The sequence below is a fragment of the Mesorhizobium sp. WSM4833 genome (assembly GCF_055811095.1).
On the sequence record NZ_JBVVQG010000003.1, the window covers coordinates 280774 to 337389 of the forward strand.

53 protein-coding genes and 2 pseudogenes (1 of these 55 only partly in view) are annotated in these 56616 nt (G+C 63.3%); 41 read left to right on the forward strand and 14 right to left on the reverse strand.

Annotated elements, in window-relative coordinates; all coding sequences use genetic code 11:
* Positions 1 to 223 precede the first annotated feature (223 nt).
* From recR to AC0L2D_RS07295, 8 genes are all read left to right on the forward strand, one after another.
* On the forward strand, positions 224 to 829 hold the full coding sequence (gene recR / locus AC0L2D_RS07260; protein ID WP_013527928.1) for a recombination mediator RecR: 606 nt from the start codon (positions 224 to 226) through the stop codon (positions 827 to 829).
* A gap of 26 nt (positions 830 to 855) precedes the next feature.
* The gene (locus tag AC0L2D_RS07265; protein WP_275954084.1) at positions 856 to 2169 is read left to right on the forward strand and encodes a lytic murein transglycosylase; all 1314 of its coding nucleotides are present in this window, start codon (positions 856 to 858) and stop codon (positions 2167 to 2169) included.
* Positions 2170 to 2430: 261 nt separating this feature from the next.
* Entirely contained in the window at positions 2431 to 4074 is a 1644-nt protein-coding gene (locus AC0L2D_RS07270; protein WP_473540679.1) for an ABC transporter substrate-binding protein, read from the forward strand.
* An 18-nt stretch (positions 4075 to 4092) separates the two neighbouring features.
* Positions 4093 to 5160, forward strand: a complete 1068-nt coding sequence (locus AC0L2D_RS07275) for an ABC transporter permease (RefSeq protein WP_366236118.1) — start codon at positions 4093 to 4095, stop codon at positions 5158 to 5160.
* On the forward strand, positions 5157 to 6077 hold the full coding sequence (nikC, locus tag AC0L2D_RS07280; RefSeq protein WP_024503441.1) for a nickel transporter permease: 921 nt from the start codon (positions 5157 to 5159) through the stop codon (positions 6075 to 6077). The genes AC0L2D_RS07275 and nikC overlap by 4 nt, the downstream gene beginning before the upstream one ends.
* On the forward strand, positions 6074 to 6919 hold the full coding sequence (locus AC0L2D_RS07285; protein WP_024503442.1) for an ABC transporter ATP-binding protein: 846 nt from the start codon (positions 6074 to 6076) through the stop codon (positions 6917 to 6919). The genes nikC and AC0L2D_RS07285 overlap by 4 nt, the downstream gene beginning before the upstream one ends.
* Positions 6916 to 7665, forward strand: a complete 750-nt coding sequence (locus AC0L2D_RS07290) for an ABC transporter ATP-binding protein (protein ID WP_013527922.1) — start codon at positions 6916 to 6918, stop codon at positions 7663 to 7665. The genes AC0L2D_RS07285 and AC0L2D_RS07290 overlap by 4 nt, the downstream gene beginning before the upstream one ends.
* Before the next feature lie 45 nt (positions 7666 to 7710).
* The gene (locus AC0L2D_RS07295; protein ID WP_206519134.1) at positions 7711 to 8025 is read left to right on the forward strand and encodes a hypothetical protein; all 315 of its coding nucleotides are present in this window, start codon (positions 7711 to 7713) and stop codon (positions 8023 to 8025) included.
* An 18-nt stretch (positions 8026 to 8043) separates the two neighbouring features.
* Here AC0L2D_RS07295 and AC0L2D_RS07300 read toward each other — a convergent pair whose 3' ends face one another.
* Genes AC0L2D_RS07300 through AC0L2D_RS07310 form a run of 3 tightly spaced genes read right to left on the reverse strand, consistent with a single transcriptional unit; the run spans position 8044 to position 13348 of the window.
* Positions 8044 to 11136: an efflux RND transporter permease subunit gene (locus AC0L2D_RS07300; protein WP_473540681.1), complete on the reverse strand. Its 3093-nt coding sequence runs from the start codon at positions 11134 to 11136 to the stop codon at positions 8044 to 8046.
* Positions 11133 to 12212: an efflux RND transporter periplasmic adaptor subunit gene (locus AC0L2D_RS07305; RefSeq protein WP_024503446.1), complete on the reverse strand. Its 1080-nt coding sequence runs from the start codon at positions 12210 to 12212 to the stop codon at positions 11133 to 11135. The genes AC0L2D_RS07300 and AC0L2D_RS07305 overlap by 4 nt, the downstream gene beginning before the upstream one ends.
* On the reverse strand, positions 12209 to 13348 hold the full coding sequence (locus AC0L2D_RS07310; protein ID WP_337122893.1) for an efflux RND transporter periplasmic adaptor subunit: 1140 nt from the start codon (positions 13346 to 13348) through the stop codon (positions 12209 to 12211). The genes AC0L2D_RS07305 and AC0L2D_RS07310 overlap by 4 nt, the downstream gene beginning before the upstream one ends.
* A gap of 243 nt (positions 13349 to 13591) precedes the next feature.
* Here AC0L2D_RS07310 and AC0L2D_RS07315 point away from each other — a divergent pair, with 243 nt between their 5' ends.
* The gene (locus AC0L2D_RS07315; protein ID WP_063171165.1) at positions 13592 to 14869 is read left to right on the forward strand and encodes a 4-aminobutyrate--2-oxoglutarate transaminase; all 1278 of its coding nucleotides are present in this window, start codon (positions 13592 to 13594) and stop codon (positions 14867 to 14869) included.
* A 30-nt stretch (positions 14870 to 14899) separates the two neighbouring features.
* Here the strand turns inward: AC0L2D_RS07315 and AC0L2D_RS07320 are convergent, their stop codons facing one another.
* Complete coding sequence (locus tag AC0L2D_RS07320) at positions 14900 to 16153, reverse strand: NAD(P)/FAD-dependent oxidoreductase (protein WP_473540683.1); 1254 nt, start codon at positions 16151 to 16153, stop codon at positions 14900 to 14902.
* A 432-nt stretch (positions 16154 to 16585) separates the two neighbouring features.
* Between AC0L2D_RS07320 and AC0L2D_RS07325 the strand changes: the two genes are divergently transcribed.
* From AC0L2D_RS07325 to trmB, 18 genes are all read left to right on the forward strand, one after another.
* Positions 16586 to 17875 carry an imelysin family protein gene (locus AC0L2D_RS07325; RefSeq protein WP_473540684.1) on the forward strand — a complete coding sequence of 430 codons (1290 nt, stop codon included), beginning with the start codon at positions 16586 to 16588 and terminating at the stop codon, positions 17873 to 17875.
* Between the two features lie 112 nt (positions 17876 to 17987).
* Positions 17988 to 18299: a (2Fe-2S)-binding protein gene (locus AC0L2D_RS07330; RefSeq protein WP_473540685.1), complete on the forward strand. Its 312-nt coding sequence runs from the start codon at positions 17988 to 17990 to the stop codon at positions 18297 to 18299.
* Positions 18265 to 18750 carry a bacterioferritin gene (bfr, locus tag AC0L2D_RS07335; RefSeq protein ID WP_013527914.1) on the forward strand — a complete coding sequence of 162 codons (486 nt, stop codon included), beginning with the start codon at positions 18265 to 18267 and terminating at the stop codon, positions 18748 to 18750. The genes AC0L2D_RS07330 and bfr overlap by 35 nt, the downstream gene beginning before the upstream one ends.
* A 12-nt stretch (positions 18751 to 18762) precedes the next feature.
* On the forward strand, positions 18763 to 20364 hold the full coding sequence (locus tag AC0L2D_RS07340; RefSeq protein ID WP_473540687.1) for a di-heme oxidoreductase family protein: 1602 nt from the start codon (positions 18763 to 18765) through the stop codon (positions 20362 to 20364).
* Positions 20364 to 21443, forward strand: coding sequence for an imelysin family protein (locus tag AC0L2D_RS07345; protein WP_224618558.1), 1080 nt, complete (start codon positions 20364 to 20366; stop codon positions 21441 to 21443). The genes AC0L2D_RS07340 and AC0L2D_RS07345 overlap by 1 nt, the downstream gene beginning before the upstream one ends.
* 1 nt (position 21444) lies before the next feature.
* Complete coding sequence (locus AC0L2D_RS07350) at positions 21445 to 22551, forward strand: DUF1513 domain-containing protein (protein ID WP_337122885.1); 1107 nt, start codon at positions 21445 to 21447, stop codon at positions 22549 to 22551.
* Positions 22552 to 22645: 94 nt separating this feature from the next.
* On the forward strand, positions 22646 to 23323 hold the full coding sequence (gene tsaB, locus AC0L2D_RS07355) for a tRNA (adenosine(37)-N6)-threonylcarbamoyltransferase complex dimerization subunit type 1 TsaB (protein ID WP_337122884.1): 678 nt from the start codon (positions 22646 to 22648) through the stop codon (positions 23321 to 23323).
* An 83-nt stretch (positions 23324 to 23406) separates the two neighbouring features.
* The gene (gene rimI, locus AC0L2D_RS07360) at positions 23407 to 23901 is read left to right on the forward strand and encodes a ribosomal protein S18-alanine N-acetyltransferase (protein WP_024503455.1); all 495 of its coding nucleotides are present in this window, start codon (positions 23407 to 23409) and stop codon (positions 23899 to 23901) included.
* 21 nt (positions 23902 to 23922) lie between these two features.
* Positions 23923 to 24723: a lyso-ornithine lipid O-acyltransferase gene (gene olsA / locus AC0L2D_RS07365; RefSeq protein WP_063169990.1), complete on the forward strand. Its 801-nt coding sequence runs from the start codon at positions 23923 to 23925 to the stop codon at positions 24721 to 24723.
* A 74-nt stretch (positions 24724 to 24797) separates the two neighbouring features.
* Positions 24798 to 26207: a tRNA (N6-isopentenyl adenosine(37)-C2)-methylthiotransferase MiaB gene (gene miaB / locus AC0L2D_RS07370; protein ID WP_337122881.1), complete on the forward strand. Its 1410-nt coding sequence runs from the start codon at positions 24798 to 24800 to the stop codon at positions 26205 to 26207.
* An 83-nt stretch (positions 26208 to 26290) separates the two neighbouring features.
* Entirely contained in the window at positions 26291 to 27283 is a 993-nt protein-coding gene (locus AC0L2D_RS07375) for a PhoH family protein (protein ID WP_023758127.1), read from the forward strand.
* Positions 27284 to 27301: 18 nt separating this feature from the next.
* Positions 27302 to 27802: an rRNA maturation RNase YbeY gene (gene ybeY, locus AC0L2D_RS07380; RefSeq protein WP_013527905.1), complete on the forward strand. Its 501-nt coding sequence runs from the start codon at positions 27302 to 27304 to the stop codon at positions 27800 to 27802.
* Between the two features lie 28 nt (positions 27803 to 27830).
* The gene (locus AC0L2D_RS07385; RefSeq protein WP_337122879.1) at positions 27831 to 28961 is read left to right on the forward strand and encodes a hemolysin family protein; all 1131 of its coding nucleotides are present in this window, start codon (positions 27831 to 27833) and stop codon (positions 28959 to 28961) included.
* 16 nt (positions 28962 to 28977) lie between these two features.
* Positions 28978 to 29448: a VOC family protein gene (locus AC0L2D_RS07390; protein ID WP_127369986.1), complete on the forward strand. Its 471-nt coding sequence runs from the start codon at positions 28978 to 28980 to the stop codon at positions 29446 to 29448.
* Between the two features lie 101 nt (positions 29449 to 29549).
* Positions 29550 to 31142 (forward strand): apolipoprotein N-acyltransferase, encoded by a 1593-nt coding sequence (lnt, locus tag AC0L2D_RS07395; RefSeq protein ID WP_063169993.1) that lies wholly within the window; start codon positions 29550 to 29552, stop codon positions 31140 to 31142.
* 140 nt (positions 31143 to 31282) lie between these two features.
* Positions 31283 to 31702: a helix-turn-helix domain-containing protein gene (locus AC0L2D_RS07400; protein ID WP_013527901.1), complete on the forward strand. Its 420-nt coding sequence runs from the start codon at positions 31283 to 31285 to the stop codon at positions 31700 to 31702.
* A 169-nt stretch (positions 31703 to 31871) separates the two neighbouring features.
* Complete coding sequence (metK, locus tag AC0L2D_RS07405) at positions 31872 to 33137, forward strand: methionine adenosyltransferase (RefSeq protein ID WP_337122875.1); 1266 nt, start codon at positions 31872 to 31874, stop codon at positions 33135 to 33137.
* A gap of 22 nt (positions 33138 to 33159) precedes the next feature.
* Positions 33160 to 33861 (forward strand): tRNA (guanine(46)-N(7))-methyltransferase TrmB, encoded by a 702-nt coding sequence (trmB, locus tag AC0L2D_RS07410; RefSeq protein WP_473540689.1) that lies wholly within the window; start codon positions 33160 to 33162, stop codon positions 33859 to 33861.
* A 66-nt stretch (positions 33862 to 33927) separates the two neighbouring features.
* On the opposite strand, the gene AC0L2D_RS07415 is transcribed toward trmB, so the two are convergent.
* A complete protein-coding gene (locus AC0L2D_RS07415; RefSeq protein WP_013527898.1) occupies positions 33928 to 34095 on the reverse strand; it encodes a hypothetical protein in 168 nt (55 codons plus the stop codon).
* Positions 34096 to 34394: 299 nt separating this feature from the next.
* Here AC0L2D_RS07415 and rimP point away from each other — a divergent pair, with 299 nt between their 5' ends.
* The 11 genes and pseudogenes from rimP (at position 34395) to AC0L2D_RS07470 (ending at position 46644) form a co-directional block, all read left to right on the forward strand.
* On the forward strand, positions 34395 to 35039 hold the full coding sequence (rimP, locus tag AC0L2D_RS07420; protein ID WP_013527897.1) for a ribosome maturation factor RimP: 645 nt from the start codon (positions 34395 to 34397) through the stop codon (positions 35037 to 35039).
* Between the two features lie 49 nt (positions 35040 to 35088).
* Positions 35089 to 36684, forward strand: coding sequence for a transcription termination factor NusA (nusA, locus tag AC0L2D_RS07425; RefSeq protein ID WP_013527896.1), 1596 nt, complete (start codon positions 35089 to 35091; stop codon positions 36682 to 36684).
* Positions 36685 to 36722: 38 nt separating this feature from the next.
* A complete protein-coding gene (locus AC0L2D_RS07430) occupies positions 36723 to 37373 on the forward strand; it encodes an RNA-binding protein (protein WP_024503463.1) in 651 nt (216 codons plus the stop codon).
* Complete coding sequence (gene infB, locus AC0L2D_RS07435) at positions 37370 to 39946, forward strand: translation initiation factor IF-2 (RefSeq protein WP_013527894.1); 2577 nt, start codon at positions 37370 to 37372, stop codon at positions 39944 to 39946. The genes AC0L2D_RS07430 and infB overlap by 4 nt, the downstream gene beginning before the upstream one ends.
* A gap of 125 nt (positions 39947 to 40071) precedes the next feature.
* The gene (gene rbfA, locus AC0L2D_RS07440; RefSeq protein WP_013527893.1) at positions 40072 to 40512 is read left to right on the forward strand and encodes a 30S ribosome-binding factor RbfA; all 441 of its coding nucleotides are present in this window, start codon (positions 40072 to 40074) and stop codon (positions 40510 to 40512) included.
* Positions 40512 to 41181, forward strand: a pseudogene (gene truB / locus AC0L2D_RS07445) (tRNA pseudouridine(55) synthase TruB); the annotation flags it as partial. The gene rbfA and the pseudogene truB (AC0L2D_RS07445), both read left to right, overlap by 1 nt.
* An 86-nt stretch (positions 41182 to 41267) precedes the next feature.
* A pseudogene (truB, locus tag AC0L2D_RS07450) lies at positions 41268 to 41507 on the forward strand (tRNA pseudouridine(55) synthase TruB); the annotation flags it as partial.
* A 45-nt stretch (positions 41508 to 41552) separates the two neighbouring features.
* Complete coding sequence (corA, locus tag AC0L2D_RS07455; RefSeq protein WP_337122869.1) at positions 41553 to 42647, forward strand: magnesium/cobalt transporter CorA; 1095 nt, start codon at positions 41553 to 41555, stop codon at positions 42645 to 42647.
* A gap of 139 nt (positions 42648 to 42786) precedes the next feature.
* A complete protein-coding gene (rpsO, locus tag AC0L2D_RS07460; protein WP_269470859.1) occupies positions 42787 to 43098 on the forward strand; it encodes a 30S ribosomal protein S15 in 312 nt (103 codons plus the stop codon).
* A gap of 278 nt (positions 43099 to 43376) precedes the next feature.
* The gene (pnp, locus tag AC0L2D_RS07465; RefSeq protein WP_013527890.1) at positions 43377 to 45524 is read left to right on the forward strand and encodes a polyribonucleotide nucleotidyltransferase; all 2148 of its coding nucleotides are present in this window, start codon (positions 43377 to 43379) and stop codon (positions 45522 to 45524) included.
* 100 nt (positions 45525 to 45624) lie between these two features.
* Positions 45625 to 46644, forward strand: a complete 1020-nt coding sequence (locus tag AC0L2D_RS07470) for a class I SAM-dependent methyltransferase (RefSeq protein WP_337122867.1) — start codon at positions 45625 to 45627, stop codon at positions 46642 to 46644.
* 68 nt (positions 46645 to 46712) lie between these two features.
* Here AC0L2D_RS07470 and AC0L2D_RS07475 read toward each other — a convergent pair whose 3' ends face one another.
* The 4 genes from AC0L2D_RS07475 to fabA form a co-directional block, all read right to left on the reverse strand.
* Positions 46713 to 48257 (reverse strand): putative bifunctional diguanylate cyclase/phosphodiesterase, encoded by a 1545-nt coding sequence (locus AC0L2D_RS07475; protein WP_024503468.1) that lies wholly within the window; start codon positions 48255 to 48257, stop codon positions 46713 to 46715.
* Between the two features lie 207 nt (positions 48258 to 48464).
* Positions 48465 to 49277, reverse strand: coding sequence for an enoyl-ACP reductase FabI (fabI, locus tag AC0L2D_RS07480; protein ID WP_337122865.1), 813 nt, complete (start codon positions 49275 to 49277; stop codon positions 48465 to 48467).
* 13 nt (positions 49278 to 49290) lie between these two features.
* Positions 49291 to 50511, reverse strand: a complete 1221-nt coding sequence (gene fabB, locus AC0L2D_RS07485) for a beta-ketoacyl-ACP synthase I (RefSeq protein ID WP_024503470.1) — start codon at positions 50509 to 50511, stop codon at positions 49291 to 49293.
* A gap of 52 nt (positions 50512 to 50563) precedes the next feature.
* Positions 50564 to 51079: a 3-hydroxyacyl-[acyl-carrier-protein] dehydratase FabA gene (gene fabA, locus AC0L2D_RS07490; protein WP_013527885.1), complete on the reverse strand. Its 516-nt coding sequence runs from the start codon at positions 51077 to 51079 to the stop codon at positions 50564 to 50566.
* 242 nt (positions 51080 to 51321) lie between these two features.
* On the opposite strand from fabA, the gene irrA reads away from it, so the two are divergent.
* A complete protein-coding gene (gene irrA / locus AC0L2D_RS07495) occupies positions 51322 to 51753 on the forward strand; it encodes an iron response transcriptional regulator IrrA (protein WP_064995785.1) in 432 nt (143 codons plus the stop codon).
* Between the two features lie 46 nt (positions 51754 to 51799).
* Positions 51800 to 52207, forward strand: coding sequence for a DUF4260 domain-containing protein (locus tag AC0L2D_RS07500; RefSeq protein ID WP_063169996.1), 408 nt, complete (start codon positions 51800 to 51802; stop codon positions 52205 to 52207).
* On the opposite strand, the gene AC0L2D_RS07505 is transcribed toward AC0L2D_RS07500, so the two are convergent.
* Positions 52180 to 52740: an SH3 domain-containing protein gene (locus AC0L2D_RS07505; protein WP_064995784.1), complete on the reverse strand. Its 561-nt coding sequence runs from the start codon at positions 52738 to 52740 to the stop codon at positions 52180 to 52182. The genes AC0L2D_RS07500 and AC0L2D_RS07505 overlap by 28 nt on opposite strands.
* Before the next feature lie 209 nt (positions 52741 to 52949).
* Here AC0L2D_RS07505 and AC0L2D_RS07510 point away from each other — a divergent pair, with 209 nt between their 5' ends.
* Positions 52950 to 53951, forward strand: a complete 1002-nt coding sequence (locus AC0L2D_RS07510; protein WP_013527881.1) for a 2-hydroxyacid dehydrogenase — start codon at positions 52950 to 52952, stop codon at positions 53949 to 53951.
* A 47-nt stretch (positions 53952 to 53998) separates the two neighbouring features.
* Here AC0L2D_RS07510 and AC0L2D_RS07515 read toward each other — a convergent pair whose 3' ends face one another.
* The 4 genes from AC0L2D_RS07515 to dnaN all read right to left on the reverse strand — a co-directional run.
* Positions 53999 to 54487 (reverse strand): GNAT family N-acetyltransferase, encoded by a 489-nt coding sequence (locus tag AC0L2D_RS07515; RefSeq protein ID WP_473540690.1) that lies wholly within the window; start codon positions 54485 to 54487, stop codon positions 53999 to 54001.
* A 4-nt stretch (positions 54488 to 54491) separates the two neighbouring features.
* A complete protein-coding gene (locus AC0L2D_RS07520; protein WP_013527879.1) occupies positions 54492 to 55247 on the reverse strand; it encodes a molybdopterin-synthase adenylyltransferase MoeB in 756 nt (251 codons plus the stop codon).
* Between the two features lie 31 nt (positions 55248 to 55278).
* Positions 55279 to 56424, reverse strand: coding sequence for a DNA replication/repair protein RecF (gene recF / locus AC0L2D_RS07525; protein ID WP_473540691.1), 1146 nt, complete (start codon positions 56422 to 56424; stop codon positions 55279 to 55281).
* 82 nt (positions 56425 to 56506) lie between these two features.
* Positions 56507 to 56616 carry the final stretch of a DNA polymerase III subunit beta gene (gene dnaN, locus AC0L2D_RS07530; protein WP_013527877.1) on the reverse strand. It continues 1009 nt past the right edge of the window, so 110 of the gene's 1119 nt are visible here — the last part of the coding sequence; its start codon lies off the right edge, out of view; it ends in the stop codon at positions 56507 to 56509.

Here is a 56616-nt window from a genome sequence, read left to right on the forward strand (position 1 = left end):
CCCCCCCCCCCCCCCCCCGCCGCGCCCCCCCGCGGCCGGCCCCCCCCCCCCGCCCCCCCCCCCCCCCCCCCCCCCCCCCCCCCCCCCCCCCCCCCCCCCCCCCGCCGCGGGGGGGGGCGCGCGCCCCCCCCCCCCCCCCCCCCCGCTCCAGCTTTTCGTTTTGACGCAATTCCGGACGGAAAACCGCTTCGCACTTTTCCTGGAATTGCTCTAGATCAGAGCGATGTCGAAGCGAATCGCCGGTCCCGAGATCGAACGTCTGATCCAGCTCCTGGCCAAGGTGCCGGGGCTGGGACCCCGTTCGGCCAGGCGTGCCGCCCTTCATCTGATCAAGAAGAAAGAGCAGCTTTTGTCGCCGCTTGCCGCCGCCATGGCCGAGGCGGCCGACAAGGTGCGCATCTGCTCGACCTGCGGCAATGTCGATACATCGGACCCTTGCATGATCTGCACCGATCCGCGCCGTGATGCCGGCACCATCATCGTCGTCGAGGACGTCTCCGACCTGTGGGCGCTGGAGCGCGCGGCGGCGATGAATGTGCGCTACCACGTGCTCGGCGGCACGCTGTCGCCGCTCGACGGCATCGGCCCCGAGCAGCTCAACATGCGCTCGCTGGTTGATCGCGTCGCCGGCGGCGAGGTCAAGGAGATCATCCTCGCCGTCAATGCGACGGTGGAGGGCCAGACGACCGCGCATTACCTCACCGACCAGTTGTCCGGCTTCGACATCAAGGTGACGCGCCTTGCGCATGGCGTGCCGGTCGGCGGCGAACTCGACTATCTCGACGAGGGCACGCTGGCCGCGGCGCTGCGTTCGCGGACGGCGTTTTGACAAAGTTGCGGCAGAGGATGCGGGTCATGATTTTTGCGCGTCCTTCCAGGCTGGTGCCAAGCACCCCCCTCGACAGGACGGAGAGGGGTGCGAAGGAACGCAAACCTCTCAGATTGGCTCTGTTTTCCTTTTTTGCAGTTCTTCTCTCGGTCTTTTCCACCCCCGCCTCCGCCGCAAAGATCGACGACCAGTTCCGCGCCTGGCTGCAGAACGACCTCTGGCCACAGGCCAAGGCGAAAGGCATTTCCAAAACCACCTTCGACGCCGCCTTCGACGGCATCAAGCCCAATCTGAAGCTGCCGGACCTGGTCAAGCCGGGCGAGAAGGCGGCCACGCCGCAGAAGCAGCACCAGGCCGAATTCGGCTCACCCGGCGCCTATTTCGCCGAGAAGACGGTTCGCGCGGTGACGGCGGGCGGGCGCGCGCGCGAAGCCGCCAATGCCAGGACACTTGCGGCCATCGAAAAGCGCTATGGCGTGCCGGGCGAAGTGCTGCTGGCGATCTGGGGCCGCGAGACCGGATTCGGCGCGGCGAAGATGCCTTATGACGCCTTCGAAGTGCTGGGCACCAAGGCATTCATGTCGACCAGGAAGGACTTCTTCCGCACCGAACTGCTTGCCGCACTCGAGATCGTCGAGCGCGGGCTGGCTCCGGTCGGCGCGATGAAATCGTCCTGGGCCGGCGCGCTCGGCCAGCCGCAATTCATGCCGACCTCGTTCCTGAAACATGCCGTCGATTTCGACGGCGACGGCCGCGTCGACATCTGGAACTCGACGCCGGACGTGTTGGCCTCGATCGCCAATTATCTCGTCCACTATGGCTGGGTAAAGGGTCGTGGCTGGGGATTCGAGGTGACGGTGCCGGAAAGCGTTTCCTGTTCGCTGGAAGGCCCGGACCAGGGCAAGAAAATCTCGCAATGGGCTGATATGGGCATCAAGCGCGTCGGCGGCAAACCGTTTCCAGTGAGTGAGCTGAAGGCCGAAGGCTTTCTGCTGATGCCGGCAGGGCGCAGCGGCCCGGCCTTTGTCGCCACGCCCAATTTCTACGTGCTGAAGCAATACAACACCAGCGACCTGTACGCGCTGTTCATCGGCCATGGCGCCGATCGCATCGCCCATGGCGATCAGAACTTCGCCGGCAGCTGGGGCGCGGTCGGCGGGCTGCACCGTTCGGACATCGCCGCCCTGCAGCGGGCGCTGGAGGCCAAGGGCTATGATGTCGGCAGCGCCGATGGCCTGCCCGGCTTCAAGACCCGCCGCTCGATCGGCATATGGCAAGCCAAGAACGGCCGCGCCGCCACCTGCTTTCCTGACGCCGACCTGGTCGCAGTGCTGAAATAGCTCCGAAATTAGCAGATTTTTCTCGATCGGCAGCCTCGATTGGCTGGCCTATGCGTCGACACCCCACCGGCCTTTCTGGCCCAATGAGCCGTCGTATAAATGCTCGTTGCCCGCCACGGGGCCGACGGATATGGTGTTGACCAACTGGACAAAAACCACGACGGTAAGTGGGCAGAGGGGCCGTCTCCAGGCCCCGAAAAAATTCCGCAACCCTGAGCCGGGAACTCAGGTCAACAAACAACAAAACAGGGAACAATCACAATGATGATGGAAAAGTTTGCTCTACGCTCTCGCTTCCTGCTCGCGGGTGCCGCCATGTCGGCGCTGCTTCTGGCCGGCGCGCCCGCCGGTGCGGTCACGCCCGCCGACACGCTGGTCGAAGGTTTCGCGATCGACGACATCATCTCCATGGATCCGGGCGAGGCGTTCGAGCTGTCGACCGCCGAGGTCACCGGCAACACCTATGATCTGCTTGTCCGTCTCGACCTCAGCGACACCTCCAAGGTCAAGGGCGACCTTGCCGAAAGCTGGACCGTCTCCGATGACGGCCTGACCTACACGTTCAAGCTCAAGCCCGGCCTGAAATTCGCTTCCGGCAATCCGATCACGGCGTCCGATGTCGCCTGGTCGTTCGAGCGCGTCATCAAGCTCGACAAGAGCCCGGCCTTCATCATCGGCCAGTTTGGCATCAGCGGTGACAACGTCACCGAAAAGGCCAAGGCTGTCGACGACGGCACCTTCCAGTTCACCATCGACAAGGCCTATGCGCCGAGCTTCGTGCTGAACTGCCTGTCGGCAACGGTCGCTTCGGTGGTCGACGCCAAGCTGGTCAAGGAACATGTGGCTGCGGTCACGCCGAGCGCCGACTACAAATGGGACAATGATTTCGGCAATGGCTGGCTGAAGACCGGCTATGCCGGCTCCGGCGTCTTCAAGCTGCGCGAATGGCGGGCCAACGAAGCCGTCGTTCTCGAGCGCAACGACAATTACTACGGCGAAAAAGCCAAGCTTGCCCGCGTCATTTATCGCAACATGAAGGAAAGCTCGGGCCAGCGCCTGGCGCTCGAGGCTGGCGACATCGACGTTGCCCGCAATCTCGAACCGAACGACCTCGACGCCATCGCCAAGAACGCCGACCTCACCACCACCAGCGCGCCCAAGGGCACGGTCTATTACATCAGCCTCAACCAGAAGAACGCCAACCTCGCCAAGCCGGAGGTGCGCCAGGCGTTCAAGTATCTGGTCGACTATGATGCCTTGAGCTCCACCATCCTCAAGGGCATCGGCGAAATCCATCAGACCTTCCTGCCCAAGGGCGTGCTCGGCGAATTGGATGAGAATCCGTTCAAGCTCGATGTCGCCAAGGCCAAGGAATTGCTGGCCAAGGCCGGTCTGCCCGACGGCTTCAGCGTAACCATGGACGTACGCACCGGCCAGCCGACGACCGGGATGGCGGAATCGATCCAGCAGACGCTCGGACAGGCCGGCATCAAGCTCGAGATCATCCCGGGCGACGGCAAGCAGACGCTCACCAAATACCGCGCCCGCAACCACGACATCTATATCGGCCAATGGGGCCAGGATTATTTCGACCCGAACTCCAACGCCCAGACCTTTGCCTCGAACCCGGACAATTCGGATGGGGCCAAGACCAAGACGCTGGCCTGGCGCAACGCCTGGGACATTCCGGACCTGACCAAGCAGACGGAAGCGGCACTGCTCGAGAAGGATGCCGGCAAGCGCGCCGACATGTACAAGGATCTCGAGAAGAAAATCCTCGACACCAGCCCCTTCGTCGTCATCCACCAGCAGCTGGAAGTGGCCGGCCTGCGCAAGAACCTCAAGGGCTTTGCGCTCGGCCCGAGCTTCGACACCAACTTCGTCGGCCCGGTGTCCAAGGAATAGTGCTCGCGGACACGCCGCATGAGCGCGGTTGAAAAAGAAGTGGCGGCGGGGCTCGGCAGCGCCCGCGCCGTCGCTATTGCATCATCGCTTGGCCGTTTCCTGGTCATTGCGATCACGACCTATCTTGGTCTGCTCGCGGTCACCTTCTTCATCGGCCGCGTCATTCCGATCGACCCGGTGCTGGCGGTGCTCGGCGACCGGGCGCCGGCCAATGTGGTTGAGCGCACGCGCCGCGAGATGGGCCTCGATTTGCCGTTGATCGAGCAGTTCTACATCTATGTGAAGAATGCGCTGAACGGCAATTTCGGTGTCTCCGTGCTGACCACCAATCCGGTCATGACCGACATTCGCCGGGCGCTTCCGGCCACGACGGAACTGGCGACCCTCGGAACGCTAATCGGCGCGTTGTTCGGCGTGCCGCTCGGTGTGCTGGCCGCGGTCAGGCGCGGCAGCCTCATCGACCAGATCGTGCGCGTCATCGGCCTGATCGGTTATTCCGTGCCGATCTTCTGGCTGGGGCTGCTTGGGCTGGTGCTGTTTTATGCCAAGCTGCAATGGGTTGCCTTCCCGGCGAGGCTCGACGTCGTCTACGAATACACCTTTACGCCGATCACCGGCTTCTATCTCCTCGACTCTGCGATGCAGGGGCAGTGGGACGTTTTTTACGACGCCTTCCGCCACATCATCCTGCCGGCCTCGCTGCTCGGCTATTTCTCGCTCGCCTATATCAGCCGCATGACGCGCTCGTTCATGCTCAACGAATTGTCGCAGGAATATATCGTCGCGGCGCGCGCCAAGGGCCTGTCGGAAACCCGCATCATCTGGGGCCACGCGCTGCGCAACGCAGCGGTGCCGATGGTGACGGTGATCGCGCTGTCCTATGCCGGACTGCTGGAAGGTTCGGTGCTGACCGAGACCGTCTTCTCATGGCCGGGCATCGGCCTTTACATCACCAATTCGCTGCAGAACGCCGACATGAATGCGGTGCTCGGTGGCACCATCGTCATCGGCTCGGTGTTCATCGCCATCAACCTTCTCTCCGACCTGCTGTATCGGGTGCTCGATCCGAGGACGAAGTCCGCATGAGCGTCGACACCATCCAGAGCCGTCGCGACTGGCTGCTCAGCGAGCGGCCGGCCTCGCGCATGCAGGCAAGGCTCGGCCGCGCCTATGTGGCGTGGCGGCGCTTTTCCGCCAACCGGTTGGCGTTTCTGGGCCTGCTCATCATCATTGCCCTGCTGGTCGTTGCCGCCCTTGCAGGCGTGCTGGCACCTTATTCGCCAACCTTCGGCGACCTGAAGAACGCGCGCCTGCTGGCGCCGAGCTCCGAGCACTGGTTCGGCACCGACGATCTCGGCCGCGATATCCTGTCGCGCATCCTCTACGGCTCGCGCTGGACGCTTTACGTGGTCATCCTGGTTGCCATCATCGCCGCACCCATCGGCCTTCTGGTCGGCACCGTTGCAGGCTATGCCGGTGGCTGGACCGATGCCATCCTGATGCGCATCACCGACATCTTCCTCGCCTTTCCCAAGCTGATCCTGGCGCTGGCCTTCGTCGCAGCACTTGGCCCCGGCATCGAGAATGCAGTGCTGGCCATCGCCATCACCTCATGGCCGCCCTACGCCCGCATCGCGCGGGCAGAGACGCTGACGGTGCGCAATTCCGACTACATCAAGGCGGTGCAACTGATGGGCGCCTCGCCCTTCCGCATCGTGCTGCGCCATATCATGCCGCTTTGCATTTCGTCCCTGATCGTCAGGGTGACGCTCGACATGGCCGGCATCATCCTGACCGCCGCCGGGCTCGGTTTCCTCGGCCTCGGCGCGCAGCCGCCGCTGCCCGAATGGGGCACGATGATCGCCTCCGGCCGCCGCTTCGTGCTCGATCAATGGTGGGTGGCCGGTGCGCCGGGCTTCGCCATTCTCATCGTCAGCCTCGGCTTCAACCTGCTTGGCGACGGCCTGCGCGACGCGCTCGATCCGCGGAGTGGCGACCAATGAGCGGGGAGACGAAGACGCTTCTCGACGTAGACGACCTGCGCGTCACCTTCCCGACCCGCACCGGGCTGATCGAGGCGGTGCGCGGCGTTTCCTTTTCGCTCGGCCGCGAACGGCTCGGCATCGTCGGCGAATCCGGCTCGGGAAAATCGCAGACCGGCCGCGCCATCATGGGCCTGACGCCACCGCAGGCGCGGATATCGGCCAACAAGCTCGCCTTCGACGGCATCGACCTGCTCACCGTCTCGCCACGCGAACGCCGGGCGCTGCGCGGCAAGCGCATCGCCATGATCCTGCAGGATCCGAAATATTCGCTCGACCCGGTGATGAGCATCGGTCGCCAGATCGTCGAGACGTTGCGCACCCATGAAAAGGTCGGCAAGGCGGAGGCACGCGACCGTGCGCTGGCCATGCTGGAGGCGGTGCAGATCCGTGATCCCTCTCGCGTCTTCAATTTGCATCCGCATGAAGTTTCGGGCGGCATGGGCCAGCGCGCCATGATCGCCATGATGCTGATCGCCGGTCCGGAAATGATGATCGCCGACGAGCCGACCTCGGCGCTCGATGTCACCGTGCAGCTCGATGTGCTCGGCATCCTCGACCGGCTGGTCAGTGAGCGCGGCATGGGGCTGATCTTCATCTCGCACGATTTGCGCCTGGTCTCGTCCTTCTGCGACCGCGTCATCGTCATGTATGCCGGCAAGGTGGTCGAGCAGCTCAAGGCGTCCGAACTCGGCCAGGCCCAGCACCCCTACACGCGCGGCCTGCTCAATTGCATGCCCAAGATCGGTGCCGACCGCCACCCGCTGCCGGTGCTCGACCGCAAGCCGGAGTGGGCGGCATGACTTCTGCGATTGCCGTCGACAGGCTGGAAGTGATCTTCGACCGTTTTCGCGCACTGAAAGGCGTCAGCCTCGACGTGCAGCCGGGCGAATCCTTCGGCCTGGTCGGCGAATCCGGCTCCGGCAAATCGACGCTGCTGCGGGCCATCGCCGGCCTTGCGCCGGTTGCATCGGGCGGCATCGTCGTCAACGGCAAGACGCTCGGCGCGCGCCGCGACAAGGCCTTCTACCGTGAAGTGCAGATGGTCTTCCAGGATCCGTACGGGTCGCTGCACCCGCGCCAGACCGTCGACCGTCTGCTGCAGGAGCCGCTTGCCATCCATGGCTTTGCCGACGGCGAAAAGCGTATCCAGCGGGCGCTCGACGAAGTCGGCCTCGGCAACGGTTTTCGGTTTCGCTATTCGCACCAGCTCTCCGGCGGCCAGCGCCAGCGCGTGGCGATCGCGCGTGCACTCATTCTCGAACCGTCGATCCTGCTGCTCGACGAGCCGACCTCGGCGCTCGATGCCTCGGTGCAGGCGGAAGTGCTCAACCTGCTGGAAGAGGTACGCAAGCGGCGCAAGCTGACCTTCCTGATGGTCAGCCACGACCTCGCCATCATCACCCATATGTGCGAGCGGCTGATGGTGATGCAAAGCGGCGAGGCGGTGGAGAATCTGGCGGCGGCAGACCTTGTCGAACGCCGTGTGACCAAGGACTATACGCGCAATCTGTTGCGGGCCAGCGACGGGTTTGTGAGAACCGCTTGAATTCGTTTTCTCTTTTGCGCCGAACAACCATCTTGGGGAATTCCCATGGAGGAATGGAAGTTTGCGGATCCGCCCAATGTCGCGGTGTTTGTGGATAGGGCGGTCGTTACCCGCGGCGATTGGATCGCATACGTCTCACATGACGATGACGACGGCAGTTGGCAATTCCACAACAGCGAAACCGGACCTGTTGACGAAGGCGATATCATGATCGTCAGCTTGCAAAACGTTGTGCAGCGGGACGAAAGCATCCAGGCGTTGGCGGACTTGCCAGAAGGCTGGCACGCTTGGCGCACCTCGAAATCGTCGCCGTGGCAACGCGCCAGGTCGCGCCCTGTGCCCTCCAACGACAACGAATGATCAGGCAAAGCCTTAGGCTCAGCCTTGCGCCAGTTCGCCGTTCTCCAGAACGGGTGGCTCTTCCCGGCCCTTCGGCTCCTTGATCCTGAACCACGTCACATAAAGCGCCGGCAGGAACAGCAGCGTGATTGCGGTACCCGCGATGATGCCGCCCATCATCGCATAGGCCATCGGCCCCCAGAACACTTCGCGCGCGATCGGGATCAGCGCCAGGCTGGCGGCCGCCGCCGTCAGTGCGATCGGCCGCATCCGGTGTTCGGTCGCTTCGATGACCGCCGCCCAGCGGTCCTTGCCCTCTCGAACAAGATCCTCGATCTGCACGATCAGGATGACCGAATTGCGGATCAGGATGCCGATCAGCGCCAGCACGCCGAGGATGGCGACGAAGCCCAGCGGCGCGCCGCTCGGCACCAGGGCCGCCACCACGCCGATCAGCCCCAGCGGCGCCACCGCGACGACCAGGAACAGGCGCTGGAAGCTTTGCAACTGCACCATCAGGATCGTTGCCATGACGAACAGCATCAACGGCACGACGGCGGCGATCGGTCCCTGACTTTTGGCGCTCTCCTCGACCGAGCCGGCGGTGGCGATCGAATAGCCCGGCGGCAGCTTGGCGGTGAAGGCATCGACCGATGGCTTCAGTTCGTTGACGACCGTGGCCGGCAGCACGTCGCCGACCAGCCCGGCGCGCACGGTGATGGTCGGGATGCGATCGCGTCGCCACACCGTCGGTTGCTCCAGATCGTAGCGGAAGTTGGCGACCGCCGCGAGCGGGATCGCCTCGCCGGTGCTGGTCGGCAACTGCATGTTCTGCAACGTCTCGATCGAGCCGCGTTCGGCCCCGCGGGAGCGGGCCACGACATTGATCAGGTAAGTGGCGTCGCGCACCTGCGTGATGGTGGCGCCGCCGACCGTACTGTTCAGCGCGCTGGCGATGTCGGAGGAGGTGATGCCGAGCTGGCGTGCCTTGTCCTGCAGCACGTCGACCCTCAGCACGCGCTGCGGCTCGTTCCAGTCGAAGGTCGGCGCGGCGAGCTTTGGATTGGCGGAGATGACACCGGCGAATTGCTGCGCCAGTTCGCGCACCGTCTGGATGTCGGGACCGCCGACGCGGTATTGCACGGGGCGGCCGACCGGCGGTCCGAGTTCGAGCGGCTTGACGAAGGCGTCGGTGCCGACGAACTCCTCGCGCAGCAGCTTTTCCAGCGCCGGCTTGACCCGGTTGCGGGCCTCGATGCTCTTGGTGACGATGACGGTCTGGCCGAAATAGGGGTTGGCCGGCTGCACGTCATAGGCGAGCACGAAACGCACCGCGCCCTGGCCGATATAGGACGAGAAATGGTCGATGTCGGGATTGCCGACCAGTGCCCGCTGCTCGAACCGCTCCATCTGGTCGCGCGTGTCGGCGATCGAAGAATTCTGCGGCAGGTTCCAGTCGACGATCAACTCCGGCCGGTCCGATGGCGGGAAGAACTGCTGCTGCACCAGGCCGAAGCCGGCGATCGAGCCGGCAAACAACAACACGGTGGCGATGATGGTCAGCCAGTGATGGCGCACCGAGCCGACAAGCACGCGCCGGAACAGCGAGGTGAAGCGGCCCGGCTGGTCGTGATGCTTGGTTTTCATCGTCGCCGGCAGGATGGTGACGCCGAGCAGTGGCGCAAACAGCACCGCCACGATCCATGACACCAGCAGCGAAACGGCGATGACCACGAACAGGGTGAAGGTATATTCGCCGGCGGCGCTGTTGTTGAGGCCGATCGGGATGAAGCCGGCGACAGTTACCAGCGTACCGGTCAGCATCGGAAAGGCGGTCGATGTGTAGACATAGGTCGCCGCCTTGCGCAGATTGTCTCCGACCTCAAGCCGCGCCACCATCATCTCGACCGCGATCATCGCGTCGTCGACCAGAAGGCCGAGCGCGATGATCAGCGCACCCAGGGAAATACGCTGCAGCGAAATGCCGAGATAGGCCATGACCGTGAAGGTGATGGCCAGCACCAGCGGGATCGACAGCGCCACGACGAAGCCGGCGCGCATGCCGAGACTGATGAACGACACGGCGAGCACGATGGCGACCGCCTCGAACAGCGCACGCGTAAAGCCCGAGACGGCCTCCTCGACGATGACCGGCTGGTCGGCCACCAGATGCACGCCGACGCCGACCGGCAGGTCGGCCAGCACCTTGTCCATCTCCTTGTGCAGGGCCTCGCCGAATTCGAGCAGGTTAGCGTTGGGTTTCATGCCGATGGCGAGCCCGATCGCGTCCTGGCCGTTGAAACGGAACAGTGCCGTCGGCGGATCGACATAGCCGCGTGTGATCGTCGCTACGTCGCTCAGGCGGAAGAAGCGGTCGTTGACGCGCAGATTGATGGCGCGCAGGCTTTCCTCGGAGGTGAACTGCCCGCCGACACGCACGCTGATGCGCTCCGGCCCGGACTGGATGACGCCGGACGGCGTGATCGCGTTCTGCGCCTGCAGGCTGGCGACGATCGCTTGCTGGTTGAGGCCGAGGGCGGCGATCTGGCGGGTTGAGAATTCGAGATAGATCGCTTCGTCCTGGGCGCCGACCAGGTCGACCTTGCCGGCGTTGGGCACGGTCAGGATCTTTGTTCTGGCATCCTCGACATAGTCGCGCAACTGGCGCGGCGTCAGCCCGTCCGATGTGAAGGCGTAGATGTTGCCATAGACGTCGCCGAAGCGGTCGTTGAAGAACGGGCCCTGCACACCCTGCGGAAACTGTGCCCCGATGTCATTGACCATGTTGCGCACCTGAATCCAGTTCGGCACGACATCGCGTGCCTTGGTGGTGTCCTTCAGGTTGACGAAGATGACGGTCTGGCCGGCCGTGGTGACGGACTTGGTGTAGTCGAGGCTATCGAGTTCCTCGAGTTTCTTCTCGATGCGGTCGGTCACCTGCTGCACGGTTTCCTTGACCGAGGCGCCCGGCCAGTTGGCCTGGATGATCATCGTCTTGATGGTGAAGTTGGGATCTTCTTCACGGCCGAGATTGAGGTAGGAGAACACGCCAGCCACGACGAAGACCAGCATGAAATACCAGACCATGGAGCGGTGGTTGAGCGCCCAGTCGGAGAGATTGAAGCCTTTCATGAGGCCCCTCCCTCGGGCACTGTCACCTTCTGGCCTTCGCTCAGGCTGTGGACGCCCGCCGTGACAACACGCATGCCGGCCTCCAGCCCCTCGGTCACCGTGAAGGTGCCGCCATTCTTCGACGCGACCTTTATGTCGCGTGCGTTCACGCTGGATGTCTGCGGGTCGACGATCCACACTTTCGCGGAACCGTTCTTTTCGAACAGCGCCGACATGGGCAGTTCGATCGTCGGTGCCACCTTGGTCACGCGGGTCGCCGTCACCGTGGAGCCGAGCCGGAAGGCCTGTGGCGGATCCGTGAGCGTCAGCCTGACGCGCCGGGTGCGGGTCGAGCCCTCGGATTGCGGTGCGATCTCGCGCAGCTTAGCCCCGGTCTGGATCGTCGGCAGCGACTGCAGGATGACCTGGAAGGGCGTGCCGGCCGCGAGATCACCGGTCAATTGGTCGGGAATGTCGACCACCGCCTCGCGCAGGTCCGAGCGCGCCACGGTGACGACGGTCTGGCCGGGCGAGACCGTCTGGCCAACTTCGGCGCCGACAGCGGTGACGACACCGTCGAAATCAGAGAACAGCCTGGCATAGCCGAGCTGTTCCTGCGATTTGGCAAGCGAGGCCTTAGCCCGCTCGACACCTGCCTCCGCAGCTTTGCGCGCCTGCTGCGCGGCGTCGAAGACAGCTTGCGTGGCGTTGGCTGAGGCGAGTAACTGGCGCTGCCGTTCCTCGCTGGCGGCGGCGTTGGCGAACTGCGCCTCGGCATTGGACAGTTCCGCCTTGGCCGCCTGGAGCGACAACTCCAGCGCGGTCGGATCGAGTGCCGCTATCGTCGTGCCCTTGCTGACGATGTCGCCGACCTGGACGTCGCGCGAGACGACCCGGCCAAGCAGGCGGAAGGCCAGGTCGGCGCTGACCTGCGGTTCGACGGATCCGGCAAAACCGAAGACTTGCGTGGTGCGCGGCTCGATCACCATCGACAGCACCGGCCGGATGATCTCGGGCGGCTTTTCCTCCGACCTGGAGCAGGATGCCAGCGCGCCGAGCATGAGCACGCCGAGCAGGATGCGCGGCGTCCGGCTCATTGGCCCGCTCCCGATATCTCGATCGTCTGTCCAGGGCTGAGCAGCTGTCCTCCAGCGGTGACGACGCTCTGGCCTTCGTCCAGCCCCCTGGCGATCACGACCGTGCCCGAATTGAACGCCAGCACTTCGACCGGCGCCATCGTCACCGCCTTGGTCGAGGGATCGACGATCCAGACCGCCGGCTTGCCGCCGCTGGACGTCAGCGCCTGCCAGGGCAGCAGGATCGCCTTCGCCGGCTTGGCGCTTACCGAGCCGATGACGGCTGCTCCTAGCGGCATGCCGGCGGGCGTGTCGGGAATGGCGACCTTGACCCGGATCGAGCCCGAAGCCGGGTCGACCGCAGGCGAGATTTCGCGGACCTTGCCCGTTGCCCTGACCTGCGGATCGGACAACAGCGTGATCGTCACCGCAGGCGATGCCGGTGTCTTGGCGATCAGCGTCTCCTGCACGTTGAACACCGCGTCGCGGTCGCCGTCCTCGGCGACGGTGAAGACGGTTTGCGCGGCTTGCACCACTTGGCCGGTTTCGACTTGGCGGGCGGTGATCACGCCGGCGGCACCGGCCTTGAGCTCGGTGAAGGACAGGTTTTGCTGGGCGTTGGAGAAAGCGCTCTGCGCGGCTTCGACGCTGCCTTGTGCCACCTTCAGGGCCTGGTCCGCGGCGTCATAGTCGCGCCTGGTGGTGAAGCCCTGCGCCAGCAGCGTCTTCTGCCGCTCGAAGGCGGCAACGGACTGGGTCAGTTGCGCCTTGGCTGCATCAAGATCGGCCTGCGCCGAGCGCAGGTCGGATTCCTGCTCCTGCGGGTCGATGCGGGCGAGCACCGTGCCTTGATCGACATGCTGGCCGACATCGACAAACCGTTCGGCGACGCGACCGCCGACCCGGAACGACAGATTGTTCAGCGTACGCGCCGCGATCACCCCGGTCAGCGAAGTCCTTGGCGCATAGTCGGCCATCGCCACCGTTTCGGTGCGCACCATGATCTGCAGTTTCTTGTCCGCCGCTTCCTGCTTCTGACAGCCGGTCAGAAGCAGCGCCGCCGTGCAGGCGAAAAGCGCCGGGGCGGCTGGAAAAGACAAAAGACCGGGAGCTTTGACCGATGGCTGCGAGACGGGCGAAGTCACGTTCCTGCTCATGGGCTCTCCCGACCGCGGCCGCTCGCTGATCGCGGTGCCTCGCGGCCATCCAGAGGATAGTCGATCCCCGGGAAAAGGAAACCGGTCTCGTACGTGTATCGCCCGACTGGCTAAGCGCCGGGATCTGCCCACCGCAGGCCCAATCGCATGCCGGTGGTGCCGACTTGAGGAAAACGTGAAATAAGGTCAGAAGACATCTCAACGGCATCAAACAGGACGGGCGCCGGCCCGGTGAGGGATACGATGAAGAATTCAGCCATTTCCGAACGCAAGAACCAATCGATTTCCCGCGGCGTCGGCATGACCACGCAGATTTATGCCGACCGGGCTGAAAATTCGGAAATCTGGGATGTCGAGGGGCGTCGCTATATCGATTTCTCGTCGGGCATCGCCGTCGTCAACACCGGGCATCGCCATCCCAGGGTGATCGAGGCGGTCAAGGCACAGCTCGACCGCTTCACCCACACCTGCCACCAGGTGGTGCCCTATGAGAGCTATGTGCGCCTGGCCGAACGGCTGAACGGCATGCTGCCCGGCAAGTTCGAGAAGAAGACGATCTTCGTCACCACCGGGGCCGAGGCGGTAGAGAACGCCATCAAGATCGCCCGCAATGCCACCGGCCGTCAGGCGGTCATTGCCTTCGCCGGCGGCTTCCATGGCCGCACCTTCATGGGCATGGCGCTGACCGGCAAGGTCGTGCCTTACAAGGTCGGCTTCGGCGCCATGCCGGGCGATGTCTACCATGCGCCGTTTCCTGTGCCGCTGCACGGTGTCTCGGTCGCCGACTCGCTGGCGGCGCTCGACCGGTTGTTCAAGGCCGATGTGGATCCGGCGCGCGTCGCCGCCATCATCATCGAGCCGGTTCAGGGCGAGGGCGGCTTCTACGACGCGCCGCGGGATTTCCTGGTTGCGCTGCGCAAGCTTTGCGACCAGCACGGCATGCTGCTGATCGCCGACGAAGTGCAGACCGGCTTTGCCCGCACCGGCAAGATGTTTGCTATGGATCACCATGAGGTGGCCGCCGACATCACCACCATGGCCAAGAGCCTGGCCGGCGGCTTTCCTCTGGCGGCGGTCACCGGCCGCGCCGAAATCATGGATGCGCCCGGCCCCGGCGGGCTCGGCGGCACCTATGGCGGCAGTCCGATCGGCGTTGCCGCGGCGCACGCCGTGCTCGACGTGATCGAGGATGAAAAGCTGTGCGACCGCGCCAATACGCTGGGCGCAAGGCTGAAACAGCGGCTGCACTCGATCCGCGACGACGTGCCCGAGATCGTCGACATCAGAGGTCTCGGCTTCATGAACGCGGTCGAGTTCAACGACGTCAAGAAGGGCCTGCCCTCAGCCGAGATCGCCAATGCGATCCGGTTGAAGGCGCTCGACAAGGGCCTGATCCTGTTGACCTGCGGCGTCTACGGCAACGTCATCCGCTTCCTGGCGCCGATCACCATCCAGGACGAAGTCATGAACGAAGCACTCGACATTCTGGAAAGCTCGATCCGCGAAGTCTGCGCCGCCTGATCAGTAAGGTGCCGCGCCTGAGGGACGGAATTATCCCGCCGCTCTGGCGGGCTCATTCTCGAGGAAAGCAGCCAGTGCCGCTTTCAGCCCCTCGGGGCCAGCGGCCACCGTCTGTGGCGTCGGCGAGAAGCCGGCGCCCAACATCTTGCGGCCAAGCATATGGTCGCCCGGACGGTTGACCGATTCGATGCCGAGCAGCCGCTCGCCGGCGTAGTGGTAGATCGAGAATTTGTTGTCGGGCAGGTCGCCCAGCACGACATGGCTGTCGCCGCCGGCGGTCAGGCCGACCATCTGCAGCTTCATGTCGCCGATGTCGGACCAGAACCATGGCACCGCAGAATAGGCGTCGGCATGGCCTGATATCGTGCGCGCGGCAAGCCGCGCCTGGTCGGTGGCATTCTGCACCGATTCCAGGCGCACGTCGCCGCCGGTGAACCAGTGACGGTAAGAGGCAGCATCGCCAATAGCGAGAATCTCCGGCACCGAAGTCCGCATCTGGTGATCGACGCGGATGCCGTTGGCGATGCCGAGGCCAGCTTCCTGCGCCAGTCCGACATTCGGCACGGCACCAATGCCGACAATGACCATGCGCGCCGGCAGCCTTTCGCCTGACGAGGTGATCGCGGCCACGACATGACCGTTTTCGCCTTCGAGCCTGGCGATCGAGGTGCCGGTGAGGATGCGCACGCCCGTCGCTTCCAGCCGTTGCCGGACGTGGCTCGCCACCACCGGCGCTACGGCGCGGCCAAGCAGCCGGTCCACCGCCTCGACCACTGTCACCGTGCGGCCGGCGGCCTTCAACGTGGCTGCGATCTCCAGCCCGATGAAACCGCCGCCGAGGATGACGACTTCGTCGGTTTGCGCGCTGAGGTCGCGGATCAGCCGCGCATCGGCCAGCGAGCGCAGCGACAGCACCCCGGACAGATCGGCACCGGCCAGCGGCAGCGTGCGCGGGCGCGAGCCTGTCGCCAGGATCAGGTGGTCGAAGGCAAGCGCACCACCGCCGGCAATATCCAAACTGCGGCGTCCGGCATCGAGGCGATCGATCCTGACGCCAGGCCGGTAGTCGATGGCGCTGCCGGTGTAAAAGGCCTCGCCGCGCAAGGGTTGTGGCTTGGCCTCGGCATCCTTGATGAAGGTCTTCGACAGCGGCGGCTTGTGGTAGGGCAGTTCGTCCTCATCTCCGACGAGGATTACCGGTCCGTCATAACCGTCCTCGCGCAGACTTGCGGCCGCTTGCACGCCCGCATGACCCGCGCCGACAATGACCACACCGTTCTTCATCGCACTCAATCCCGATTCTACCCTAGGATGTTCCGCCAGATGGCAATTGTCTGGCACCGCTGCAAGCGAGCTTTTGCGGGTCGCATCCGGGATGGCGGCTGTCAATCGCACAGTTCAGCGGCAAGACCGGTGCAGGAAACGCATAAAGTTGACAGTTGCAGTTTAGAATAATTCTAAACTGTTGTTTCGATTGACTTTTCTTGCGGATTGTCATTGACATCCGACGGTGTCGCAGCTTTATGGAAGTTCGCGCGTCAGCGCATCCCTTTAATGTTTGGGCCTTGAACCCTTTCGATTGGAGGCATTTTGGTGTCTTTCTTCCGCGAACCGCGCGATGGCGCGGCATCTCTTGCGCCCAATGGCCCGCAGATGGCCTGGCGCCGGTTGCTGCGCGCGCCGTTTACAGAATTTCCGAGAAACTGGAGAGTGATCATGACAGCACGATATGGCAGCAGGCTTGCGGCGATCGGCGCCACTGCCCTGCTGACGGCGGCGGTATTCGTGTTGCCGGCAAAGGCGGAAACAGATGTAAAGGCGGTCATCAAGACCTATTCCGACATCGCGCTCGCGAAATACGAGGATTCGCTGACCACCGCGCAAGCGCTCGACAAGGCGGTCGACGCGCTGCTCGCCACGCCATCGGTGGAAACCCTCAACGCTGCCCGTGACGCCTGGAAGGCATCGCGCGTTCCCTACCAGCAGACCGAAGTCTACCGCTTCGGCAACAAGATCGTCGACGACTGGGAAGGCAACGTGAATTCCTGGCCGCTGGATGAAGGCTTGATCGACTATGTCGCCAAGAGCTACGGCACCGAATCGGACGCGAACGCGCTCTACACGGCCAATGTGATCGCCAACAAGGAGATCGAGATCAGCGGCAAGAAGGTCGATGCATCGAAGCTTTCGCCGGAATTCCTCTCCGGCACGCTGCAGGGAGCCGGCGGCATCGAGGCCAATGTCGCCACCGGCTATCACGCCATCGAATTCCTGCTCTGGGGCCAGGACCTGCATGGCACCGGCCCGGGTGCCGGCGAGCGCCCCTACACCGACTACGACCTCAAGAACTGCACCGGCGGTAATTGCGACCGCCGCGCCGAGTATCTGAAATCGGCCAGCGACCTTCTGGTTTCGGATATTCAGGAGATGGTCGGCAACTGGAAGGAAGACGGCGCCGCCCGCAAGGCTCTTGTCGATGGCGAGCCGAACACGGCGATCTCGACGATCTTCACCGGCATGGGCTCGCTGTCCTACGGCGAACTGGCCGGCGAGCGCATGAAGCTCGGCCTACTGCTGCATGATCCGGAAGAGGAGCACGATTGCTTCTCCGACAACACCTACAATTCGCATCTCTACGACGCCATCGGCATTCGCGCGGCCTATCATGCGAGCTACACGCGTCTCGACGGCACCGTCGTTTCGGGTCCTTCGGTGGCCGATATGGTGAAGGCGGCCGACCCGGCGATCGACAAGGAACTGTCTGACAAGCTCGATGTTTCGGTCGCCAAGATGGAGGCGATCAAGGCGCGTGCACTGGCCGGCGAGGCCTATGACCAGCAGATCGCCGAGGGCAACATTGAGGGCAATGCCACCGTCCAGGCGGCGATCGATGCGCTGATCGATCAGACCAAGTCGATTGAGCGCGCCGTCGGCTCCCTGAAGCTCAGCACCATCGCCTTCGAAGGGTCCGACAGCCTCGACGCGCCGGACAAGGTGTTCAAGTAAGGGGTAAACGACGGAGACTGACCCGGAGCCGGACAACCGGCTTTGCAACGGCCTCCGCCAGAAGATCAAGCCACACGGCGCGGGAGACGTCGTCAGCCAGCCGAGCAAGCCAATGCTGATTTGTCATTGCAACATCATCACCGAGAAGGAGATCGAGCAGACGATCGTCGAGCTGCTGGACCAGGATCCCTGGCAGTTGATCGTGCCGGCGAAGATCTATCATGCAATGCAAAAGCGCGGTCGCTGTTGCGGCTGCTTCCCAAATGTGGTGGAAACGATCATTCGGGTCACCGAAAACTACCACGCCCGCTCGGAGGCGAGCGGCGTGGATGTCGTTTCACACCTGGATCGCGTCAGAGGCCTGCGCATCCAATACGGGAGCAGAATTCATGAAAGGCGATCCGCAGATCATCGAGCGGCTTAACGAGGCCCTTTTTCTGGAGCTTGGGGCCGTCAATCAGTACTGGGTGCATTTCCGTCTGCTTGAGGACTGGGGATACGCGAAGCTGGCAAAGAAGGAGCGGGCGGAATCGATCGAGGAGATGCACCATGCCGACAAGCTCGTCGCCCGCATCATCTTCCTCGAAGGCCATCCGAACCTGCAGTCCGTGGCGCCGCTGCGCATCGGGCAGAACGTCAAGGAAGTGCTCGAATCCGACCTTGCCGGAGAATATGACGCACGTACCGCCTACAAGCGTTCGCGCGAAATTTGCAACGACGCCGGCGACTACGTGACGATGAAGCTGTTCGAGGAATTGCTGGCCGACGAGGAGGGTCACATCGACTTTCTTGAGACGCAGCTCGACCTGCTTGCCTCGATTGGCGAGGAGAAATACGGCCAGCTCAACGCCGCATCGGCAGACGAGGCGGAGTAAGGGCATGCGGGAATGCGGCGCCTGCTAGAATTCGTGCGCCGCTCGCGGCGGGCCAATGGCTCGCCGCTCCCTGAGAAGACGCCAGCCGGATTGGCGCGTCGGCGCTGTGTCATGCTCGTGTTGGCGCTTACCTCTTCGGCGATGGCGGGTGATCTTCAGCCGGCCGGCTTCGCCACCACGCGCACCGACCTCAATGCGAAGGATCAGGCGCGCGTCATTGCCGTCACCAGGCCGACCACGGATTTTTCCAGGCCAGAGCCGTTCGAATTGATGCAAGGTGGCGCCGGCACGTCCCGAAAGGACGTCAGCCGCGATTCCTTCTCGCAATCCTCGGCCAACATCACCTTCGAGGAAGAGGGCGACTTCAAGCTCGGCAATGCCCTTTTCCGCAAGAACTGGGTCTCGTCGCCATCCTCGACGCAAGCGTCGGACGGGCTCGGCCCGCTGTTCAACGAACGTGCCTGCCAGAACTGTCATCTGAAGGATGGCCGCGGCCGCCCGCCGCAAGGCGACCCCGGCACCACGTCGATGTTCCTGCGGCTGGCCCGCGACGCCAGCAGCGTGGAAGAGAAGGCGGCGCTTGCCGACCATCAGGTGCTCAACTTCCCCGACCCGGTCTACGGCAGGCAATTGCAGGAGCTCGCCGTACCCGGCCTGCCTGGTGAAGGCAGGATCCATATCGATTACCAGGAACGTAAGGTGGAGCTGACGGACGGCTCTGTGATCTCCTTGCGCAAACCGAGCTATTCGGTTGACGGCCTTGGCTACGGGCCGCTTGACCCGCGCACCACGCTGTCGCCGCGGCTCACACCGCCGATGATCGGCCTGGGCCTGATCGAACAGATCGCGCCGTCTGATATTCTCGCCCAAGCCGATCCGGACGACAGGGACGGCGACGGCATTTCCGGCAGGCCGAACATCGTGCGCGATAGCCTGAACGGGGAACTGACGCTCGGCCGCTTCGGCTGGAAGGCGCAGACCGCGTCGATCCGCCAGCAGGCGGCGGACGCCTTTGCCGGCGACATCGGCATCTCGACGCTCGAAGAGCCGAGGCATTGGGGCGATTGCACTGCTGCGGAGGCAAAATGCCTCGCCATGCCGAACGGCGTGCAGCAGCGTCTTGGCCCGGTCGAGGCGCCGCCGCCGGTGATGGATCTCGTCACCTTCTATTCGCAGAACCTGGCCGTGCCGTCGCGCCGGGACCTCGACCGGCCGGACGTGCTCGCGGGCAAAAAGACATTCTACGAGATCGGCTGCATTGCCTGCCATACGCCGAAATTCGTCACGCGCCGCGATACGCCCAATAAGGCGCAGGCCTTCCAGTTGATCTGGCCCTATTCCGACTTCCTGCTGCACGACATGGGGCCTGATCTGGCCGATGGCCAGGCCGTGGGCGATGCGACGGGCAATGAGTGGCGCACGCCGCCGCTGTGGGGCATCGGCCTGACCGAGACAGTCAACGGCAATTCCTTCTTTCTGCATGACGGGCGCGCGCGCAGCCTAGCTGAGGCGATCCTGTGGCATGGCGGCGAGGCGCAGAAAGCGCGCGACCGTTTTGCCGCCGCTAACGCGACCGAGCGTGACGCATTGCTCAAATTCCTGGAGTCACTGTGATGTTCAAGCGTTCTGCATTGTTTTTCGCTCTTCCGCTGGCCCTGCTGGGCGTTGTCCCTGCGTCGGCGGCGGTCAAAGCCTCCGACATCATCCAGCGGGCGATCGATGGCTTCGTCCGCCCGGCCTATGCCGGCCTGCACGAGCATGCGGAAGCCTTGACCGGATCCATGCGCAAGCTGTGCGTCACGCCCTCGCAAGGAGAGCTCGATGCCGCACGCGCCGAATTCTCCGCCACCGTCTATGCCTGGTCGTCAGCCGAAATCATCGGCTTCGGGCCGATCAAGGAGAACAACCGGCTGGAACGCATGCTGTTCTGGCCGGATCGCAAGAGCATTGGCCTGAAGCAGGTGCAGGCGGCGCTGTCGGCGAAGGATCCAACCGCCACAGATCCGGCACAGCTGGCCGGCAAGAGCGTCGCCATGCAGGGGCTGGGCGCGCTGGAGTTCGTACTTTACGGCGACGGCGCCGATGCACTGGCCGGCAAGGATGATCCCTACCGCTGCGCCTATGGCACTGCTGTTGCCGGCAACATCGAAACCATGGCCGGCGAGGTCAGCGCCGCCTGGAACAAACCGGACGGCTTTGCAGCGATTTGGGCCAATCCGGGGCCGCAGAACCCGCTCTACCGCGACGGCAATGAAGCGGTGACCGAACTGGTCGGCGTCTTCGTCAACGAGCTGGAAATGGTGCGTGACGTGCGCCTGAAAGGATTTTTCGGCGGCAAGCCGGACGCGGACAAGCCGAAACAAGCGATCTATTGGCGCTCGCAAAACACCACCGCGTCACTGGCCGGCAATCTCTCCGGCATCGATACGCTGTTCCAGGCCTCGAAACTTGGCGACGCCCTGCCGGCCGATGCGCGCTGGATGGCCGAATCGATACACATCCAGCTGGTCAACGGTGTCGCCACCGCCAAGGCCGTCAGCGGTCCAATCGACAAGGCGCTTGCCGATCCGGCATTGCGCGACAAGCTCGATCATTTCGCGCTGATCACCTCCAGCCTGTCGACCCTGATCGGGACCAGGTTGACCGCTGAATTCGGCCTGACCGCAGGCTTCTCCTCGCTGGATGGGGACTGAATTGAAAACCCCGCTGATAGATCGCCGCGATTTCCTGAGAGCTGCAGGCGTTGGCTTCATGGCCGCGATGGCGCCATCGGCCTGGGCAACGACGCTTTCGGCCGACGCCGTCTTCGCCACCGCTTTCGTCAAACGCGACGGCAGCTTTGGCGCTGCCGTCCTGTCCGAGGCCGGCAAAGTCCTGCATGCGATCGATCTGCCCGATCGCGGCCACGATGTCACCTTCGATCCCATATCGAAACGCTCGGTGGTCTTCGCGCGGCAACCCGGCACCTTTGCCGTGGTTTTCGACCATTCGGGCCGTGATGCGCCGCTGACCATCGCCAGCATCGCCGGCCGGCATTTCTTCGGCCATGGCGTGTTTTCGGCCGACGGTGCGCTGCTCTATGCCACCGAAAACGACTTCGACAACGCCGCTGGCGTCGTCGGCGTCTACGATGCGCGGGCGAAATTCAGCCGTGTCGGCGAGTTCCCGACCTATGGAATGGGTCCGCACGAGCTTCTGCTCCTGGGCGATGGCAGGACGATTGCGGTAGCAAATGGCGGCATCGAGACCCATCCGGATTACGGCCGCGCCGAGCTCAACATTGCGACCATGAAGCCGTCCTACGTGCTGATAGACCGCGCCACCGGCGACCTTATCGAGAAGCACGAATTGCCGGCCGCACTGCATCAGCTGTCTATCCGCCACATGGACACAGATCCATCCGGAACCGTCTGGTTCGGCTGCCAGTACCGGGGGCCGGGCACCGATCGTCCGTTGCTGGTCGGTCGCGCCACGCGCGGCAAGGATCTGCAACTGCTCGACATGCCGCAGGACGTTTTGTCCGGCTTCCGCAACTACATAGGCTCGGTCGCCGCCAATCCGGCTGCCGGCACGGTCGCGGTCTCCTCGCCGGAAGGCAACTCGCTTGTCGTGCTCGATTCGGCCAGCGGCCGGGTCGTCGCGAACAGCGCGCTGGTCGAGGTCTGCGGCGTGGCACCTGACGGAACCGGCTTCATGGCCACCACCGGCGCTGGCGAGATCGTCGAGGGCAGTGGTGCGACACGCTCCGAACCGGACTATGTCTGGGACAACCACATGCTGCGCATCGAGCAGGCCGCATAGGCCACAAGCGAAGCCGCTTAACGAATTATGCACTATCCCCTTGCGGTGGCGGGCCGTGGCGGGCACAGGGAATTGTTTTCGAACCGGTTGCTTCATGAAATTGCTTGCCATCGACTGTGCCGCCAACCTCTGCGCTGCTAGCGTCTATGACGCGACGGCGAAGCGGGAGCTCGGCCGCTCGGTGCTCGATCTCGGCAAGGGCCATGCCGAGCAGCTGATGGCGGTCATCGCCGAAGCGCTGGAGGCAGGCGCAACCGACTATGCAGGTCTTGGCGCCATTGCCGTGTCTGTCGGCCCCGGTTCCTTCACCGGTCTGCGGGTCGGCGTCTCGACCGCGCGTGGCCTGGCGCTGGCGCTGAAGATACCGGCAATCGGAGTGACGACACTGGAGGCGCTGGCTGCCGAAGCAGCGACGGCATTTCCCGGTCGCACCGTGCTGGCGGCGCTGGATGCCGGCCGTGAGGAGATCCACGCGGCCTTTTACGACAAAAGGTTAGTCTTGACTTACGGTCCGGCCGTGGCCACGCTGGCCGACGTGGTGGCAATGGCGATGGCAACGTCTCCGGTGCTTGCCGGCACCGCTGCAGCGCTCATCAGTGCATCGGCCGGGCGCGAATTCGATGTCGGCCCTCGGACGGCCACCGCCGACATTGTCACCTACGCTCGCCTGGCTGCCGCCAACGGCGCGGGCGAACGGCCGAAACCACTCTATCTGCGCGGCGCCGACGCCAAGCCGCAGGCCGGGTTCATTCTTTCAAGGATCAGACCATGATCCCGAAAAGTGGAAGCCGGTTTTCACGGACAACGGTTCCCGTTTGTCCAGAGATCATGGTCAAACAAGAAAACAAAAATTAGATGCGCATACCTTTTCTCCAACCACGCCGCCGGGACTATGCGCTCGAGCCGCTGAGGATCGCCGACAGTCCGGCGGTCTCGCTGCTGCACCGCGAGGACTTTGTCCGCCCCTGGACCGATGGCGAATTCGCGGCCCTGCTCGAACAGGACACTGTGTTCGGCTATGCCGCGCGCGAAACCGGACAGGGCTCCAAGCCGCCCGTCGGCTTCGTGCTGGCGCGGCTTGCGGCAGGCGAGGGCGAGATCCTGACCGTCGCGGTGGCGCGATCGCATCGCCGGCAGGGGCTGGGCTGGCAATTGATGGACGCGGTGTTGCGCGAACTGCACGCGCAGCGCGCCGAAGCGCTGTTCCTCGAGGTCGACGAGACCAATGTCGCGGCGATCGCGCTTTATCGCCGGCTGGGCTTCCGCGAGGTCGGCAAGCGGCCGAATTACTACAGGTCGGCCGAACACGGACCGACCGGCGCGCTTGTCATGCGCCGCGATCTTCGCTAGCGAGACGGCCGGGATGGGGCGATGATCAAGAAAATCAGGATTTTCCTGGCACTGGGCCTCGTTGTCGCCGGTTCGCTGGTCCTCGTGCCGTTACAGATACTGTCGATGAAGACCGGCTGGTGGCCGGAAACCTTCATCCTCAAGATCTGGCACAGGCTGATCATCAGGGCGCTCGGCATGCGCATCCATGTCAAGGGGACGCTGTCCGACAAGCGCCCGCTGCTGGTTGCGTCCAATCACATCTCCTGGACCGACATCATGGTGCTCGGCTCTTTTGCCGACGTAAAATTCATCGCCAGGGCTGATATGGAAGGCTGGCCGCTGATCGGCATGCTGTCGAAGCTGCAGCGTACCGTTTTCATCGAGCGCGAGCGCAAGCGTTCGTCGGGCGACCAGGCAAGCGAGATTGCCAGCCGCATGGCCAAGGGCGATGCGATGGTGCTGTTTGCCGAGGGCTCGACCGGCGACGGCAATATGGTCCTGCCGTTCAAGAGCACGCTGTTCGGCGCCGCCTCGATGGCGATTTCGGAAGGCGCGGCGGAACAGGTGTTCATCCAGCCGGTGGCGATCGCCTATACGCGTCTGCACGGCGTGCCGCTCGGCCGCCGGCATCGCCCGCTTGCCGCATGGATCGGCGATGAGGATTTGATGCCGCATCTCAAGGTATTGCTCGCGGAGGGCGCGCTCGACGTCGAGGTGCATTTCGGCGAGGCAATCGCCTTTTCCAAGGGTTCGAACCGCAAGGAGACGTCGAAACTGATGGAAAGCCAGGTGCGTGAGATGATGCAGGCGGCGCTTGCCGACCCGCGGCCGAGCCGCTAGCCCCGGCATGCCCTTGCTGGCGCGGGCTGAGAATCGTCTGTTTTTTGTCACGGAAAGGCGTTAGAAGCCGCCTTATGGACTTGAACACGATAGAAAGCGACGACATCGGCACTTTGGCTGGACAGCCGGCAGTGCTTTCCACGGCAGCGAGAAAAGTCTTCATCAAGACCTATGGCTGCCAGATGAACGTCTATGATTCGCAGCGTATGGCCGATGCGCTGGCTGCCGACGGCTATTCCGCGACCGATGCCATTGGCGAGGCGGACCTGGTGCTGCTGAACACCTGTCATATCAGGGAGAAGGCGGCCGAAAAGGTCTATTCCGAGCTCGGCCGTATCCGCGACATGAAAGCCGAGCGTGCCCTGGCCGGCCGCGAGATGCTGGTCGGCGTCGCCGGCTGCGTGGCGCAGGCCGAAGGCGCCGAGATCATCCGCCGTTCGCCGGCCGTCGACCTGGTCATCGGCCCGCAGACTTATCACCGGCTCCCCGACGTGCTGGCGCGGGTGCGCGGCGGCGAAAAGATCGTCGAGACCGACTACGCCATCGAGGACAAGTTCGAGCATCTGCCGCAGCCCAAGCGCGCCGAGGTCATCAAGCGCGGCGTCACCGCCTTCCTCACCGTGCAGGAAGGCTGCGACAAGTTCTGCACCTTCTGCGTCGTGCCCTATACCAGAGGCTCCGAAGTTTCCCGGCCGGTGGCGCAGATTGTCGCGGAGGCTGAGCGCCTGGCTGAAGCCGGGGTGCGCGAAGTGACGCTGCTTGGCCAGAACGTCAATGCCTGGCATGGCCAGGGCGAGAACGGCCACGAGTGGGGCCTTGGCCGCCTGCTGTTCAGGCTGGCCGAAATCCCCGGGCTGGCGCGTCTGCGCTACACCACCAGCCACCCGCGCGACATGGATGACGAGTTGATAGCGGCCCATCGCGATCTGCCGTCGTTGATGCCCTATCTGCATCTGCCGGTGCAATCAGGCTCCGACCGCATCCTCAAGGCGATGAATCGCCGGCACACGGCGAGGGATTATCTGGCGCTGCTCGACCGTATCCGCACTGCCCGGCCTGACATCGCGCTTTCCGGCGACTTCATCGTCGGCTTTCCCGGCGAGACCGAGGCGGATTTCGAGGCGACCATGGAGCTGGTGCGTCAGGTGAATTACGCCTCGGCCTTCTCCTTCAAATATTCGCCGCGCCCCGGCACGCCAGGCGCCGAAATGGCCGATCATGTGCCGGAAGCGGTCAAGGACGAGCGCCTGCAGAGACTGCAGGCTCTGCTTGTGAAGCAGCAGCAGGACTTCGGCTTGAGCCTCGTCGGCAGCACCATCGACACGCTGATCGAGAAGCCCGGCCGCCAGGCCGGCCAGAAGGTAGGCCGCTCACCTTGGCTGCAGCCGGTTATTGTTGATGAAAAGGCCGGCGAAATCGGTGACATTATCCAGGTGCGAATCACGAAGACGGGCTACAATAGCCTGTTCGCCGAATTGGCCTGAGGGTCTCGGCAGATGAGGAGAGACGGTTGAGCGCAGCAGAGCTGAAGAACCTGCCCCCGGTACCGGCATCTGGGGCTTCTGACATGGCGCACATCGTTCTGACTTTCGACAACAACAAGCTTGCCAGCGCCCTTTATGGTCAGTTCGACGAAAACCTCGCCCGGCTCGAGCAGAAGCTTGGCGTCGACATCCGCTCACGCGGCAACCAGCTGACCATCAAAGGGTCCGCTTCTGCCGCCGAGCAGGCGCGCCGGGCCCTGGACAATCTTTACGGCATTCTCCAGAAAGGCGTCGATATCGGCCAGTCCGACGTCGACGGCGCCGTGCGCATGGCGATTGCCGCCGACGATCAGTTGACCCTGCCAACGCTGGAACGCAAGGGCAAAGTCTCCGCCGCCCAGATCGCCACCCGCAAGAAGACGATCTATGCCCGTTCGCTCAACCAGGACGCCTATATGCGGGCGCTGGAACGGTCGGAACTGGTGTTCGGCATCGGCCCGGCCGGCACCGGCAAGACCTACCTGGCGGTGGCGCACGCGGCGATGCTGCTCGAGCGCGGCATGGTCGAGCGCATCATTCTCTCGCGGCCGGCGGTCGAGGCCGGCGAGCGGCTGGGCTTCCTGCCCGGCGACATGAAGGAGAAGGTCGATCCCTATCTGCGGCCGCTCTATGACGCGCTCTACGACATGATGCCGGCCGACAAGGTCGAGCGCGCCATTGCCGCCGAAGTGATCGAAATCGCGCCGCTTGCCTTCATGCGCGGCCGCACGCTGGCGCATGCCGCCGTCATCCTCGACGAGGCGCAGAACACCACGCCGATGCAGATGAAGATGTTCCTGACGCGTCTGGGCGAAAACTCGCGCATGATCGTCACCGGCGATCCGACCCAGATCGACCTTCCCTCGAACACCAAATCGGGCCTGGTCGAAGCCTTGCGGGTGCTGGACGGCGTGGCGGGCGCGGTCACCGTGCGCTTCAACGACGGCGACGTGGTTCGCCATCCGCTGGTGGCGGAAATCGTCAGGGCCTACGACCGGGACGCCAAGCTGGCGCGTGGCCTCGGCGCCGAGAATTGATGTTGGCGATGCGGCTTCATGCCTGAGGACATAATATCCGGCGACGGGAATATTCCCGTCGACATCGACATAGCGGTTGAGGCGGGCAACTGGCCCGACGAGGCAAGCCTGACGCGGCTGGTCGATCGGGCCGTTAAGGCGGCTTTTGCCGAAACCGGCGTGGCGGGCCGTTCCGAACTCAGTCTCGTTTTTTCCGACGACGCCCATATCCAGGTTCTCAACGCCGGCTGGCGCGGCAAGGACAAACCGACCAACGTCTTGTCTTTCCCGGCTTTTCCGTTTGCGCAGGGCGGTCCGTTGCCGCCGATGCTGGGCGACATCGTGCTGGCCGCCGAAACGGTCGCCCATGAAGCGGTACTGGAAGACAAGCCTGTCGAGAACCATATCACCCATCTCGTCATCCACGGCCTGCTGCATCTGCTGGGCTACGATCACGAGACCGAGGCCGAGGCCGAGGCGATGGAAGCCGTCGAACGCGCGGCGCTTGCAAGGCTTGCCATTCCCGACCCCTACGCGTAACTACATCTGACCAATTGACCGGACGACGATGAACGACAAACCAGAGACTGCCGCCCGCCCCGACGCCGGCAGTGCAACCAAGGCCTCCGATACGTCGGAAGAGGGATCAAGTCCGAGTACCGTTGCCTCTGGTGCTAGCAGTACCTCTGCTGCTGCCGGCACCTCTGGTGCTGGCAGCATCGGCAGCGCTGCCAGCGAGACATCGCCTGCCGGTCCCTCCCTGTTCGACCGCGTTCTCGGCCTGTTCAGGCAACGCAACGGAACCAGCCTGCGGGAGGAAATCGCCGGCGCGCTTGCCGAGACAACGAGCGATGCCGGCGCCTTCTCGCCCGGCGAACGCGCCATGCTCAACAACATCCTGCGGCTGCGCGAAGTGCGCGTCGAGGACGTCATGGTACCGCGCGCCGACATTCAAGGGGTCGAAATCACGACGACGCTCGGCGATCTGCTGGGCACCTTCGAGCAATCCGGCCATTCCCGCATGCCGGTCTATTCAGAGACCCTCGATGATCCGCGCGGCATGGTCCATATCCGTGATGTGCTGGCCCACATCACCAAGATCGCGCGCGTCAAGAAGGGCCGCTCGACCAGGAAAGCACCCGTCGCCACGGTTCTCGATCTCGCCCAGGTCGATCTCGCACGCACCATTGGCGACCTCAATCTGATCCGCCCGGTGCTGTTCGTGCCGCCGTCGATGCTCGCCTCCGACCTGATGGCTCGCATGCAGACGACGCGCACGCAAATGGCGCTGGTCATCGATGAATATGGCGGCACCGACGGCCTTGCCTCGCTGGAAGACATCGTCGAGATGGTGGTCGGCGACATCGAGGACGAGCACGACGACGACGAGCCGATGATCACCCAGAGCGGCGACGGCGTGTTCATCGTCGATGGCAAGGCCGAGATCGACGACGTCGCCAAGATGATCGGCGGGGATTTCGCCGCCGGTGAACATGGCGAATATGTCGACACCATCGGCGGCATGATTTTCAACACGCTTGGCCGTGTTCCGGCCCGCGGCGAGGTGGTGCAGGCCATACCCGGTTTTGAATTTCACGTCCTCGACGCTGATCCGCGCCGCGTCAAGCGCGTGCGCATCGTGCAGAGCCAGAAGGGTGAGCGTCGCCGGCGTGCCACGGCGCGCACCGAACAGGCGTGAGCGTTTCGCTCGCACGATGACTATCGACGACCCGTTCAAGCATCCAAGTCTGGGCTCTGGTGTTTTCTACAAGGATCCGCATGCCGCGCTGGACTGGCTCGAGGCGGCTTTCGGCTTCGAGCGCAGCATGGTGGTCAGCGATGCCGAGGGAAAGCTCATCCATGCAGAGATGCGGTTCGGCGACAGCTACATCATCGTCGATTCCGAATGGAGCGATTACGTCGCCAGCCCGGCTTCGATCTCGGGCAAGAACACGCAGTCGATCTATGTCAGGCTGAAGGGTGGCCTGGATGCGCATTGCGAGCAAGCGCGGGCCCTCGACGCTGATATAATCCAGGAGCCGGCGGATCAGTTCTACGGTGAGCGCCAGTATCGTGCACGCGACCCCGAGGGCCATGTCTGGACCTTCACGCAGACCATCCGTTCGGTTCCGCGCGAGGAGGCCGAGCGGCTGGGGGGCGTTCAAATCGAGGGTTGGCACCGGTAGGCAGGGCCGGAGCTGTGCATCTCAGCCAGCCCATCCGCCGTTTGGAGCGCGGAGCGCAGCCTGTTAAATCTTGTGTCCTGATTCGCGACTCGGAAGTATGCATGGAGCGCCTCACCGGCCGGATAATTCTGCTTTGGGGTTGGCGGCGTGCGCTCGTGGCGTTTCTCGCCGGCGCCCTCGCGGTGCTTGGGCAGGCGCCTTACGACTTCTTCGCCGCCTGTTTCGTCTCGTTCCCGCTGCTGGTCTGGCTGCTCGACGGCGCCACCGGCGAAGCTTCAGGCAGTCTGTTCCGGCGTCTGCGGCCGGCTTTCGCCGTCGGTTGGTGGTTCGGTTTCGGCTATTTCCTCGCCGGCCTCTGGTGGATCGGCTCGGCGCTGCTGGTCGAGGCCGACAGCTTTGCCTGGGCGCTTCCCTTCGCGGTGGTCGGCATTCCTTTCATGCTCGCCTTTTTCTACGGCTTTGCGGCAATCGTTGCCCGGCTGCTGTGGAGCAACGACATTGGCCGCATCGCCGCCCTTGCCTTCGGCTTCGGCCTGGCGGAATGGCTGCGCGATTTCCTGTTCACCGGTTTTCCCTGGAATGCCGTCGGCTACGCGGCCATGCCCGTGCCGCTGCTGATGCAGAGCGTCTCGGTGACGGGCATGATCGGCATGAACGCGCTCGCGGTGTTCGTCTTCGCACTGCCGGCACTGCTGGCGGCACGTCGGCACCTGCGCCTCGGCGCGGCACTGTTTGTCGTGCTCGTCGCTGCCCATGTCGGCTTCGGCTATATCAGGCTTGCCGCTCCCGAATCGCCAGCTTCACGCAGCCTGGATGTCCGCATTGTCCAGCCGGCCGTGGACCTGTCGGAAAAATGGGATGCCTCGGTGCGCGACCGCATCTTCGCGGTCCTGATGGGGCTCTCGGGCAAGGCGCCGGATCCAGGCCATCAAAAGCCGCAACTGATCCTGTGGCCCGAAACCTCGGTGCCGTTCCTCTTCACCGAGCGTCCGGACGCATTGACGGCGCTGGGGGATATGCTCGGACCCGGCCAGATGCTGATTGCCGGCGTCGTCCGCGAGGAAGGCGGCTCGGCCGCAAATGCCGACAGCCGCTACTACAACTCCGTGGTGGCGATCGACGACAAGGGTGAAATCACCGACGCCGTCGACAAGGTTCACCTGGTGCCGTTCGGCGAATACCTGCCTTTCGCCGATCTGCTCCAGCGTTTCGGCATCGAGCAACTGGTTGCCGGGCCGATGAGTTTCGCGGCCGGCAATGAGCGGCACGCCATTACGCTGCCCGACGGCATCCGTGCGCTGCCATTTATCTGTTATGAGGTGATCTTTCCCGATCTTGTGGCAGTTGACGCTGCGTCAGCGCAGCTTATTGTGAACGTTACCAATGATGCGTGGTTCGGCGACACGCCGGGTCCGTATCAGCATTTCAGGCAGGCCCAGATCCGTGCGGTGGAAAATGGATTGCCATTGGTGCGTGCCGCCAACAACGGCATCTCGGCCGTCGTCGATCCGCGCGGGCGCATCGTCGATGCGCTTGCTATCGACGCGCGCGGCGCCATTGATGCCCACATACCGATTTCCGGACAGGCGCTCATATCTCCCGGCCAACGGCGCATTAACGGAATGCTGATCATGTTGCTGTTTGCCGTTGGGGCAGCGCTGTTGAACGTAAGGCAAAGGCTACGGGTGAATTGACAGCCAACACATTAGAAACTCATACTGTAAGTGCCTGAAAATTTCTCGAAGCCGGTGGATCGTTCTGTTGGGGCAGTTGCCTCCGGCTTTGTTTGGGCAGGAAAAAATAGAGAAAGCCGAAAAAATTCGGCGAGGAAAAAATGACAGAAGATAACAAGAAGAAACCGAATCCGATCGACATCCATGTTGGCAGTCGCATTCGGCTTCGCCGCAACATGCTTGGAATGAGCCAGGAAAAGCTGGGAGAAAACCTCGGCATCACATTTCAACAGATTCAGAAATATGAAAAGGGCACCAACCGCGTCGGCGCCAGCCGTCTGCAGGCGATCGCGTCCATACTCGGCGTGCCTGTCGCTTTCTTTTTTGAGGATGCGCCCGGCCAGGAGCCTGTGGCGGGCCGTGGATTTGCCGAGGACGCCTCGATGGCTTTCGCTGTCGAATTCTGCGGCAGCCCTGAAGGCCTTCAGCTCAACCGGGCCTTTGTCAAGATCGCCGACGCCAAGGTGCGCCGCAGGATCATAGACCTGGTCAAGTCCCTCTCCGCCGACGATCCCGACTGATCCTCAATCACGCCAGGACCGGCGGCGCCCCGCCGCCGGTGGCACAAGATAACGGCATCGACATTCATGCCAGAGCCGAAGCACCGCTTGACGAGCGGCGCTTCGCCCCGCTAACACGTGGCGCGCCAAAATCGGCAGCCTGCCGATCGTTTTTCAAGAGGGGACACCCGTGACGCGGCAGAACTACTTCTTTACCTCGGAATCCGTTGCCGAGGGCCATCCTGACAAAGTCTGTGACCGGATTTCCGACGAGATCGTCGATCTGGTCTATCGCGAAGCCAAGAAGACCGGCATGGACCCGTGGAAAGTCCGTGTCGCCTGCGAGACGCTGGCCACCACCAACCGTGTCGTCATCGCCGGCGAAGTGCGCGTCCCGGAAACGCTGCTGAAGAAGGACAAGGCAGGCAACATCCTCAAGGATGCCGCTGGCCATCCGGTCGTCAATCCGGCCAAGTTCAAATCGGTCGCCCGCAAGGCGATCCGCGAAATCGGCTACGAGCAGGCCGGCTTCCACTGGAAAACGGCGAAGATCGAGGTTCTGCTGCACGGCCAGTCGCCTGACATAGGCCAGGGCGTCGACAACGCTGCCGACCGTCAGGGCGAAGAGGGTGCCGGCGACCAGGGCATCATGTTCGGTTATGCCTGCCGCGAGACGCCGGATTTGATGCCGGCGCCGATCTACTACAGCCACAAGATCCTCGAACTGCTGGCTGCTGCCCGTCACGAAGGCAGCGGTGAAGCCGGCAGGCTCGGGCCGGATGCCAAGAGCCAGGTCACCGTTCGCTATGTCGATGGCCAGGCCGCCGAGGCGACGCAGATCGTGCTGTCCACGCAGCATCTCGATGCGAGCTGGGATTCAAAGAAGGTCCGCAAGGTCGTCGAACCCTATATCCGCGAGGCGCTGGGCGACCTCAAGATCGCCGACGATTGCATGTGGTACATCAATCCGACCGGCAAGTTCGTCATCGGCGGGCCGGACGGCGACGCCGGCCTGACCGGCCGCAAGATCATCGTCGACACCTACGGTGGTGCCGCACCCCATGGCGGCGGCGCCTTCTCCGGCAAGGACACCACCAAGGTGGATCGTTCGGCAGCCTATGCGGCGCGCTACCTGGCCAAGAACGTGGTGGCGGCGAAACTCGCCGACCGCTGCACCATCCAGCTTTCCTACGCCATCGGCGTCGCCCAGCCGCTGTCGGTCTATGTCGACTTGCACGGTACCGGCAAGGTCGACGAGGCAAAGCTCGAGGACGCGCTGCGCACGGTGATGGATCTGTCGCCGTCGGGCATCCGCCGTCACCTCGATCTCAACAAACCGATCTACGCCAAGACGTCGTCCTACGGCCATTTCGGCCGCAAGGCCGGCCGTGATGGGTCTTTCTCCTGGGAAAAGACCGATCTCGCCAAGGCGCTCAAGGACGCGGTCGCCGCCTGACAGCGGCGCCGGAAGTCCCGCCATGGATCCGAAGGACAGACCAAGCCGCGCGACCGAAGCCTTTTTCGGTCGCCGGCGCGGCAAGACCATGCGTCCGCAACAGGCGGCCGCGCTGGAAAGCGGCTTCGGTGCATATCGGCTCGATCTGGCGGCCGGGCCGCCGGCCGATCTGCAAACTCTGTTTCAAACCGATGTCAGCGCGGTTCGCCTCGAGATTGGCTTCGGCGGTGGCGAACATCTCCTGCACCGCGCGACCGAGGCGCCTTCGATCGGCTTTATCGGCGTCGAGCCCTTCGTCAACGGCATGGCCAAGATGATGATGGCGGTGCGCGAGAAACCGCTCGCCAATCTGCGGGTTTATGACGACGACGCCACAAGGCTGCTCGACTGGCTGCCGCAGGCCTCGCTCGGCGGCATCGATCTGCTCTATCCCGACCCCTGGCCGAAGAAGAAACACTGGAAGCGACGTTTCGTAAGCCCGGTCAATCTCGAGCGGCTCGCGCGCGTGCTGAAGCCTGGTTCAAAATTCCGCTTCGCCTCCGACATCGACACTTATGTCAACTGGACCTTGCTGCATTGCCGCGCGCATGGCGCGTTCGCATGGCAGGCTTGCGAGGCGGCGGACTGGCACCGGCCCTATGATGGTTGGCCGGGCACCCGTTACGAGGCCAAGGCCATTCGTGAGGGCCGGCGGCCGGCCTATCTTACCTTCATTCGGAAATAAGCTCGCGGTCTTAGAGCAATTCCAGGAAAAGTGTGAAACGGTTTTCCGTCCGGAATTGCGTCAAAGCTAAAAGCGGCGGCCGATGCGATCGAAGGCGGCCGGCTCGACGCCGAGGTTGCGCAGGTCGTCGGCGCGCGGCCTGCGACCGGCTTCCACGGCCCGTGAAGCGGCCACGGCGCTGCCGAATACGGTGAAGAAGTCGCCTATTGCAGAAAATATCTTGCGATTGCTCATGATCATGTCCTTTCGCGCACGTGTGGCGCACGGCCACCTTTGTGCAGCGCAGCGTAAGTAGGTGCGTTTCAGCGCCAATCCCATGGGGGCCGCCGCATGGGCGCCATGCGCTCCATGCAACGCTGGCGGGGGCCACCTCGATGGCAGCGTTGCCCGACCAGCATAGCGGGCTTGAAACACAGGCCGCGATCGTCTATATCAGCCTCAAATTCTTGGTCGGTATGACGAAGAGTGGGTCCACCCGGTCCCGCTCTTTTTTATTACCTGCCGATAACTTGGTAGAGAACGACAGGGCTTCAATGACTGCAACGGCAAGCGAGGGCGACGATCGCATCATCCGCGAAAGCGGCATCGATGCGCGCATCGCGCTGATCGTCCAGCCGGTTCTGCGCGGCATCGGCTTCCGTCTCGTGCGGGTGCATCTGTCGGGCCAGAACGGGCTGACGCTGCAGATCATGGCCGAACGCGAGGACGGCACCATGACCGTCGAGGATTGCGAAGAGGTCAGCCGCGCGGTGTCGCCGGCGCTCGATGTCGATGATCCGATCGAAAAGGCCTACCATCTTGAAGTCTCGTCGCCCGGCATCGACCGGCCGCTGGTCCGCAAATCGGATTTCACGACCTGGACGGGTCATCTGGTGAAAATGGAAACATCGATCGTCGTCGCCGACCGCAAGCGCTTCAAGGGCAAGATCGCCGAAGCTGGCGAAGACGATGTGCTGATCGAGCGCGACAAGGCAGCCTATGGCGAGGAGCCGACGGTGCGCGTCCCCTATGACGCGATTGCCGATGTGCGCCTGATCCTGACCGACGATCTCATCCGCGATGCCCTGTCGAAGGACAACAGGGCGCGCAAGGAAGCCAAGAAGCGCCGTGGCGAACCGGACGACGACGAGTCGGGTGCGGAAGCGGACGCCACGGAAGAACACGAACAGGAACTATGATTGAGCTGCCGGGCGCAAAGGTCCGGCAAACAAGCTCGGGAGAAAAACGATGGTTGTAAGCGCCAACAGACTTGAATTGCTGCAGATCGCCGACGCGGTCGCGCGTGAAAAGTCGATCGACAAGTCGATCGTCATCGCCGCCATGGCCGATGCGATCCAGAAGGCGGCGCGCTCGCGTTACGGTCAGGAGACCAACATCCGCGCCGACATCAACCCGAACACCGGTGAGATGAAGCTGCAGCGGCTGATGGAAGTGGTCGAGAAGGTCGATGACTATGCCACGCAGATCGCCATTTCCTCGGCTCGCGAGCGCAATCCCGACGCCCAGCTCGGCGACTTCATCGCCGAACAGCTGCCGCCCATGGATTTCGGCCGCATCGCCGCCCAGTCGGCCAAGCAGGTCATCGTCCAGAAGGTCCGCGAGGCCGAACGCGACCGCCAGTATGACGAGTACAAGGACCGCATCGGCGAGATCGTCAACGGTACCGTCAAGCGCGTCGAATACGGCAATGTCATCGTCGATCTCGGCCGCGGCGAAGCGATCATCCGTCGCGATGAGCTGATCCCGCGCGAGAACTACAAATATGGCGACCGCGTCCGCGCCTATGTCTACGATGTGCGCCGCGAGCAGCGCGGCCCGCAGATCTTCCTGTCGCGCACCCATCCGCAGTTCATGGCCAAGCTGTTCACCATGGAAGTGCCGGAAATCTATGACGGCATCATCGAGATCAAGTCGGTCGCCCGCGACCCAGGTTCGCGCGCCAAGATCGCCGTCATCTCGCGGGACTCTTCGATCGATCCGGTCGGCGCCTGCGTCGGCATGCGCGGCAGCCGCGTCCAGGCCGTCGTCGGCGAATTGCAGGGTGAGAAGATCGACATCATTCCGTGGTCGCCTTCTGCGGCGTCCTTCATCGTCAATGCGCTGCAGCCGGCGGAAGTCGCCAAGGTCGTGCTCGACGAGGATGCCGAACGCATCGAAGTCGTGGTTCCCGACGACCAGCTGTCGCTGGCCATCGGTCGCCGCGGCCAGAACGTGCGTCTGGCTTCGCAGCTGACCGGCTGGGATATCGATATCCTGACCGAAGCCGAAGAATCCGAGCGCCGCCAGAAGGAATTCGTCGAGCGTTCGTCGCTGTTCATGGAAGCCCTCGACGTCGACGAGATGGTCGGCCAGGTGCTGGCCTCCGAAGGCTTCACCAGCGTTGAGGAAGTCGCTTATGTCGATTCCGGCGAGATCGCCTCTATCGATGGTTTCGACGAGGACACCGCTTCGGAGATCCAGACCCGCGCCCGCGAATATCTGGAGAAGATCGAGGCCGAGCACGACGACAAGCGCAAGGCGCTCGGCGTTTCGGACGAATTGCGCGAAATCCCCGGCGTCACCACCGCCATGATGGTGACGCTTGGCGAGGACGGCGTGAAGACGATCGAGGATTTCGCCGGCTATGCCGCCGACGACCTGACCGGCTGGAAGGAACGCAAGGACGGCGAGACAAAAGTCTATCCGGGCGTGCTGGCCAATCATGGCGTGACCCGCGCAGACGCCGAACAGATGGTTCTGGCCGCCCGCCTCAAGGCCGGCTGGATCACCGAAGACGAGCTTGCAGCCGAAGAAGTCTCGGCTGACGAAGCCGTTGGTGCGTGAGGTGAAACCGCATCGCACCGAACCCGCCCTTGGACGAGATGAACGATCGCACCTGCATCGTTACGCGCAAACAAGCCGAACCGGATGATCTGATCCGGTTCGTCGTCGGCCCGGATTCGGCCGTCGTTCCCGACATCAAGAGAAATCTGCCCGGCCGCGGTTGCTGGGTGAGCGCCGACCGCCTACATATCGACAAGGCTGCGGCGAAGAACCTCTTTGCCCGCGCCTTCAAGGCACAGGTGGTCGTGCCGCCCGATCTTGGCGGCATGGTCGACGGGCTGCTTTCCAGGCACGCTCTGGGCATGCTTGGTCTTGCCCGCAAGGCAGGCGCAATTTCGCTTGGTGCTACCAAGGTCGAGAGCGCGGTGCGCGGCGGATTGGCGCTTTTCGTGCTGCATGCTTCCGAGGCGTCCGATGACGGCGTGCGCAAGATCAGCCAGGCGCGACGGGCGACGGTCCATCTTGGTGGGCCCGCTATCCTTGCCTACAAACTTTTCTCCGAGGCCGAGTTGAGCTTGGCATTGGGGGGTACAAATGTGATACATGCTGCCGTTCTCGCGGGAGACGCGGGCAGGGCGGTCCAGAAGCGCATGGTTGCGCTCGACCGGTATCGGGGCGGTTCCCCGGACGATCTGGCAATGCTTGCGGCTGTTGCTGACGAAGATGATGCCGCAGAGGATATGGAATGAGCGATACGAAATCGGGTGACGACAATACGCTGAGTGTGACGCCGAAGAAGACCTTGACGCTGAAGCGCCCCGGTATGGAACAGGGCACTGTGCGCCAGAACTTCTCGCACGGCCGCACCAAGCAGGTCGTCGTCGAAACCAAGAAGCGCAAGTTCTCGATGCCCGGCGACAAGCCGGAGCCTGTTGCCGCCCCCGTCTTCACACCGAAGCCGGCGGTCGTGGCCGCACCCGTCGTCGTGCCGGAAGCACCGAAGGCGCCGCCACCCCCGCCGCCACCGGCCCCGGTCGAGCGCAGCGGCATGGTGCTGAACGAACTGTCGCGCAGTGAAATGGAAGCACGCCGCAGGGCGCTCGAGGGCTCGAAGGTTCGCGAGGTCGAGGACCGCCAGCGCGCCGCCGAGGATGCCAAGCGTCGCGCCGAGGACGAAGAGCGCCGCAAGCGCGAACGCGATGAATCCGCGCGCCGCCAGGCCGAGGAAGAAGCACGGTTGCAGACCGAGGCCGAATCCCGCCGTCGGGCCGAGGAAGAGGCGCGTCGCCGCGCGCCATTGGCTGCCGAACTGGCAACAGTCGATGACGAGGAAGTGGCCAAGCCGAAGCGGGTTGGTGCCGGCGCACCGGTGCGCCGTCCGGTCACGCCTGAAGTGGCGCGTCCAGCCAAGCCGACCAAGAGCGAGGAAGATCGCCGCCGTGGCAAGCTGACGCTGAATTCGGCATTGTCCGACGAAGATGCGCGAGCCCGTTCGCTGTCGTCGATGCGTCGTCGCCAGGAAAAATTCAAGCGCGCGATGCACAATGAGCCGCGCGAGAAAGTCATGCGCGAAGTGATCCTGCCAGAGACCATCACCATCCAGGAACTGGCGCAACGCATGTCCGAGCGCGCGGTCGACCTGGTCAAGTTCTTCATGAAGCAGGGCCAGATCCTGAAGCCGGGCGACGTCATCGACGCCGACACGGCCGAGCTGGTCGCCACCGAATTCGGCCACACGGTCCGCCGCGTCGCCGAATCCGACATCGAGGAAGGCCTGTTCAACATCGCCGACAATGCCGAGGACCTGGTTTCGCGTCCGCCGGTCGTGACGATCATGGGTCACGTCGATCATGGCAAGACCTCGCTGCTCGACGCGATCCGCAACGCCAATGTCGTCTCCGGCGAAGCCGGCGGCATCACCCAGCATATCGGCGCCTACCAGGTCGAGAAGAATGGTCACAAGATCACCTTCATCGACACGCCCGGCCACGCCGCCTTCACGGCGATGCGTGCTCGTGGCGCCCAGGCGACCGATATTGCCATCCTGGTGGTTGCGGCCGATGACAGCGTCATGCCGCAGACGATCGAATCGATCAGCCATGCCAAGGCGGCCGGCGTTCCGATCATCGTGGCGATCAACAAGATCGACAAGCATGATGCCGATCCGCAGAAGGTGCGCTCCGAACTGCTGCGCCACGAGGTTTTCGTCGAATCCATGGGCGGTGAAGTTCTGGACGTCGAAGTATCGGCGACCAAGGGCACCAATCTCGACAAACTGCTTGAGGCGATCCTGCTGCAGGCCGAAATTCTGGACCTGAAAGCCAATCCGGACCGTACCGCCGAAGGCGTCGTCATCGAGGCCCAGCTCGACAAGGGCCGTGGTCCCGTTGCCACCGTGCTGGTGCAGACCGGCACGCTGATGCCGGGCGACATCCTCGTTGCCGGCAATGAATGGGGCCGGGTGCGTGCGCTGGTCAACGATCGTGGCGTGCAGATCAAGGAAGCGCCGCCGGCGATGCCGGTGGAAGTGCTTGGCTTGCAGGGCACCCCGCAGGCCGGCGATCGCTTCGCCGTGGTCAACAACGAGGCCCGTGCCCGCGAGATCACCGAATACCGCCAGCGTCTGGCGCGCGAGAAGGCGGTTGCCAAGCATGCCGGCCAGCGCGGTTCGCTCGAGCAGATGATGTCGCAATTGCAGACAAGCGGGCTGAAGGAATTCCCGTTGGTCATCAAGGGCGACGTGCAGGGCTCGATCGAGGCGATCAATGCCGCACTCGATAAGCTCGGCACCGACGAGGTTCGTGCACGCATCGTCCATGCCGGTGCCGGCGCCATCACCGAAAGCGACGTGTCGCTGGCCGAGACTTCGGGTGCCGCGATCATCGGCTTCAACGTCCGCGCCAACGTCCAGGCACGTGCCGCTGCTGCGGCGGCTGGCATCGAGATCCGCTACTACTCGATCATCTACAACCTTGTGGATGACGTGAAGGCGGCTCTGTCGGGCCTGTTGTCGCCGGAGCGTCGCGAGACTTTCATCGGCAATGCGCAGATCCTCGAAATCTTCGACATCACCAAGGTCGGCAAGATCGCCGGCTGCCGTGTCACCGAAGGCAAGGTCGAGCGTGGTGCGGGCGTGCGCCTGATCCGCGACAACGTCGTCATCCACGAAGGCACGCTGAAGACGCTGAAGCGCTTTAAGGACGAAGTTTCGGAAGTCCCCGGCGGCCAGGAGTGCGGCATGGCCTTCCAGAACTACGAGGACATGCGCGTCGGCGACGTCATCGAGTGCTTCCGCGTCGAGATGGTGACCCGGACACTCTGAGTTCGAGTGACTTTTCCATACCGGGCGGTGGTCGAAAGGCCGCCGCCCCAAGTCTATTGAGAATGCCCATATGAGACATGCGGCACGGTTCCATCCCGCGCCTCACGCTTTCAGGATTGAGAAAAATGCCCCGTCCAACCGCATCCAGCCCATCCCAGCGCATGCTGCGCGTCGCCGAACAGGTGCGCCATGCGCTATCCGAAACCCTGCAGCGCGGCGAGATCATCGATCCGCTGATCGAGAACACCGTGGTGTCGGTCTCGGAAGTGCGCATGTCGCCCGATTTGAAGGTCGCTACCGCTTTCGTCTCGCCGCTCGGCGCCAAGGATACCGATGCGGTGGTCGAGGCGCTGAACAAGCATGCGAAATTCGTCCGTGGCCGTGTCTCCGGCGCGCTGCGGCAGATGAAGTTCATGCCGGAGTTCCGCTTCAAGCTCGACACCTCCTTCGACAATTTTGCCAGGATCAACGACCTCTTGAAATCGCCGGAAGTGGCGCGCGATCTGGGTCCTGAGGACCAGGAAAACGCAGACCAGGACAAAGACGACAACAAGGACACCGAATAGTGGCGCGTCGCGGCAAGAAGAAGGGCCGGCCGATCTCGGGCTGGCTGATCCTGGACAAGCCGGTCGGCATGGGCTCGACCGAAGCCGTCTCCAAGATCAAATGGCTGTTCCAGGCGGAAAAGGCCGGCCATGCAGGCACGCTCGACCCGCTGGCATCCGGCATGCTGCCGATCGCGCTTGGCGAGGCTACCAAGACCGTGCCTTACGTGCAGGACGGCGCCAAAATCTATCGCTTCACCGTTGCCTGGGGACAGGAGCGTTCGACCGATGACCTCGAAGGTCCGGTGACGAAAGAATCCGACCTGCGTCCGTCGGAAGCCCAACTGCTCGCCCTGCTGCCGAAATACACCGGCGTCATCATGCAGACGCCGCCGCAATTCTCGGCCATCAAGATCGCAGGCGAGCGCGCCTATGATCTGGCCCGCGACGGCGCGACGGTCGACATACCCGCGCGCGAGATCGAGATCGGACGTCTGGACGTTGTCGAGCATGGCGCCGACCATACTGTTTTCGAGGTCGAGTGCGGCAAGGGCACCTATGTGCGCTCGCTGGCCCGCGACATGGGCCGCGACATCGGCTGCTTCGGTCACATCTCCGAATTGCGCCGGGTCGAGGTCGAGCCGTTCACCTCGGAAGACTTCGTCACCATCGCCGAACTGGAAGCCGCCCGTTTCGGTGTGGAGGAGGTCGACAGCTCGGACACGACAGAAGCCGCTGACACGGCAGAGGCTGCCGACAAGGTGGAAGCGCCAATCGACTTCGACGCCATCGATGCGCTTCTGGTCGACACATCGGCTGCCCTCGATTGCCTGCCGCAGATCGCCATCAGCGATGACGCGGCCACCAAGATCCGCCTCGGCAACCCGGTCATCATCCGCGGCCGCGACGCACCGGTGGAAGCCGAAGAAGCCTGCGCCACGGCGCGCGGCAAGCTGGTCGCCATCGGTGCCATTGAGCAAGGCATGTTCAAGCCCAAGCGGGTCTTTGCCGGTTGATTTCCTGTCGTCTAATGTCGAGGCGAGGACTCGCACGAGGGGAATATGGCAAAGACTGAGACCGTGAAGACGCGGGCACCGGTGAAAACGCGGCGGCCGCCGGTCGGTGCGTCGCCCGGCACGCTGATCGCCGACCCGTCGGCGCGTCGCTCGGAACTGCGTCTGACGCTGATCTCGCCCGAAAAATTCAAGACTATCGAAAATGCCAGCATCGACGACCTCAATACCCATTGCGACAAATGGCCGGTCCTCTGGCTCGACTGCACCGGCCTCGCCAACATCCCGCTGATCGAGGAGATCGGCCGCATTTTCAGCCTGCATCCGCTGGCGCTGGAGGACGTCGTCAACACCGGCCAGCGGCCCAAGGTCGACTTCTTCGAGGACCATGCCTTTGTCGTCGTCAGGATGATCGACGATGTCACCTCGCACCGCTATGAGCAGATCGCCGTCTTCTTCGGCAGCAACTTCGTCGTTACCTTCCAGGAGCGGGAAGGCGATCCATTCGATCCGGTGCGCAAGCGCATCGAAAGTTCGGCGCCCAACCGGCTGCGCGCCCGCGGCGCCGACTACCTTGCCTATGCGCTGATCGATGCCATCGTCGACAGCTATTTTCCGCCGATCGAGGCCGCCGGCGACATGGTCGACAGCATCGAGGACCAGATGCTGCATTCGCCGCACAAGCACCAGATGCGGCAGCTGCATGAATTGCGGCGTGACGCCAACGTGCTGAAAGGCGTGCTGTGGCCGATGCGCGATGCGCTGGCGACGCTGATCCGCAACGATGTGCCCTATGTGAAGGCCGAGACCAAGATCTTCCTCAACGACACGCTCGACCATGCGCTCAGGCTGATCGAGCTGGTCGAGACCCAGCGCGATATGCTGACCGGCCTGATCGAGATGCACCTGTCGCTGAGCCAGGCGCGCACCAACGACGTTATCAGCTATCTCACCATCGTCTCGGTCATCTTCATGCCGCTCACCTTCCTGGTCGGCATCTGGGGCATGAATTTCGATCCGGAGTCTTCGCCCTGGAACATGCCGGAACTGAAGGCCTACTACGGCTATCCCTTGTCGCTGCTGTTCATGGCGCTTGTCGCGTTCGGGCTGATCGCCTTCTTCAAATGGAAGAAATGGCTTTGACAGGGATAAACCTGCCATTTTGGCCTGAAAAGCCGGCTTGTGAATTGGGCTGGTGTTTTCCGGGGAATTGCACTATATGCGCCGCAGCTTAGCGCTATGACGCTTTGCTTGCACCGGCCCCTGCTGGACGACATCCCGGCTGAGGGCGACCCGTTTCCTCAAACAGATAAGGAAAAACACGATGTCGATTACTGCCGAGCGCAAACAGGAATTGATGGGTGAATTCGCAACCGCCAAGGGCGATACCGGGTCTCCGGAAGTCCAGGTGGCCATCCTTTCCGAGCGCATCAAGAACCTGACCGACCATTTCAAGGACCACAAGAAGGATAACCATTCCCGCCGTGGTCTGCTTGCTCTCGTCTCCCAGCGCCGCAGCCTGCTTGATTATCTCAAGCGCAAGGACGACGCGCGCTACCAGACGCTGATCGAGAAGCTCGGTCTGCGTCGTTGACGAATTGACCGGCGGGCTTTCGAAGGAGAGCCCGCCGGTCGCGCATTCTGCCAGTCGTATCGACTGGCCAGACCCGGTTTCGATCGTGCAGAGGGCACTCGAAACCGCCCATGGACGGTCATGGGGCAGGATTGCAGGACGCTCGCGCGCGCACCGCGCCGAAATCACCCGAGCCTCCCGTTGTCTTGCCCGTGGCTGCCCGAGAAAGGAAGCCAGGGAAAGGGCATCTCCGCGCACCGTGAAACGGCGCGGCCCTTTCCTCATATTAAGGACAAGAGATGTTCAATCACCACAAAGTGGAAATCGAATGGGGCGGTCGTCCGCTCATCCTCGAAACCGGCAAGATCGCGCGCCAGGCTGATGGCGCGGTGCTCGCCACCTACGGCGAGACCAAGGTCCTCGCCACCGTCGTTTCGATGAAGGAGCCGAAGCCCGGCCTCGATTTCTTCCCGCTGACCGTCAACTACCAGGAAAAGACCTACGCCGCCGGCAAGATCCCGGGTGGCTATTTCAAGCGTGAAGGCCGTCCGAGCGAGAAGGAAACGCTGGTTTCCCGCCTCATCGACCGCCCGATCCGCCCGCTCTTCGCCTCCGGCTACAAGAACGACACCCAGATCGTCGTCACCGTCGTCCAGCATGATCTCGAGAACGATCCCGACATCCTGTCGATCGTTGCCACTTCGGCCGCCCTGACGCTCTCCGGCGTCCCCTTCATGGGCCCGGTCGGCGGCGCCCGCGTCGGCTACATCAACGGCGAATACGTTCTGAACCCGCATGTCGACGAGATGCAGGAATCCAAGCTCGACCTCGTTGTCGCCGGCACCGCCGACGCTGTGCTGATGGTTGAGTCCGAAGCCAAGGAATTGGGCGAAGAGCTGATGCTCGGCGCCGTCATGTTCGGCCACAAGGGCTTCCAGCCGGTCATCGACGCCATCATCAAGCTGGCCGAAGTCGCCGCCAAGGAGCCGCGCGACTTCACCGCGCCGGACTATTCCGCGCTTGAAGCCGAGATGCTGAAGATCGTCGGCGACGAACTCAGCAACGCCTACAAGAACGTCGACAAGCAGAAGCGTTACGCCGCCGTCGACGCCGTCAAGGCGAAGGTCAAGGCAGCGTTTGCCCCGGCCGAAGGCGAAGATGCCAAGTACACTTCCGAGCAGATCGGTTCGGTATTCAAGGAACTCCAGGCCAAGGTCGTGCGCTGGAACATCCTCGACACCGGTTCGCGCATCGATGGCCGTGACCTCAAGACGGTCCGCAAGATCGTCTCCGAAGTCGGCGTCCTGCCGCGCACCCACGGTTCGGCGCTGTTCACCCGCGGCGAGACCCAGGCGCTGGTCGTTGCCACGCTCGGCACCGGCGAGGATGAGCAGTATGTCGATTCGCTGACCGGCATGTACAAGGAGAAGTTCCTCCTTCACTACAACTTCCCTCCCTATTCCGTCGGCGAGACCGGCCGCATGGGTTCGCCGGGTCGCCGCGAAATCGGCCATGGCAAGCTCGCCTGGCGCGCCATTCGCCCGATGCTGCCGAGCGCCGACCAGTTCCCCTACACGCTGCGTGTCGTCTCGGAGATCACCGAGTCCAACGGTTCGTCGTCGATGGCCACCGTCTGCGGCACCTCGCTGGCGCTGATGGATGCCGGCGTGCCGCTGGCCAAGCCCGTCGCCGGTATCGCCATGGGCCTGATCAAGGAAGGCGAGCGTTTCGCCGTTCTATCCGACATCCTCGGTGACGAGGATCACCTCGGCGACATGGACTTCAAGGTCGCCGGCACCGCCAACGGCATCACCTCGCTGCAGATGGATATCAAGATCGAAGGCATCACCGAGGAGATCATGAAGATCGCGCTGGACCAGGCCAAGGATGGCCGCCAGCACATCCTCGGCGAGATGGCGCATGCTCTGACCGGCGCGCGTTCGGAACTGGGTGAGTTCGCACCGCGCATCGAAGTGATGCACATCCCGACCGACAAGATCCGTGACGTGATCGGCTCGGGCGGCAAGGTGATCCGCGAGATCGTCGAAAAGACCGGCGCCAAGATCAACATCGAGGACGACGGCACGGTCAAGATCGCTTCGTCCAATGCCAAGGAGATCGAGGCGGCGAAGAAGTGGATCCACACCATCGTCGCCGAGCCGGAAGTCGGCGAGATCTACGAAGGTACGGTCGTCAAGACCGCGGACTTCGGCGCTTTCGTCAACTTCTTCGGCCCGCGTGACGGCCTCGTCCACATCTCGCAGCTTGCCAACGACCGGGTCGCCAAGACCTCGGACGTGGTCAAGGAAGGCGACAAGGTCTGGGTCAAGCTGATGGGCTTCGACGAGCGCGGCAAGGTCCGCCTGTCGATGAAGGTCGTCGACCAGGCCACCGGCAAGGAACTCGCCCGCGACAAGAAGACCGAAGGCGAAGAAAACGCCGCCTGATTGGTCTGAGATCATGAATCGAAACGGGCGCGGCTTATGTCGCGCCCGTTTTCATTTTCAGCCTGGGTTTCAAAGCGCTTAGACAAGTCGAGATCGAACAATGTCCGCCGAGCCGTTGAAGACGCTTTTCCATCCCTTCGAGGCGGAGGCTGTTGCTTTGCCGGGAAAGGGCACGCGCGCCCTGTTTTTCGGCGCTGAGCCGGGTTTTCGCCTGCCTGAAGGCTTTGAGGCGACGCTTCACCTCGTACAGGGCTTCCGGCCGCATTTTAGCGTGCTGCAGGCGTCTGGCTTCGTCGTCACCGCGCAAGTGGAAGGCGATGGCTTCGATATGGCACTTGTGCTTGCCGGCCGGCATCGCGGCTTGAACGAAGTGCGCATCGCGCAGGCGCTTGAGTGCGTGGCGCCGGGCGGCCTGGTCGTCATTGCCGGCGGCAAGGACGATGGCATTGCCAGCCTGCGCAAGCGCGTTGACGAGCTTGTGCCGCTTGAAGGCCATTTGCCCAAATATCACGGCATTGCCTTCTGGCTGCGACGTCCCGCCGATCTGGCCGCCGCGGAAGAATTGCGCGCTGCCAACCCCGCTCTGCTGGTTGAAGGCCGGTTCCACACCGCGCCCGGCATGTTCTCGTTCGACCGGATCGATACCGGATCGAAATTGCTGGTCGAGAACCTGCCCAATGACCTGCGTGGCAGCATTGCCGATCTCTGCGCCGGCTGGGGCTATGTGGCGGCCGAGATCGCCGCCCGCTCCCCCGGCGTTCAGGCGCTCGACCTCTATGAGGCCGATTTCGCCGCGCTTGAAGCCGCGAAGCTCAATCTGGCAGCGGTCAGCCAGCCGACCGCCAGGAATTTCTTCTGGATCGATCTGCTGAAGGAACCAGTCGAGAAGCGCTACGACGCGATTGCCATGAACCCGCCCTTTCACCGCAGCCGGGCGGCCGAGCCGGAGATCGGCGCCGGCATGATCCGAGCGGCGGCCAAGGCCTTGAAGCCGGGTGGGCGGCTGTTCATGGTCGCCAACCGTCAGCTTCCCTACGAACCGATCTTGGCGGCTGTCTTTTCGAGCCAGGCCGAACTCGCTCGTGACGGCATGTTCAAGGTGCTTTCCGCTCGTCGTTGAAGCATGATCCCGAAAGTGGATACCGGTTTCGGAAAAGATCATGCTCAAAAACAGATATCGCGTCGCACTCAATGCAGATTGGCAACGCGCCGGACCTCATCGGTGATATGCACGTCGCCGACCCTGATCTTGAGGGGGGCGGGCCTGCCATACAGGTAGCCTTGCACCACCTCGCAGCCGGCTGCCCTGAGCAGTGTCGCCTGGCTTTCGGTCTCGACGCCTTCGGCAATGATGCTGACGCCGAGCGCGCGCGAAAGCCCGACGATGGTCGAGACGACCGCGCCGGAGCTGGAATCTGTGTCGAGGCGGCTGACGAAGGACCGGTCGATCTTCAGCTTGCCGAATGAGAAATCGATCAGGTAGCTCAAATTGGAATAGCCGGTGCCGAAATCATCGACGGCGACCGAAATGCCGATATCCGCAAGCTCCTTCAGGATGGCGGCGGCGCGGTCGCGATCCTGCATCATCGCCGTCTCGGTCACTTCCAGTTCCAGCCGTGACGGCTTGATGCCGGTGCTCGTCATGGTGTCGCGCACGATGCCGACGAAGTCCTTGGTCATGAACTGGACGGGCGAGATGTTGACGGCGACGAAGCAGTCGTCGGGCAGATGCCGGGCGTCGCTGCAGGCTTTGCGCAGCACCCATTCGCCGATCGGGCCGATCATGCCGGTTTCCTCGGCGATCGGAATGAACTCCATCGGCGGGATCATGCCGCGTTCCGGATGCCGCCAGCGGATCAGCGCTTCGTAGCCGACGATGCGGCCGGTCGGGAGATCGAGCTGCGGCTGGTAATGAAGGTCGAAGTCACCGCGCTCGAAGGCTGTATGCAGTTCGGATTCGATCCACTGGCGATGGTCGGCGACCCTGCCCATTTCGGCATGGAAGACGGACCAGTTGCCGACGCCGCTGGCGCGCGCGTTCTGCAGCGCCAGATTGGAGCGGCGCAGGATGAGGACGGGATCGACACCGTCCTTTGGCATCGCCACGATGCCGACCGACAGGCTGACCGATTGCAGGTGCGTACCGAGATCATAGGGCTCCATCATCTCGTCGATGAGCCTCTCTATGGTGCTTTCCAAGGACCCTGCGACTTGGTTGTCGGGGAGCAGGATCGCGAATTCACCGGCGCCGATGCGTCCGATCAGCGCGCGCGGCGGCACGCACATCTTCAAGCGCTTGGTGAAGGCGCGGATCAGCTCGTCGCCCTGGCTGTAGCCGATGGCGTCATTGATCTGCTTGAACCGGTCGATGTCGATATCGATGAGGAACATCGGCTCGCCGGTCCGGCTGGTCGCGCATGCCGCCTCGGCAATCTTGCCGACCATCGCCGGACGTGCCACCAGGCCGGTCAGCTTGTCGAAATGGGTTTCCGTGAAGACGAAATCCGCCGATTCATCGACGCCGGCGAAGAAGGACATCGCGGCGACCGACGCCGCCAGTGCGCAAAGAGCGGCCATCACCGAGACCATCATGTCGGCGGAGATGCCGGCAAAGCCATCGCCGAGACCGAGCTTCAGACCCCAGAGCCCGAGGACGAAACTGCCGAGACCCGAACTCGCTATGGTGAGCAGTCGGAACACCGGTGTTCGCTTCGGGTTGCTGACGGCGAGCATTGAAAGTTCCCCTGAGTACGGGGCTTTCTAGCGGATATCTCCTTAAAATGAGTTTCCGCGAATGAATCCAATTTTATTGGACCGAAAGTATTTCTTGAGCGGATCAATGCGACTGGCGCTGAAACGGGGTTTAGCCGCACGCTTTAAGCTTCGTGTTTTCAGATGTCCGCCATTTCAAAACCGTCGCGCACCTTTGGCCGACAGGCGTTAGTCTCGCCCGCCGTCGGTCTGCTTCAATTCGTCGAGCGTCGGCATGGAAACGATGTGATAGCCGGAATCGACATAGTGGATTTCGCCGGTAACCCCGGAAGACAGATCCGACAACAGATAAAGCGCCGAACCACCGACCTCGTCGATGGTCACCGTGCGGCGCAGTGGCGAGTTTCGCTGCTGGTAGGAGAACATGTGGCGGGCGTCCGAAATGCCGGCGCCGGCGAGCGTGCGCACGGGCCCAGCCGATATGCCGTTTACCCTGATGCCGCGCGGACCGTAATCGTTGGCGAGGTAGCGCACGCTGGCCTCCAGTCCGGCCTTGGCGACGCCCATGACATTGTAGTTCGGCATGACGCGGACGGAGCCCGCATAGGTCAGCGTGATCATCGATCCGCCGTCCTTCATCAAGGTGGCCGCATGGCGGGCGACCTCGGTGAAGGAGTAGCAGGAGATCACCATGGTGCGGACGAAATTGTCCCGGCTGGTGTCGGCGTAGAGGCCTTTCAACTCGTTCTTGTCGGAAAAGCCGATGGCGTGGACGATGAAATCCAGCCCGCCCCATTCGTTGCCCAGGGTCTCGAACGTGGCGGCGACCGAAGCGCTGTCCTCGACGTCGCACGGCACGACCAGCGAGGCGCCGAGCTTGCCAGCCAGCGGCTTGACCCGGCGTCCGAAGGCATCGCCCTGATAGGTGAAGGCGAGTTCCGCCCCGTGTTCGGACAATTTCCGGGCGATGCCCCAGGCGATCGAATGATCGTTGGCGACACCCATGACAAGCCCGCGCTTGCCCTTCATCAATCCGTCCATGGCCGGCAAATCCTTATGCGGAATAGCGCTGGAAAACGAGCGTGGCGTTGGTGCCACCGAAGCCGAACGAATTGGACAAAACAGTGTCGATCCTGGCGTCGTCGATGCGCTTTCGCACGATCGGCATGCCCTCGAATTCGGGGTCGAGGGTCTCGATATGGGCGCTTTCGCCGATGAAACCGCCCTGCATCATCAGGATCGAGTAGATGGATTCCTGCACGCCGGCCGCGCCCAGCGAATGGCCGGTCAGCGACTTCGTCGAGGTGATATACGGCATCTCTGGGCCGAACACCTCGCGGATGGCGCCCATTTCCTTGGAATCTCCCACCGGCGTCGAGGTGCCATGGGTGTTGATGTAGTCGACCGGCGTGGAAACCGTGGCCAGCGCCTGGCGCATGCAGCGGACCGCGCCTTCGCCTGAAGGAGCAACCATGTCGTAGCCATCCGACGTCGCGCCATAGCCGACGATCTCGGCATAGATCTTGGCGCCGCGCGCCTTGGCATGCTCAAGCTCTTCCAGCACCAGCACACCGGCGCCGCCGGCAATGACGAAGCCGTCGCGATTGACGTCATACGCACGGGAGGCGGTCGATGCCTTGTCGTTGAATTTCGACGACATGGCGCCCATGGCGTCGAACAGGTCCGACATCGTCCAGTCGAGATCCTCGTGGCCGCCGGCGAAGACGATGTCCTGCTTGCCCCATTGGATCAATTCATAGCCATTGCCGATGCAATGCGCCGAGGTCGAACAGGCCGACGAGATCGAGTAGTTGACGCCGTGGATCTTGAACCATGTGGCAAGCGTCGCCGATGCGGTCGACGACATTGCCTTCGGCACCGCGAACGGACCGATGCGCTTGGGACTGCCGTTCTTCAGCGTCGTTTCGGCAGCTTCGACGATGGTGCGGGTGGATGGTCCGCCCGATCCCATGACGATGCCGGTGCGCTCATTGGTGATGTCGCTCTCGCCGAGGCCCGCATCCGCGATCGCCTGGTCCATGGCGACGTGGTTCCATGCAGCACCCTGGCTCAGGAAGCGCATCGCACGGCGATCGATCATCGCCGATGGATCGAGCGTCGGCGCTCCCCAGACCTGGCAGCGGAAGCCGTGTTCGGCGAAGGAATCCGAGAAGCTGATGCCTGATCTGGCGTCATGCAGCGAGGCTTGCACCTCGTTGGCATTGTTGCCGATCGACGACACGATGCCGAGGCCTGTGACTACGACACGTCTCATTCGCAACTCCTTCCAGGGATGCTGGCCAAAGGGGGCCGGCCAGGGGTGCCGGTCAGCCGACCGCCGACTGCTTGGACAGACCGACTTTCAAATCCGTTGCCGCGTATATGGGTTCGCCATCCGCCTTCAGCCAGCCATCGGCGATGCCGAGCACCAGCCGGCCCCGCATCACGCGCTTGAAGTCGATGCCATATTCGACCTTCTTCACCGAAGGCGTGACCATGCCCTTGAATTTCACTTCCCCGGTCGACAGCGCCATTCCCTTGCCGGGTTCGCCAAGCCAGCCAAGGTAGAAGCCCGTCAGTTGCCACATGGCGTCGAGGCCGAGGCACCCCGGCATGATCGGATTGCCGATGAAATGGCAGGCAAAGAACCACAGGTCCGGCTTGATGTCGAACTCCGCGCGGATAAAACCCTTCTCGAAGGCACCGCCGGTCTCGCTGATCTCGGTGATGCGGTCGAACATCAGCATTGGCGGATAGGGAAGCTGGGCGTTGCCCGGTCCGAACAGTTCGCCGCGGGCGCAGGCCAGCAATTCGTCGTACTCGTAGCTGGATTTACCCGCCATCAATCTCATCCCATATCGTTCCGGGCCATCGGGTGCCCTTGTCGTTGGTTTCCTAACACAATCTGTTTCAGGCCGGAAACCGGCGTTTGCGCTTAGCCTGCTCGTCTGCCTGGGTCAATGCGCGCTATTGATCGCATTCGGACGACAGAATATATGTCCTGAGAGGTCCGGTTTCGGCAGACGTTCATTTTTTTGCCATTCTGGGCGTGTCTTGGGGCGGAACTGTGGGGTTCGACGAGAAGATGGACCTGGACGGCCGGAAGGAAAATGTCGCTGTGGACAAGCGGGTCCGTGAAGCCGGGCTGAGGCCGACGCGTCAGCGCATTGCGCTGGCCGATCTGCTTTTCGCCAAGGGCGACCGGCATCTGTCGGCCGAGGAACTGCACGAGGAGGCGGTTGCCGCCGGCGTGCCGGTGTCGCTGGCCACCGTCTACAATGCCCTTCACCAGTTTACCCAGGCGGGACTTTTGCGCATCCTCGCCGTCGAAGGCGCGAAAACCTATTTCGACACCAACACCTCCGACCACCACCATTTCTACATCGAAGGCGAAAACCGTATATTCGACATCGACAGCGGTCCGGTGACGGTTGCCAACCTGCCGGAGCCTCCGGAAGGGATGGAGATCGCCAATGTCGACATCGTCGTGAGGCTGCGCCCCAAACGCCTCGAATGACTGGCGAGGCCAGAATCATCTGCCAAGCCAGAATTATCGGCCAGGGATGAAACCCCTCGATCTCGTAATCCGGCTCGAATGGGCGATCGTGGCACTGGCTGCCGTCATTTTCTACGGTTCGACCGGCATCTCCTGGTGGCTCTTCGGATTGCTTATCCTGGCGCCTGACCTATCGATGTCGGGCTATCTGGCCGGTCCGCGCGTCGGTGCCCTTGCCTACAACGCCTTGCACATCCTGATCGTGCCCGTGCTGCTGCTGCTCGGAGGGCACATGTGGGGCAATGCGGCCGCGATGGCGGTTGCGCTGATATGGATCGCCCACATCGCCATCGACCGTGCGCTGGGCTACGGTCTGAAGCTGCCGACCGGCTTCCAGGACACCCATCTCGGCCGTATCGGGCATAAAGCCAGGACCGCGAAAGAGAATCAGTCCTTGACCCGTTCGCCGGGATAGGCGCCCCAGACGACCGACTGGGCAAGCCAGCCGGTGTGGCCGTCGAACGTCATTTCGCACCACTGGCCGTCGCAGGATTTGATCGTACCCATGACGCCAGGTTCGATCATCGCGACCACCCTTGCGTCCTTGTCGGGACTGTTGAGAAGGTTGATCCGGGTGCCCTTGCCACGCTGCCATGGTGCGACGATTGCCGTGCGCCGGCCGGAAAGCAGCGACTGGTTGATCCAGCCTTCCGAACCATCGGCATCGCGCACGCGGCGCCATGTGTCGAATTCCTGGATGATCTCCATCGGCAGGCCGGCCTTCATGTACATCCAATCGACCGAGTAGTTGGCGCCGGGGCCGACGCGCGAGTTGACGCGGCCGGATTTCAGGCTGACGAATCGCGGCAGCGGCAGGCCGCTCGGCCCGAGCGTGACGACGCTCTGGGCAGGTGCAGCCGCACTCTGTGCCGCCGTAAGCGGAGAACAAAGCAGAGCGCCGAGAAATGCTGCACTGAGGGTCAGGCGAAGCGACGCGAAACCAGACACTTTCATTCCTTTCGGCGCTTGCCTCGGCGCCCCTTTTTCTTTGTCTTCGGCGGCACCGCTTGTTACATGGGTAATCGGCACCGCGACCGGCTTTCAGTTTCGCCGGTCTTGGTTAAAGAGGTCTCAACGAGATCGGGTTAGAGCAATCCCAGCAACCGTGTGAAGCGGTTTTGCGTTCGGAATTGCGGCAAATACTCGAGAGGGAAACAATGGCAGGCAAAAAAAGGCCTCTCGTCGTCATCACGCGCAAGCTGCCCGACCCGGTCGAGACCCGCATGCGCGAACTGTTCGACGCAAGGCTGAATGTCGAGGACCGGCCGATGACGCAGCCGGAACTGGTCGCGGCGGTCAAGGAAGCCGACGTTCTGGTGCCGACCATTACCGACAATATCGACGCGGCGCTGATCGCTCAGGCAGGCGACAACCTCAAGCTGATCGCCAATTTTGGCAACGGCGTCGACAAGATCGATGTCGCGGCTGCGGCCAAGAGGGGCATCACCGTCACCAACACGCCGAATGTCCTGACCGAAGACACCGCCGACATGACGATGGCGCTGATGCTGGCGGTGCCGCGGCGGCTCGCGGAAGGCGCCAATGTGCTCACCGGCGACAAGAAATGGGCCGGCTGGTCGCCGACCTGGATGCTGGGCCGGCGCATCTGGGGCAAGCGGCTCGGCATTGTCGGCATGGGGCGGATCGGCACGGCCGTAGCCAGGCGGGCCAAGGCCTTCGGACTGTCGATCCACTATCACAACCGCCACCGCGTGCTGCCGGCCGTGGAAGACGGGCTGGAGGCGACCTATTGGGAAAGCCTCGACCAGATGCTGGCCCGCATGGATATCATCTCGGTCAACTGTCCCTCGACGCCGGCAACGTTCCATCTGCTTTCGGCGCGGCGGCTGGCGCTGCTGCAGCCCACCGCCTATGTCGTCAACACCGCGCGCGGCGACATCATCGACGAGGAAGCACTGGTCAAGCTGATCCAGGACGGCAAGATCGCCGGCGCCGGCCTCGATGTCTACGAGCACGAGCCGGCCTTGAACGGCAAGCTGCTGAAGCTCGCGGCCAAGAACAAGGTCGTGCTTCTGCCGCATATGGGCTCGGCGACGCTCGAGGGCCGTATCGACATGGGTGAAAAGGTCATCATCAACATCCGCGCCTTCGTTGACGGCCACCGCCCACCAGACCGCGTGCTGCCGCTCAGGACCTGACGCTGTCGCGGTGCAATATCCGTGGCCCACAAACCGTAAGATAAGACTTACGGGAGAGCTTTGCGCATGGTGATCGAGGTCGGCCTGGCATAGCCGTCATGCGCCGTCCGTTCAGTTTCGCGAAAGCCGAGGCGAGCAAAGGCCGCATGGTTCGCGGTCAACTCGATCCGCGTCTGAAGCTCGATGGCGGCCTTGCCGCGGCTGCGGGCAAGGTCTTCGACCGCCTGCATCAGCTGCCGTCCAATGCCTTGTCCCTGGCAGTCCGGCGCCACGGCGAGCTTGCCGACATAGAACTCTGCCACCTTTTCAAGGGCAAAGACGCAGCCGACGATCCGATCGCCCCTGAGCGCCACGAAGCCGGTCTCCCGCCGCGCCTTGTCCCGCAGAGTGTCGGCGGTCAAAAGGTGGGCCGAGGAGGGCGGGTCGATGACGTCGTCCATCGAGGCGAAGGCACGCATGATCAATGCGAGCACATTGTCCCAACGGTCGAAATCGGTCGGGATCCGCCTGATGGAGACTGCTTCGATCAGGTCCAAGAATTCAGCTTCTCTTGTAACGGATGGTGTCGAAGCGCGCCGCCAGCCCATCATAAAGCAGCAGCCGGCCGACCAGCGGTTCGCCCACGCCGGTGATCAGCTTGACCGCCTCCATGGCCTGCAGCGTGCCGATGACGCCGGTCAGCGCGCCAAGCACGCCGACTTCGGCGCAGGACGGCACCAGGCCCGGCGGTGGCGCTTCGGGAAACAGGTCACGATAGCCTGGGTTGGGCTTGCCGTCCTTGCCGTCTTCGAATGGCTTCAGCACCGTGACCGAGCCGTCGAAGCGTCCGACGGCGGCATGCACCAGCGGTTTCCCAGCGCTCGCGCAGGCATCGGCCACGGCGTAGCGCGTTTCGAAATTATCGGAACCGTCGACGACGATGTCATAGCGGGCGACGAGGGCAGGCGCATTGTCCGTGGTCAGCCGGAATGTATGCGGTTCGACTGTGGTATTGGGATTGATGCGGGCGATTGCCGCCTTGGCGCTGTCGGTTTTCAGCAGGCCGACAGTGTCGGTGCCGTGAATGACCTGACGCTGCAGGTTGGAGAGCGAAACGGTGTCGTCATCGACCACGCCGAGCGTGCCGACGCCGGCGGCGGCAAGATATTCAAGCACCGGGGCGCCCAGCCCGCCGGCGCCGATGACCAGCACCCGGGCCTGCTTCAGCCTCTGCTGCCCGGCGCCGCCGATTTCCGGCAGCACGATGTGGCGGGCATAGCGTTCGATCTCGTCTGCGGTCAGGGCGGCAGTGGTCATTGCCTGATCATACAGGCACGGAAAAACCTTGTCAGGGGTCTTCGGTTGGCCCAACCGTCCCGTGGTCGACGGTCAGGAATTGCGCACGGCCCTGGAGACTGGAAAACAGCGCAGCATCGGTTCCTGTCATGAATGCCTGGCAGTTCAGTTCCTCCAGGATGGAAAACAGCGCCGCGCGCCGCCCGCTGTCGAGATGCGCAGCGATCTCGTCGAGCAGCAGGATCGGCGTCATGCCCGACATTTCGCCGGTCAGCCTCGCGTGCGACAGCACGATGCCGACCAGCAGCGCCTTCTGCTCGCCGGTCGAGCAGAGCTCGGCCGGCATCGCCTTCGGGCGGTGCCGAACCACCAAGTCCGAACGGTGCGGGCCGTCGAGCGTACGTCCGGCGGCGCGATCGCGCTCGCGGCCCTCGGCAAGCGTCCGACGGAAGCGTTCCTCCACATCGACCGCCGCCGCCACGGCAATCTCGGCTTCCAGCTCGCCTGAAAGGCCGATATCGGCTTGTGGAAACGGTCCCGTGTCGGGCAGCCTGTCGATCATGGCGGCCAGCAGGCGCACCATCTCGGCGCGCGCCGCGGCAATCGCCACACCGGTTTCGGCCATCTGCGTCTCGATAGCGTCGAACCAGCGGTCGTCCCGAGAGCTTTCGGTAAGCAGTCGGTTACGACCGCGCATCGCCTTCTCGTAGTCGATCGCACGTTGCCCGTGGCCGGGGTCGATCGCCAGCACCAGCCGGTCGAGGAAGCGCCGGCGATCCGCGGCCGGTCCGGTGAATAACGCGTCCATGGCTGGCGTCAGCCAAACCACGCGCAGCCATTCCAGCATGTCCTCGGCCGAACGCGCCGAAGCTCCGTTGATGCGTACCCGCCTGCCGCCTTCGCCGGCGGTGTCACCGCCGGAAATGCCTGTTCCGATCTCGACCTGGCCATCAGGTCCGTCGAGCCGGGCATGCAGCGCAAAGCCGCCGTCGCCGCCCTCGCGCGCGACATCGGCGTAGGGCGCGCGGCGCAAGCCACGTCCCGGTGTCAAAAAGGAGATCGCTTCGAGGAGATTGGTCTTGCCGGCGCCGTTGTCGCCGGAAAAAACCACGGCACCTGGCGCCAGATCGATCGTCAGCGCCGCATAGTTGCGGAAATTAGTAAGTGTTAGCTTACTTATATGGTTCTGTGCCGGCAACCGCTATCCGCCTATAGAAGTCGCCGTAAATATCGCGCTTGCCGCCGGTCCACAACAGGACCGAAGTGCTGACACCGCGCCGCTACACGCGCATCGGCATCAGCACATAGAGTGCGGTCTCGTCGGCCATGTCGTGGATCAGCGTCGGCGAACCGGCATCCGCCAGCATGAACTTGGCCTCCGTGCCGGTCA

What these genes read in the sequence shown, in the direction of transcription:
- recR (WP_013527928.1), top strand. Translation starts at nt 224, where the DNA reads ATGTCGAAGCGAATCGCCGGTCCCGAGATCGAACGTCTGATCCAGCTC.
- AC0L2D_RS07265 (WP_275954084.1), top strand. Translation starts at nt 856, where the DNA reads ATGATTTTTGCGCGTCCTTCCAGGCTGGTGCCAAGCACCCCCCTCGAC.
- AC0L2D_RS07270 (WP_473540679.1), top strand. Translation starts at nt 2,431, where the DNA reads ATGATGATGGAAAAGTTTGCTCTACGCTCTCGCTTCCTGCTCGCGGGT.
- AC0L2D_RS07275 (WP_366236118.1), top strand. Translation starts at nt 4,093, where the DNA reads ATGAGCGCGGTTGAAAAAGAAGTGGCGGCGGGGCTCGGCAGCGCCCGC.
- nikC (WP_024503441.1), top strand. Translation starts at nt 5,157, where the DNA reads ATGAGCGTCGACACCATCCAGAGCCGTCGCGACTGGCTGCTCAGCGAG.
- AC0L2D_RS07285 (WP_024503442.1), top strand. Translation starts at nt 6,074, where the DNA reads ATGAGCGGGGAGACGAAGACGCTTCTCGACGTAGACGACCTGCGCGTC.
- AC0L2D_RS07290 (WP_013527922.1), top strand. Translation starts at nt 6,916, where the DNA reads ATGACTTCTGCGATTGCCGTCGACAGGCTGGAAGTGATCTTCGACCGT.
- AC0L2D_RS07295 (WP_206519134.1), top strand. Translation starts at nt 7,711, where the DNA reads ATGGAGGAATGGAAGTTTGCGGATCCGCCCAATGTCGCGGTGTTTGTG.
- AC0L2D_RS07300 (WP_473540681.1), bottom strand. Translation starts at nt 11,136, where the DNA reads ATGAAAGGCTTCAATCTCTCCGACTGGGCGCTCAACCACCGCTCCATG.
- AC0L2D_RS07305 (WP_024503446.1), bottom strand. Translation starts at nt 12,212, where the DNA reads ATGAGCCGGACGCCGCGCATCCTGCTCGGCGTGCTCATGCTCGGCGCG.
- AC0L2D_RS07310 (WP_337122893.1), bottom strand. Translation starts at nt 13,348, where the DNA reads ATGAGCAGGAACGTGACTTCGCCCGTCTCGCAGCCATCGGTCAAAGCT.
- AC0L2D_RS07315 (WP_063171165.1), top strand. Translation starts at nt 13,592, where the DNA reads ATGAAGAATTCAGCCATTTCCGAACGCAAGAACCAATCGATTTCCCGC.
- AC0L2D_RS07320 (WP_473540683.1), bottom strand. Translation starts at nt 16,153, where the DNA reads ATGAAGAACGGTGTGGTCATTGTCGGCGCGGGTCATGCGGGCGTGCAA.
- AC0L2D_RS07325 (WP_473540684.1), top strand. Translation starts at nt 16,586, where the DNA reads ATGACAGCACGATATGGCAGCAGGCTTGCGGCGATCGGCGCCACTGCC.
- AC0L2D_RS07330 (WP_473540685.1), top strand. Translation starts at nt 17,988, where the DNA reads ATGCTGATTTGTCATTGCAACATCATCACCGAGAAGGAGATCGAGCAG.
- bfr (WP_013527914.1), top strand. Translation starts at nt 18,265, where the DNA reads ATGAAAGGCGATCCGCAGATCATCGAGCGGCTTAACGAGGCCCTTTTT.
- AC0L2D_RS07340 (WP_473540687.1), top strand. Translation starts at nt 18,763, where the DNA reads ATGCGGCGCCTGCTAGAATTCGTGCGCCGCTCGCGGCGGGCCAATGGC.
- AC0L2D_RS07345 (WP_224618558.1), top strand. Translation starts at nt 20,364, where the DNA reads ATGTTCAAGCGTTCTGCATTGTTTTTCGCTCTTCCGCTGGCCCTGCTG.
- tsaB (WP_337122884.1), top strand. Translation starts at nt 22,646, where the DNA reads ATGAAATTGCTTGCCATCGACTGTGCCGCCAACCTCTGCGCTGCTAGC.
- rimI (WP_024503455.1), top strand. Translation starts at nt 23,407, where the DNA reads ATGCGCATACCTTTTCTCCAACCACGCCGCCGGGACTATGCGCTCGAG.
- olsA (WP_063169990.1), top strand. Translation starts at nt 23,923, where the DNA reads ATGATCAAGAAAATCAGGATTTTCCTGGCACTGGGCCTCGTTGTCGCC.
- miaB (WP_337122881.1), top strand. Translation starts at nt 24,798, where the DNA reads ATGGACTTGAACACGATAGAAAGCGACGACATCGGCACTTTGGCTGGA.
- AC0L2D_RS07375 (WP_023758127.1), top strand. Translation starts at nt 26,291, where the DNA reads ATGGCGCACATCGTTCTGACTTTCGACAACAACAAGCTTGCCAGCGCC.
- ybeY (WP_013527905.1), top strand. Translation starts at nt 27,302, where the DNA reads ATGCCTGAGGACATAATATCCGGCGACGGGAATATTCCCGTCGACATC.
- AC0L2D_RS07385 (WP_337122879.1), top strand. Translation starts at nt 27,831, where the DNA reads ATGAACGACAAACCAGAGACTGCCGCCCGCCCCGACGCCGGCAGTGCA.
- AC0L2D_RS07390 (WP_127369986.1), top strand. Translation starts at nt 28,978, where the DNA reads ATGACTATCGACGACCCGTTCAAGCATCCAAGTCTGGGCTCTGGTGTT.
- lnt (WP_063169993.1), top strand. Translation starts at nt 29,550, where the DNA reads ATGGAGCGCCTCACCGGCCGGATAATTCTGCTTTGGGGTTGGCGGCGT.
- AC0L2D_RS07400 (WP_013527901.1), top strand. Translation starts at nt 31,283, where the DNA reads ATGACAGAAGATAACAAGAAGAAACCGAATCCGATCGACATCCATGTT.
- trmB (WP_473540689.1), top strand. Translation starts at nt 33,160, where the DNA reads ATGGATCCGAAGGACAGACCAAGCCGCGCGACCGAAGCCTTTTTCGGT.
- AC0L2D_RS07415 (WP_013527898.1), bottom strand. Translation starts at nt 34,095, where the DNA reads ATGAGCAATCGCAAGATATTTTCTGCAATAGGCGACTTCTTCACCGTA.
- rimP (WP_013527897.1), top strand. Translation starts at nt 34,395, where the DNA reads ATGACTGCAACGGCAAGCGAGGGCGACGATCGCATCATCCGCGAAAGC.
- nusA (WP_013527896.1), top strand. Translation starts at nt 35,089, where the DNA reads ATGGTTGTAAGCGCCAACAGACTTGAATTGCTGCAGATCGCCGACGCG.
- AC0L2D_RS07430 (WP_024503463.1), top strand. Translation starts at nt 36,723, where the DNA reads ATGAACGATCGCACCTGCATCGTTACGCGCAAACAAGCCGAACCGGAT.
- infB (WP_013527894.1), top strand. Translation starts at nt 37,370, where the DNA reads ATGAGCGATACGAAATCGGGTGACGACAATACGCTGAGTGTGACGCCG.
- rbfA (WP_013527893.1), top strand. Translation starts at nt 40,072, where the DNA reads ATGCCCCGTCCAACCGCATCCAGCCCATCCCAGCGCATGCTGCGCGTC.
- corA (WP_337122869.1), top strand. Translation starts at nt 41,553, where the DNA reads ATGGCAAAGACTGAGACCGTGAAGACGCGGGCACCGGTGAAAACGCGG.
- pnp (WP_013527890.1), top strand. Translation starts at nt 43,377, where the DNA reads ATGTTCAATCACCACAAAGTGGAAATCGAATGGGGCGGTCGTCCGCTC.
- AC0L2D_RS07470 (WP_337122867.1), top strand. Translation starts at nt 45,625, where the DNA reads ATGTCCGCCGAGCCGTTGAAGACGCTTTTCCATCCCTTCGAGGCGGAG.
- AC0L2D_RS07475 (WP_024503468.1), bottom strand. Translation starts at nt 48,257, where the DNA reads ATGCTCGCCGTCAGCAACCCGAAGCGAACACCGGTGTTCCGACTGCTC.
- fabI (WP_337122865.1), bottom strand. Translation starts at nt 49,277, where the DNA reads ATGGACGGATTGATGAAGGGCAAGCGCGGGCTTGTCATGGGTGTCGCC.
- fabB (WP_024503470.1), bottom strand. Translation starts at nt 50,511, where the DNA reads ATGAGACGTGTCGTAGTCACAGGCCTCGGCATCGTGTCGTCGATCGGC.
- fabA (WP_013527885.1), bottom strand. Translation starts at nt 51,079, where the DNA reads ATGGCGGGTAAATCCAGCTACGAGTACGACGAATTGCTGGCCTGCGCC.
- irrA (WP_064995785.1), top strand. Translation starts at nt 51,322, where the DNA reads ATGGACCTGGACGGCCGGAAGGAAAATGTCGCTGTGGACAAGCGGGTC.
- AC0L2D_RS07500 (WP_063169996.1), top strand. Translation starts at nt 51,800, where the DNA reads ATGAAACCCCTCGATCTCGTAATCCGGCTCGAATGGGCGATCGTGGCA.
- AC0L2D_RS07510 (WP_013527881.1), top strand. Translation starts at nt 52,950, where the DNA reads ATGGCAGGCAAAAAAAGGCCTCTCGTCGTCATCACGCGCAAGCTGCCC.
- AC0L2D_RS07520 (WP_013527879.1), bottom strand. Translation starts at nt 55,247, where the DNA reads ATGACCACTGCCGCCCTGACCGCAGACGAGATCGAACGCTATGCCCGC.